This is a genomic window from Chromobacterium sp. (assembly GCF_041912965.1).
GTDB classification, from domain to species: domain Bacteria; phylum Pseudomonadota; class Gammaproteobacteria; order Burkholderiales; family Chromobacteriaceae; genus Chromobacterium; species Chromobacterium aquaticum.
Genome location: NZ_JAYSGF010000029.1, coordinates 1 through 55,543 on the forward strand (window position 1 = coordinate 1; position 55,543 = coordinate 55,543).

Genomic DNA, 55,543 nt, shown 5'->3' on the forward strand with positions numbered 1-55,543 from the left:
TGGTTGCACTGGCCGGAGCGCTCGGTGGCTTCCATGTCGCGCAGCAGCGCGTTCATTTCCGGCAGCGTCAGCTGGCGGTTGGCGCGCACCGCGCCGTGGCAGGCCATGGTGGCGAGCAGCTCGTTGCGGCGCTCGGTCAGCACCTGGCTGAGGCCGAACTCGCGCACATCCTTCAGCACCGCGCGCGCCAGGTCCACCGGGTTGCCGTCCTTCAGCCACACCGGCACGCCGCGCACCGCGATCTGGGTGGGGGACAGCGGCGCCAGTTCCATGCCCAGCCGCTTCATGTCCTCGCCGTGCTCGTGGGCGGTGGCCACTTCCATGCGGTCGGCGGCGAAGGACACCGGCAGCAGCAAGGGCTGCATCGGGATGGTGTCGGCCTCCAGCGCGGTCTTCAGCTGCTCGTAGACGATGCGTTCATGGGCGGCGTGCATGTCCACCAGGATCAGCCCGTCTTCGCACTGGCTGAGGATGTAGACGCCGTGCAGCTGCGCCAGCGCGAAGCCCAGCGGCGGAATGCCGTCCGCGCTTTGCGGCAGCGCGGCGACGCGCTGCGGCGGCAGGCTGTATTCCACCGGCGCCGGCGCCGGCGCGGCGCTGTGGGCGCGTTCTTCCTCGCGCAGGCCGCCGAACAGCTTGTCGTAAATGCCGGTGGCCTCCCTGGCCACGTGCAGCGGCATCGCCTGCTGCTGGTAGCGGAAGGCGGGCTGGGACGTAGCCTGGCCGGAGGAGGGCGCGGCGGAGCGGTTGAACGGCTTGTCGAACAAGGGCGCCGATTCGCCCTGGGCCAGCGCCGGGTTGTCCGGCGTTGCGCTGTCCGCGTCGGCGATCTGAACGGTGGGCGCGGCGCCGGCGGTGGTGCTGGCCAAGGCCTTGTGCACGCTGTGGAACAGGAATTGGTGGATGGCCTGCGATTCGCGGAAGCGCACCTCGATCTTGGTCGGGTGCACATTGACGTCGACGCCGGACGGCTCCATGGTCAGGAACAGCGCGTAAGCCGGGTGGCGATCGTGGTGCAGCACGTCGCGATAGGCTTGGCGCAGCGCGTGCAGCGCGGTCTTGTCGCGCACGAAGCGGCCGTTGACGTAGAAGTACTGGGCGTCGCGGCTGGCCTTGGAGTAAGTGGGGGAGGCGACGAAGCCGCTGAGCGTCAGCGGGCCGGCGGCGGTGTCGATCTCGATGGCGGCGGCGACGAAGTCCTTGCCCAGCATCGCGGCCACGCGCTCGGCCAGGCTTTGCGCCGGCAGGCGCCAGATCACCTTGCCGTTGTGGCGCAACATGAATTCCACATGCGGATGCGCCAGCGCGATGCGCTCGAAAACGGCTTCGCAGTGCGCGTATTCGGTGTTCTCGCTTTTCAGGAATTTGCGCCGCGCCGGGGTGTTGAAATAGATGTCCACCACTTCGACGCTGGTGCCGGGCGCGTGGGCGGCCGGCTCCACCGGGTGCAGCGAGCCGTCGATGGCGATGACTTGATGGGCGTGCTCGGCGTCCGGCGGTCGGCTGACCAGGGTCAGCCGCGACACCGAGGCGATGCTGGCGAGACCCTCGCCGCGGAAGCCCAGCGTGGCGACGTTTTCCAGGTCGTCCAGCGAGGCGATCTTGCTGGTGGCGTGGCGGTCCAGCGCCAGCGCCAGGTCTTCCGCCGCGATGCCGCCGCCGTTGTCGGTGACGCGCAGCAGCTTGATGCCGCCCTGGGCCAGGTCCACCGTGATCTTGGACGCGCCGGCGTCCAGGCTGTTTTCCAGTATTTCCTTGAGCGCGGAGGCGGGGCGCTCCACCACTTCGCCGGCGGCGATCTGGTTGACGAGGTGGTCGGGCAGGCGTTGGATGCGTGTCATGGGCGGCATTGGGGCGTGATGTCAAAGCAAAAGGCCGCGCGAAGAGTCTGTCAATGTCTGCTGCGCGTCGGCGATACGGCGTTGAAAACGTCTTCAGAATGCTCATGTACTGTCTGTACACTCCGCTTCTTCAGCCGTTTTCGCCTTGTCTCACCTTAGCTCGCGAGACTTTGAACAGGTCTTGGGCGGCCTTGTCGATTCTACTACGGATCAGCCGCGGGCGGCCGCGCGCTTGTGGCGCCAGATCTCGATCAGTCCCGGCAGGAAGGAGACCAGGATGATGCCGAAGATCAGCAGTTCCAGGTTCTTGCGCACGAAGGGCAGGTTGCCGAAGAAATAACCAGCGTAGGTGAAGCCGACCACCCAGGCGATGGCGCCGACCACGTTGTAGCGCAGGAATTGCGGGTAGTGCATCTTGCCGATGCCGGCGACGAAGGGCGCGAAGGTGCGCACGATGGGCACGAAGCGGGCGAAGATGATGGTCTTGCCGCCGTGGCGCTCATAGAAGGCGTGGGTGCGGTCCAGGTATTGCGGCTTCAGGATGCGTGGGAATTTCTCGAACAGCTTCATGCCGACATTGCGGCCGATGGCGTAATTGGTCGCGTCGCCAAGGATGGCGGCGACGATGAGGAGCAGCACCAGCATATGCGGATTCATCTGGCCCATGGCCGCCAGCGCGCCGGCGACGAAGAGCAGCGAATCGCCGGGCAGGAAGGGCGTGACCACCAGTCCGGTTTCGCAGAACACGATCAGGAACAGGATGGCGTAGATCCAGGGGCCGTAGGCGGCCACCAGCTGGGACAGATGGGTGTCGATGTGCAGGATGAAGTCGATCAGGAAAGTGATGGCTTCCATGGTGTCGTTGCGCTCGGTCTGGGGGTGCTTGGGTTGAAAGTAGTACTGGCCGGACAAGCCGGCCAGCGTTTGGAGAAGTGATCAGACGACCGCTTCTTCTTTTGGTTTCACCGGCTTGATCATATGTTCGCGCTTCACGCCCAGCCACAGGGCGATCGGGCTGGCGACCAGCACCGAGGAGTAAATGCCGAACACGATGCCTATGGTCAGCGCCATCGCGAAGCCGTGCAGCGCCGGGCCGCCGAACAGCAGCATCGACACCACCATCATCTCGGTGGAGAAGTGGGTGATGATGGTGCGGCTCATCGTGGCGGTGATGGCGTTGTCGATGACTTCGGCGACGCTGTGGCCCTTCATGCCCGGCTTGCGGAAGTTCTCGCGAATCCGGTCGAATACCACCACCGATTCGTTCACCGAGTAGCCCAGCACCGCCAGGATGCCGGCCAGCACGGTCAGCGAAAACTCCCAGCGGAAGAAGGCGAAGCAGCCCAGGATGATCACCACGTCGTGCATATTGGCGACGATGGCGGCGATGGCGAAGCGCCACTCGAAGCGAACCGCCAGATAGATCATGATGCCCAGGCACACCAGGATGGTGGCGGTCAGGCCGTGGGTCACCAATTCCTCGCCCACGCTGGGGCCGACGAAGTCGACCTTGCGCAGCTGTACTTGCGGATCGCCGGCCTTGAGCATGCCCATGACCTTGTCCGACAGCTGGGCGGAGGTCACGCCCGGCTTGTTGGGCAGGCGTATCATCACGTCGCGGCTGCTGCCCAGGCTCTGCACCGTGGATTCGCCCAGCTTCAGCGCGTCCACTTTCTCGCGGATGGCGCTCAAGTCGGCGGACTGCTGGTACTGCACTTCCAGCACGGTGCCACCGGTGAACTCGACGCTATAGTTCAGGCCGCGGGTGGCCAGGAAGAACACGGCCAGGATGAAGGTCACCAGCGAAATGGCGGTGGTGAGCCGGCCGTAGCTCATGAACGGGATGTCCCGTTTGATGCGGAAAAGCTCCATGTCCGGTCCTTATCCTTTGTTTTCCGGTTTCCACACCTGGCCGATGGCCAGCGTGGTCAGTTTGCGGCGGCGGCCGTACCACAGGTTGACCAGGCCGCGGGAAACCACCACCGCGGAGAACATCGAGGTCAGGATGCCCAGGCAGTGCACCACGGCGAAGCCGCGCACCGGGCCGGAACCGAAGATCAGCAGCGCGAGGCCGGCGATCAGCGTGGTGACGTTGGAGTCCAGAATGGTGTGCCAGGCATGGCTGTAACCGGCCTGGATCGCCGAATGCGGCGGCACGCCATTGCGCAGTTCCTCGCGGATGCGTTCGTTGATCAGCACGTTGGCGTCGATGGCCATGCCCAGCGCCAGCGCGATGGCGGCGATGCCGGGCAGGGTCAGCGTGGCCTGAATCATCGACAGCAGCGCCAGCAGCAGGAAGACGTTGATCGCCAGCGACAGCGCGGAGAACACGCCGAACACGCCGTAGTACAGGATCATGAACGCGGCGATGGCGGCAAAGCCCCACAGCGTGGAGTGGAAGCCTTTCTCGATGTTTTCCTGACCCAGGCTCGGGCCGACGGTGCGTTCTTCGACGATGTTCATCGGCGCGGCCAGCGAGCCGGCGCGCAACAGCAGCGCGGTGTCGTTGGCTTCGGCCGGGTTCATGCTGCCGGAGATCTGCACGCGGCCGCCGCCGATTTCGGAGCGGATCACCGGCGCGGTGACCACTTCGGCGCGGCCTTTTTCCACCAGCACCATCGCCATGCGCTTGCCGATGTTCTCGGCGGTCACTTGGCGGAAGATGGAGGCGCCGGCGGAGTCCAGATTGATGTGGACGGCGGGCGCGCCGTTTTCATCAAAGCCGGCCTGGGCGTCGTTGATATTGTCGCCGGTCAGCTCCACGTCCTTGCGCACCAGGATCTTCTGCACGCCGCGGGAGGAGGCTTCGTCCAGCAACTCGTAGCCGGCCGGCACATTGCCGGCCATCGCGTCGGCCATCTTGCTCGGGTCGTCTTCCACCATGCGCACTTCCAGCGTGGCGGTGCGGCCGATGATGTCCTTGGCGCGGGCGGTGTCCTGGATGCCGGGCAGCTGCACCACGATGCGGTTCGGGCCGTTCTGCTGGATGATGGGCTCGGAGGTGCCCAGCTCGTTGACGCGGTTGTGCAGCGTGGTGATGTTCTGCTTGACCGCGTCGCTCTGGATCTTGGTGATTTCTTCCGGTTTCAGGGTCAGCGTCAGCCGGTAGCTGCTGTCGTCGCTTTTCACGGTGAGCGAGGGCAGGGTGCGATACACCACGTCCTGAGCGGATTTCAGCGTGTCGGCGTCGCGCAGCTGCACTTCCAGCGCATTGCCGTTGCGCTTGATCGCGCCGTAGCGGACTTTCTTGTTCTTCAGCTCGCGGCGCAGGTCGCCGGCGTAGCGTTCCATCGTCTTGTCGGTGGCGGCCTTCATGTCCACTTCCAGCAGGAAGTGCACGCCGCCGCGCAGGTCGAGGCCGAGGAACATCGGATGCGCCTTCAGGCTGCTCAGCCAGGCGGGGGAGGCGGACAGCAGGTTCAGCGCGATGATGTAGTTATCGCCCAGCGCGTGCTGGATGGCGTCGCGCGCCTTCAACTGGGTGTCGGCGTCCTTGAAGCGGACTCGCAGGCTGGTGCCGTCCAGGAACAGGCCGTCGGGAGAGATGTTCTGCGCCTTCAGCGCCTCTTCCACGCGCGTCATCACGGCGGTGTCCACCGGAATGGATTGGCGCGAGCTGGAGACCTGGACCGCGGGAGTCTCGCCGTAGAAATTGGGTAGCGTGTAGATCGCGGAAAGGATCAAGGCCACCGCAATGACGAGGTATTTCCAAAGAGGGTAGCGGTTCATGTTTTAGTTCGGGAAAAGAAAATGAACCGGCCACCGGCAGCGGGCTGCGGTGGCCGTCGGCTGAATCCTTACAGCGACTTCAGCGTGCCTTTTTCCAGCTTGGCGGAAACCGAGCCGCGCTGAACGGTGATTTCGACGCCGTTGGCGATTTCCAGGGTCAGGAACTGTTCGCCGATCTTGGCCACGCGGCCGACAATGCCGCCCTGAGTGGCGACTTCATCGCCCTTCTGGATTTCCGACAGCATCTTTTGATGCTCTTTCATGCGCTTCTGCTGCGGGCGAACCATCAGGAACCAGAACAGCACGAAGATGGCGATCATCGGCAGGAAACCCATCAGATCGAAACCTCCTACTGCGGCGCCGGTGTTGGCGAAGGCGGGGCTGATAAAGGACATCAAACTACTCCCTTAGATATATTTGTTATGGCTGGTCTAAATAAACGGACCATTGTAGCCATGCTGGTCCGCTTTTTCCAATGCTTGCAACGGTCAGGCCTGTGACAGGCCGACCGTGCGGGTGGTTCCTCAGTTGACGCCGCGGGCGCGCTTGGCGGCGAACTCCAGGCGGAAGTCCTCGAAGCGGTCTTCCTCGATGGCGCGGCGCATCTGGCGCATCAACTCCTGGTAATAGTGCAGGTTGTGGATGGTGTTGAGGCGGGCGCCAAGGATTTCGCCGACGCGGTGCAGATGATGCAGATAGGCGCGGCTGAAATTGCGGCAGGCATAGCATTCGCACTCTTCGTCCAGCGGCTTCTTGTCGTCCTTGTAGCGCGCGTTCTTGATCTTGACGTCGCCCCACTGGGTGAAGATCCAGCCGTTGCGCGCATTGCGCGTCGGCATCACGCAGTCGAACATGTCCACGCCGTTCGCCACGCCATGCACCAGGTCCTCCGGCGTGCCCACGCCCATCAGATAATGCGGCTTTTCCGCCGGCAGCATGTCCTTCAGCTCGGTCAGCATCCGGTACATTTCCGGCTTGGGCTCGCCCACCGACAGGCCGCCGATGGCGATGCCGTCGAAGCCGACCTGCATCAGCCCTTCCAGCGATTCCTGGCGCAAATCGGTATAAAGGTTGCCTTGCACGATGCCGAACAGCGCGTTCGGGTTTTTCAGATCGTCGAAGGCGCGGCGCGAGCGTTCGGCCCAACGCAAGCTCATCTGCAGCGACTTCTGCGCGGTGGCGTGGTCCACCTGGCCCGGCGTGCATTCATCCAGCTGCATCACGATGTCGGAGTTGAGCACGGTCTGGATCTGCATCGAGATTTCCGGGCTCAGGAACAGCTTGTCGCCGTTGATCGGGCTTTGGAAGGTGCAGCCTTCCTCGGTCAGCTTGCGCATGTCGGACAGGCTGAACACTTGGAAGCCGCCGGAATCGGTGAGGATGGGCTTGTCCCAGCCGATGAACTCGTGCAAGCCGCCGAACTGCTCGACGATTTCCAGGCCCGGGCGCAGCCACAGGTGGAAAGTGTTGCCCAGAATGATCTGGGCGCCGATGTCGTTCAGCTCGACCGGGCTCATCGCCTTGACCGAGCCGTAAGTGCCCACCGGCTGGAACACCGGCGTCTCCACGGTGCCGTGGTTCAACTCCAGCGTGCCGCGCCGCGCGCCGCCGGAGGTTTTGTGTACGGTAAACTTCAGCATGATTCGGGGATTGCTCTGGTATGTTTGTTTAGCAAAATCAGCCGGCTAGTATACCGTAAGCCGCGCCGGCTGGGGTTTTGTCGCGGTTTTGCTTGTAACGGGGATGAAAAAAATGCTTGCCAAGAGGGATGGGCTTGTTTAGTATTCGCAACTCGACGACAGGCACGTAGCTCAGCTGGTTAGAGCACCACCTTGACATGGTGGGGGTCGTTGGTTCGAGTCCAATCGTGCCTACCAAAATTCAAACGCATGGAGCGTTACAAGTGTACAACTTGCGAACTACCACAACCCGAAATTCTCACGCTAGCTGAGCCTTGCGGGTTGTTCCATGCGAAAAAAGTGCGGCTCAGGCCGCACTTTTTTTTTATCCTTCGCTTTCTAAAAATTTCTCTCTCGCCTTGTTGGAGTTGACATGCCAGACATTCGCTTGCCGGACGGCTCGATCCGTTCGTTCGATAAACCGGTGACGGTTCATGAAGTGGCTGCGTCCATCGGCGCCGGGCTGGCGCGCGCGGCGCTGGCCGGTCGCGTCGACGGCGCCTTGGTGGACACTTCCCACACCATCGCTCGCGATGCCGATCTGGCCATCATCACCGACAAGGACGCGGACGGCCTGTCCATCATCCGCCACTCCACCGCCCACTTGCTGGCGTACGCGGTGAAGGAGCTGTTCCCGGAAGCCCAGGTCACCATCGGGCCGGAAATCGAAAACGGCTTCTACTACGATTTTGCCTATAAGCGCCCGTTCACGCCGGAAGACCTGGCCGCCATCGAAAAGAAAATGGCCGAGCTGGCGAAGAAAGACATCCCGGTGGAGCGTTACGAGCTGCCGCGCGACGAGGCCATCGCCTACTTCAAGAGCATAGGCGAGGCCTATAAGGCCGAGATCATCGAGTCCATCCCGCAGGGCGAAGTGCTGAGCCTGTACCGCGAAGGCGAATTCACCGACCTGTGCCGCGGCCCGCACGTGCCGTCCACCGGCAAGCTCAAGGTGTTCAAGCTGATGAAGGTGGCCGGCGCTTACTGGCGCGGCGACAGCAAGAATGAAATGCTGCAGCGCGTCTACGGCACCGCCTGGGCCAAGAAGGAAGACCTGGACGCCTATCTCTATATGCTGGAAGAGGCGGAAAAGCGCGATCATCGCAAGCTGGGCGTGCAACTGGATCTGTTCCACCTGCAGGACGAGGCGCCGGGCATGGTGTTTTGGCATCCCAAGGGCTGGCAGCTGTGGCAGAGCGTCGAGCAATACATGCGCGACAAGCTGAACCGCGAAGGCTATAAGGAAATCCGCACCCCGATGATGATGGACGCCCATCTGTGGGAGCGTTCCGGTCACGCCGCCAACTATCGCGAAAACATGTTCATCACCGAATCGGAAAAGCGCGACTACGCGGTCAAGCCGATGAACTGCCCGGGCCATGTGCAAGTGTTCAACAGCGGCCTGCGTTCTTATCGCGACCTGCCGCTGCGCTATGCCGAATTCGGTTCCTGCCATCGCAACGAACCGTCCGGCGCGCTGCACGGCATCATGCGCGTGCGCGGCTTCGTGCAGGACGACGGCCACATCTTCTGTACCGAAGACCAGATCAACCAGGAGGCCAAGGACTTCCACCGCCTGGTGATGGAAGTGTACGAGCGCTTCGGTTTCGACAAGGTGGCGATCAAGCTGGCGCTGCGCCCGGAAAAACGCATCGGTGAAGAATCGACCTGGGACAAGGCCGAGGAAGGCATGCGCGAAGCGCTGCGCGCCTGCGGCGTGGAATGGGAAGAACTGCCGGGCGAGGGCGCGTTCTACGGTCCCAAGATCGAGTATCACATCAAGGACGCGCTGGGCCGCTCCTGGCAGTGCGGCACCCTGCAGCTGGACTTCATGCTGCCGGAGCGTCTGGACGCCGAATACGTGGCCGACGACAATAGCCGCAAACGGCCGGTGATGCTGCACCGCGCGGCGTTGGGTTCGCTGGAGCGCTTCCTTGGCATCCTGATCGAAAACCACGCCGGCGCCTTCCCCTTGTGGCTGGCTCCGGTGCAGATGGTGGTGATGAATATCACCGAAGCGCAGGCCGAATACGCGGCCAATGTGGCCGCCAAGCTGCGCGAACAAGGCTTCCGCGTTGATCTCGACTTGAGAAACGAGAAGATCGGCTATAAAATTCGCGAGCACAGCCTGCAAAAGTTGCCGTATCAGATCATCGTCGGCGACAAGGAGAAGGCTGGCGAGTTGGTTGCTGTACGCTCCCGCGGGGAAGACCTGGGGCAGCTTACGCTGGATGCGCTGATTGCGCGCCTCAAGGCTGAGATGCCTGGGGCCTGATTCCGGCGACGGCAGGCATTGAGTTTAGATTAATAGGAGATTTGGCTATAGCTCAGGAACGCGAAGCACGGATCAACGGCGAGATTACCGCCCGTGAAATCCGTCTGGTAGGTAAGGAAGGTGAGCAGATTGGTGTTGTCAGTCTGCGTGAGGCGATGGCTCTTGCCGAAGAGGGCGATGTGGATCTGGTGGAGATTTCCCCGACCGCGCAACCTCCGGTGTGCAAGCTGATGGACTACGGCAAGTACAAGTACGAGCAGTCCAAGAAGCGTCACGAAGCCAAGCAGAAGCAGAAACAGGTTCAGATCAAGGAAATCAAGTTCCGTCCGGGTACCGACGACGGCGACTACAACGTCAAGTTGCGCAACTTGACCCGATTCCTGGCTGACGGCGACAAGGCCAAGGTCACCCTGCGCTTCCGCGGTCGTGAGATGGCCCACCAGAACATCGGTTTGGAGTTGCTTAAGCGTGTCGAAGCCGATTTGTCCGAAATTGCGGTTGTTGAGCAGTTTCCCAAGCTTGAAGGCCGCCAGATGGTAATGATGATTGCGCCGAAGAAGAAATAATCGGTATAATCATCACCTTGACACGGCAGGGTTCGCTCTGCCGTGTTGATTTTGTAGGTCGGCAACGATCTGCCCAAAAGCGTGACGCGATGGTTTTTGAAGCGTTTCCAGCCTGGCTGGCAACCACCTCGCGTCTAATCTAATCAAAATTCAGCAGGAGCAGTCCATGCCGAAAATGAAGACCAAGTCGAGCGCGAAAAAGCGTCTCAAAGTACTGGGTGGTGGTGGTTTCAAGCGTGCACACGCCTTCAAGCGTCACATCCTGACCAAGAAGACCACCAAGAGCAAGCGCCAATTGCGCGGCACCTCCATGGTGGACGCAACCAATGTGGCCTCTGTTCGCGCCATGATGCCCTACGCTTAAGGAGACCTGAAATATGCCACGCGTAAAACGCGGTGTAACCGCACGTGCTCGTCACAAGAAAATCCTCGCACTGGCGAAAGGCTATCGCGGCCGCCGGAAGAACGTCTATCGCATCGCCAAACAGGCGGTGATGAAAGCCGGTCAATACGCCTACCGTGACCGTCGTCAGAAAAAGCGTCAGTTCCGTCAACTGTGGATCGCTCGTATCAACGCAGCCGCTCGCGAGAACGGCCTGCCGTACAGCAAATTCATGAATGGTCTGAAAAAAGCCTCCATCGAAATCGACCGCAAGGTCCTGGCCGACCTGGCCGTGTTCGACAAGCCGGCTTTTGCCCAGATCGTCGAAAAGGCGAAAGCAAGCCTCGCTGCTTAATCGCCCGGACGGATCAAAAGGGAGGCAATCTTGCCTCCCTTTTTTTTGATGCGGCCCGGCCGCAGGCATGATTCACCATCAAGATGGTTGGCCAGACTCGTCCGAGCCCTGGGCGCGTGTGGCCAGCTTTCTTTCGCATACGGTGTGGAACACGATGAACAACGTTGACGCGATTCTCCAATCCGGCCAGGCCGCGCTAGCGGCGGTGACCGATCTCATTGAACTGGAGCAGGTCAAGGCCCGCTATCTGGGCAAGAGCGGCGAGTTGACCGAACTCCTGAAACAGCTGGGCAAGCTGCCCGCCGAAGAGCGCAAGGCCGCCGGCGCCACCATCAATGTGGCCAAGCAGGCGTTCGAAGCCGCGCACAAGCAGCGCTTCGAGCAATTGAACGCCGCCAAGCTGGCAGCGCAACTGGCCGCCGAGGCGCTGGACGTGACCCTGCCGGGCCGCGGCAGCGTGGGCGGCGGATTGCATCCGGTGGCGCTGACGCTGGAACGCATCGCCGGCCTGTTCCGCACCATGGGCTTCGAAGTGGCGGACGGTCCGGAGATCGAAACCGATTTCTACAATTTCCAGGCGCTGAACATTCCGGAAAACCACCCCGCGCGCGCGATGGCCGACACCTTCTACGTGGAAGGCGGCGATGTGCTGCGCACCCATACCAGCCCGATCCAGGCGCGCTTCATGATGGACAATCAGCCGCCTATCAAGATCGTGGCTCCGGGCCGGGTATATCGCGTCGATTCCGACGCCACCCATTCGCCGATGTTCCATCAGATGGAAGGCCTGTGGGTGGAAGAGGGCGTGTCCTTCGCCGATCTCAAGGCGGTGGTCACCGACTTCCTGCGCCGCTTCTTCGAGCGCGACGACCTGCAAGTGCGCTTCCGTCCGTCCTTTTTCCCGTTCACCGAACCGTCGGCGGAAATCGACGTGCTGGGCGAGCGTGGCTGGCTGGAAGTGGGCGGCTGCGGCATGGTGCACCCCAATGTGTTGCGCAATGTCAACATCGACCCGGAGAAGTACACCGGCTTCGCCTTCGGCATCGGCCTCGATCGTTTCGCCATGCTGCGCTACGGCGTCAACGACCTGCGGCTGTTCTTCGAGAACGACCTCAACTTCCTGAGACAGTTCAACTGATCGCGTACGGAGCCGAATACTATGCAATTTTCCGAACAATGGCTGAGAAGCTGGGTTAATCCGTCGCTGAGCACCGACGAGCTGTCCTACCTGCTGACCATGGCGGGCCTGGAAGTGGAAGAAGTCAACGCCGCCGCGCCGGCCTTCAGCGGCGTGGTGGTGGCCGAAGTCAAGGAAGTGGCCAAGCACGAAAACGCCGACCGCCTGCGCGTGACCAAGGTGGACGTGGGCAGCGGCGAGCTGGTGCAGATCGTCTGCGGCGCGCCCAATGTCGCCGTCGGCCTGAAAGTGCCGTGCGCCTTGCCCTGCGCGGTGCTGCCCGGCGATTTCAAGATCAAGCCGACCAAGATGCGTGGCGTCGAATCCAACGGCATGCTGTGTTCCGGCAAGGAACTGGGCGTGCCGGACGACGCCGACGGCCTGCTGCTGCTGCCGGCCGATGCGCCGGTAGGGCAGAGCATCCGCGACTACCTGGGCCTGGACGATCAGCTGTTCACGCTGAAGATCACTCCCAACCGCGCCGATTGCCTGTCCATTCGCGGCATCGCGCGCGAAGTGGCGGCCTTGACCGGCGCCGAGCTCGCGCCGGTGGCCATTCCCGCCGTCGCGCCGCAGATCGACGACGCGCTGGCGGTGGCGATAGCGGCCACGCCGGCCTGCGGCCGCTACCTCGGCCGCGTGGTCAAAGGCGTCAATGCCGCCGCCGCCACGCCGGAATGGATGCGCCGCCGCCTGGAACGAGCCGGCCTGCGTTCGATTTCCGCCGTGGTCGACATCACCAATTACGTATTGTTGGAACAAGGTCAGCCCATGCACGCCTTCGACCTGGCCAAGCTGGACGGCGGTATCGCCGTGCGCATGGCCAAGGACGGCGAAGAGCTGCTGTGCCTGAACGAAAAAACCGTCAAGCTCAACGCCGGCCATATGGTGATCGCCGATCAGACCAAGGCGTTGGCGCTGGCCGGCATCATGGGCGGCGAACATAGCGGCGTGACCGTCGCCAGTAGCGATATCTTCCTGGAAAGCGCGTTCTTCGCGCCGGAAGCGATTGCCGGCAAGGCGCGCGAATTCGGCTTCGGCTCGGATTCCTCCTTCCGCTACGAGCGCGGCGTGGACTTCCAGCTACAGCGCGAAGCGATGGAGCGCGCAACCGGTCTGGTGCTGGAGATCTGCGGCGGTCAGCCCGGTCCTATCGTCGAGGAAACGGCGGAACTGCCGCGGCGCGGCGAAGTCAAGCTGCGCGTGTCGCGTTGCGCCAAGCTGCTGGGCGTGACGCTGAGCAGCGAACAGATCGGCGACATCCTGAGCCGTCTGGGTCTGACGCACAGCCTGGACGGCGATGTCTTCACCGTGGCGGCGCCGTCCTTCCGCTTCGATATCGCGATCGAGGAGGACTTGATCGAGGAAGTGGCACGAGTTTATGGTTACGACGCGATTCCGTCCGACGCGCCGCGTTCCGGCATGCGCATGTTGGCGCAGCGCGAAGAACTGCGTCCGCGCGATCAGATCCGCCACCTGCTGGCTGCCCGCGATTATCAGGAAATCGTCAGCTATGCTTTCGTGGACGAGGCCTGGGAACGCGATTTCGCCGCCAATGAGCAGCCGGTGCGCCTGATCAATCCGATCGCCTCGCAGATGAGCGTGATGCGCTCCACGCTGATCGGCGGCCTGGTCGACGTGCTGGTGGGCAATATCAACCGCAAGCAGCCGCGCGTGCGGGTGTTCGAAGTGGCGCGCGTGTTCAAGAAATCCGCCGACTGGTTCGATCAGCCGGAAAAAGTGGCCGGCCTGGCCTGGGGGCCGCGCCTGCCGGAGCAATGGGGCGTCAAGGCCGAGCGCGTCGATTTCTTCGATGCCAAGGCCGATGTCGAGGCGCTGCTGCATCCGCAGCAGGCCAGCTTCCTCAAGGCCGAACATCCGGCCTTCCATCCGGGGCGTTGCGCCGAAGTGCTGGTGAACGGCCTGGTGGTCGGCGTGATCGGCGAACTGCATCCCAAGTGGGCGCAGCAATACGATCTGCCCAGCGCGCCGGTGTTGTTCGAGCTGGACCTGGCCGTGGTGGAAGCGCGGCAGCCCATCAAGGCGCAGCCGGTCAGCAAGTTCCAGGCGGTGCGCCGCGATCTGGCGCTGGTGGTGGACGAGGCGGTGGAAACCGCCCAGTTACTGGCCTGCTTCGCCAAGCACAGCGTCGCCATCGTCAGCGAAGTGGCCTTGTTCGACGTTTATCGCGGCAAAGGCGTGGCGGAAGGCAAGAAGAGTCTGGCCTTCCGCGTGCTGTTGCAGGACAATAGCCGCACTCTGACCGACGAAGACGTGGAGCCGGCGCTAAGCGCCTTGCTTGACGGCGCCGCCGCCGAGTTGGGCGCTCAGCTGCGCTGAGTTTGAGCATGGAGCCCGGCGCTTGCGGCGGGCTCTGCAATGATTAGAATATTGATGTGTGAGAGGGTGACATGACTTTGACCAAGGCTGAGTTGGCCGACATGCTGTTTGACCAAGTGGGTCTGAACAAGCGGGAAGCCAAGGACATGGTTGAATCGTTTTTTGAGGAAATCCGTCTGGCGCTGGAATCCGGCGATTCCGTCAAGCTGTCCGGTTTCGGCAATTTCCAATTGCGCGACAAGCCGCAGCGCCCGGGCCGCAATCCCAAGACCGGGGAAGAGATTCCCATCACCGCGCGCCGTGTGGTAACGTTCCATGCTAGTCAGAAACTCAAGGGAATGGTCGAGCAATTCCATGCCAACAAGCAAGGCTGATCTGCCGTCGATACCGTCCAAGCGTTATTTCACCATCAGCGAAGTCAGCGAGCTCACCGGCGTCAAGCCGCATGTGCTGCGCTATTGGGAGCAGGAATTCTCCCAGCTGCGCCAGGTGAAGCGCCGTGGCAACCGCCGCTACTACCAGCACCATGAGGTTTTATTGGTCAGGCGTATTCGCGGGCTGTTATATGACGATGGTTTTACCATCCACGGCGCACGCCAGCGCCTGGGCGCGGACGGCGAGGAAGTGCGTCCGGTAACGGCCCAGGAGGTTAGGACCGAGCTGGAGGCAATTTTGGAATGGCTTGATTCAGGGCTTGGCAAAAATTAAAAAGCAGTTTAGAATACGTTTCTCTCGAGTCGGGGCGTAGCGCAGCCTGGTAGCGCACCTGCATGGGGTGCAGGGGGTCGGAAGTTCGAATCTTCTCGCCCCGACCACAGAATTCCAATAGAATCAAATATTTAAAGCTCTGCATTTGCAGGGCTTTTTTTATTTTCATCGGTCTTGCGGGACTTTTGCGGGGATTCCCCTTCAAATCGCCCCGCCTCCTTAAGTCCGTCCTCGCTTTCTTTTGGCCCGTTCATCCGCTTGTCTATCCGCAGCCGCGAACCATTTTCCTTGTCGCTTGCCGTAATCTAGCCGCGTGCGCGTCGCGCGCGGCGTAAGTTCGACAGAGAGGATGCCATGCTGCATGTTGTTGCCGTGATCACCGCCCAGCCGGGCCAGCGCGCCGCGGTATTGCGCGAGTTGAATGCCATCGTGCCTGAGGTGCGCCAGGAGGAGGGCTGCATCGAATACGGCCCGGCCCTGGATCATGAGGATTCGCCGCAGCCTTTCGGCGCGGACAGCCTGGTGGTGCTTGAAAAGTGGGAAAGCAAGGCGGCGCTGGACCAACATCTAGCCGCGCCGCCGCTGCGCGCCTTCATCGCCGCGACCGAGGGCATGGTGGCCAGCCTGGCCGTGCATGTGCTGAATCCGGCCTAGCCGGCGCTCGGCGCCTCAATCGGCAAGTTCTGCAATTCGCTGTTGAAAAAGCTGCGCTCGCCGCGGCGCAAGGAGGGCAGTTGCGCCTGCAGACGAGCGAGCGCGTCGGCGGCCTCCGGGCCGGCGCCTTGTTCGTGCAGCAGGAACCAGGCGGCCTCCAGCAATAGATTGGCCTGCTGCAAGGGTGTGAAGGCGGTATTGCCGGCCGCCTGCTCCTCCAGCGCCAAGGTCGCCGCCGAGGACCAGCGGCTGAAGCCCTTGGCTGGCGATAGCGAGGCGTGCAAGGGGCGCAAGGCCAGCACCACTTCGGGCAGCGCCAGCGGCTGTTGGGCGCGGAAGCTTGCCAGGCTGCGCGAGCGTTGCGGCGAGCAGTTGCCGCGCGCGATGCGCAGCATGAAGATAAGATTCCAGGCCGAGCCGCTGCCATAGCCGAAGCGGTCGCAAATCCACTCCGACAGGCCCAGCCAGCGCATTGCCTGCAGTTGCACCGCGTTTATCGCCTGCTCTCGTTCCGGGTCTATCAGCCGCTGTTGCCAGAACAGCCACATGCACCAGCCGATATTGGCGGCGACGTGTTGGGCGGCGTCGATGGAGTCCGCCTCGTAGGCCGCTTCCAGCGCGCCGTTCAACGCCCGCAGCGCGGCTGCGGCCTCGCCCTGACGGTAGGCCGGTTCGGCTTTGCCGGTAGCGGCATGCTTGTGCAGCAGCGCCAGCAGGTTCAGACATTCGAAACGCACGCGCGGGTTGTAACGGAACACCGGCTGCAATTCCGGCGCGGTCTGCAAATGCTCCAGCGCGGCGCGCGCGGCGCCGGTATCGCCCTGGGTATAGCGTTCCCAGGCCTTGACGATGCAGGCCATCGCGGCGAAGGTGGGCTGGGCGCTGTGAACGCTGCCGGCATCCAGGATGCGGTCCAGCCGTTTCAGCGCGCTGCGGCTGCCTTCCAGCTGCGCGCTGCGGCGCCAGGCGAGGCTTTCCTTCATCAGGGCCAACGCCTGCTGGAAATCGTCGCCGGCGCAGAGCCGTGCCGCATGGAAGGACTCCGCCACCTGGCGGCTGGGGCGGCGGCCGAAGCCATCATGCTCATCGCGGATCGCCTGCGCCATCTGCTGCCAGAAACCCATGTCCCGCATCAGATGAGACCAGCCGCCGGGCTGATCGGCACCGGTGGCCGACGGCCGGCGCAGGCCAAGGAAGTGTTCCAGCCAGTCGCGCTCCACCTCCGCGCCCTCGGCCAGCAGGCGCAGCCGTCGCGCGCCGTCGGCGCTCAGCCAGAACGGGCCGCGGCTGCGTCCGTTCCGCGCCAGCGTGGCGATGGGCTGCTCGCGCGCGGCGCCCCAGCCCACTTCCACGCCCCAGCGCGCGAAATCGGCGAAGGCGCGTGAAACCAGCATGCGGATATTGTCCTGGCCGGGGAAGCCGAGCCGCAGCGCCGCCGCCGGCAGCGTGCCGTCGCCATGGTGGTGGGCGTGCCAGAGCCGGGCCAGCAGCCACACGGACTGCGCGCGGGCCGGCTGGCCGTTCACGCGGCAGGGCGAGGACAGTTCGACGTCGATGTGGGCCGGGGCTTCGCTCATGGCGGCTGACCTTACCATAGTGTGTCGATGGTGCCCGGATAGAGCGCGATCTCGCAGCGCTCGAAGCGGGCCGCCAGCCGCTTGGCCTCGGCGCTGAAAAAGCAGGCCATGACTGCCTTGTCGAACCGGCTGCTGGCAAGCGGCGCCTCCGGCGTGCCTCCCAGTAGCACCGCGCCAGGCAGTTCCCGCCAGCCGCAGGCCTGGTAGAAACGGCGCAAGGGCCGGTCGCAAGTGAAGATGCCCAGGTCGGCGCCATTGGCCTGCATGGTTTCGCGCGCGCTGGCGGCCAGCAGACGGCCCAGGCCGCGGCTGCGGTCCTCGGGCTGGGTCACCATGCAGCTGATGCCGCTGGCGCGGAATTCCGCGTCGGCATGGCGCAGGGATTTGCTGAGGATGTCCAGCGCGGACAGCACCCGGCCGTTTTCCACCAGCAAAAGTGACAATGGCGATAGCGCCGGATCATGGATGGCTTGCAGGCCGGGCGTAGCGTCGCCGGGCCAGGCCAGCTGTTGCAGCGCCAGCACCTGGCCGCGCAGTTCGGCGGGCACTTCCGCTTCGGGGAAGATCAGAATCTCCATCGGCTGGCTCTCCTCGCAAGGGACGGGTATGGTCAACGCTATATGATAACAGCCGCCAACGCTGCGGGAGAGGGACAGACATGGCGGACATGATGACTGAGCCGCAAGCGGGCTGGGACGCAGAGAGCCGCGCGACGTGGGAGGTGGCGCGGCGTTATCACGAGTGTTGGCGCGCGCGCGACGCGGAGGCTGCGCTGGCCTTGTTTCATCCGGAAATCGAATACTGCGACTTCTATCGCAATCTGACGCTGGCTCACGCCGACTTGCCGGCCTACCTGGCCGAAAGCATGCCGCATGGCGGCAAGGAGAGCTTGCGCCACACCGATCGCATCCGCGTGGACGGCGACACCGCCTTCATTCAATACCGCTATGTGATCCGCCTGGCCTCCAGCGGCAAGCTGGTCGGCTTTCAAGGCGGCGAGGCGATCCAAGTGCGCGACGGGCTTATCGTCGCCGTGCACGAATACTGCACGCCGGTGCGTTTGAGCGGGGAACGGGCCGGTGATCGAATTGGCTTGAACCCGCAGCGGCTGGCGCGGCTATTGGCGGATTTGCAGGCTTATTTCGCCGAACAGCGGCCCTATCTGGATTGCGAGCTGAGCCTGGGCCAGGTGGCGCAGGCCACCGGCTACACTCGCAACCAGATCTCCCACGCGCTGAACCAGGCGCTGGGCCTGAGTTTCTATGCCTGGCTCAATCAGCAGCGCATCCGGCACCTGCTGGCGCTGCCGCGACAGCCGTCCGGCCCGCTGCAAATGGCCTTCGCCGTCGGCTTCAAGTCCGCCTCCACTTTCTACAAGGCCTTTCGTCTGGAAACCGGCACCACGCCGCAGCGCTACTTCTCCGCCGATTCCTAGCGGTCCCGCGCGCATGACGCGGCGCGCGCGCCGGCTTAGTCTGCTTGGGTTCGCCCCCTGAGCGGGGCGTTGCCAAGGAGAGCGCATGAGCGCCTTGTCTCAAGCCTGTTTGTGGCTGGACGCTGCACCGCCGGCGGCGCCGGCCAGGCCGCCGCTGCGGCAGTCGTCCAGCTGCGACGTGGCCATCATCGGCGGCGGCTACACCGGCCTGTGGACCGCCTATTACCTGAAGCGCGCGGCGCCGGAGCTGGACGTGGCGCTATTGGAGGCGCAGCGCTGCGGCGACGGCGCTTCCGGCCGCAACGGCGGCTGGCTGCTCGGCGGCCTGGCCCAGCAGGAGCGCCACTTGCTGAGCCTGCAAGGCGCGGCGCGCGAGCAGGCCAGGCGGAGCCTGTTCGGCATCGTCGACGAGGTGGCGGCGGTGCTGGCGCGAGAGCGCATCGACTGCGACTTCGCTCATGGCGGCGTGCTGTACGCGGCGGCGCGCTATCCGGAGCAGGCGGCGATGGGGCGCGACTGGTTGCGGCAATTGCGGCGGGCCGGCCATGGCGAAGCCGATTTCCGCTGGCTGGACGCGGCGAAGATGGCGGCGCAACTGGGTGTCAGCGGCGTCGGCGGCGGGATTTATTCGCCGCATTGCGCGGTGATAGACCCGGCGAAGCTGGCGTGGGGTCTGGCGCGGGCAGTGGCGGCGCTGGGCGTGCGCATCCACGAGGATAGCCCGGTCCGGCGCTGGTCGGCGGGCAAGCTCTACCTGGCCGATTGCGAGCTGAGCGCGCGGGTGGTGGTGCCGGCGCTGGAAGGCGCCGCCAGCCAGTTCTCGGCGCTGAGCCGCTGCCTGCTGCCGGTGCAAAGTTTGTTGCTGGCCACCGAGCCGCTGTCGGCGGCTCAATGGGATGAGATCGGTCTGGCGCGGCGGCAAGCGTTTGGCGATCTCAGCCGCATGGTGACTTACGGCCAGCGCAGCGCCGATGGCCGGCTGGTGTTCGGCGCGCGCGGCGGTTATCGCCTGGGCGGACGGGTGCAGTGGGATTTCGACCCCGACGCCGAAGCGTTCCGCTGGCGCGAGCGCCTGTTGCGCCGGCTGTTCCCGGCGCTGGGCGCGACGGCGGTGCAATACCGCTGGGGCGGCACCCTGGGCGTGGCGCGCGCGTTTACCCCCTATGTCCTGTACGACCGGCGCGCCGGCCTCGCCATGGCCGGCGGCTATGGCGGCGAAGGCGTGGGCGCGGCCAATCTGATGGGGCGCACGCTGGCGCAGTTGATCCTGGAGCGGCCGGACCCGTTGACCGCCATGCCCTGGGTATCGACCGAAGGCGGGCTGGAGCGGGTGCGGCGCTGGGCGCCGGAACCGATTCCCTGGCTGGGTTACCACCTGGTGCGCAGCGGCTACGCCCTGGAAGAGCGCTTGTGCGCCAGCGTCGGCGCGCCGGCCTGGAGCAAGCGCGGCGCGGCGCGGCTGGCGTCGGCGCTGGAAGCCCTGCTGGCCTAGCGGCTAACAAAAGTCAGTTTCACGGCTGAGCAAGGCGCGCCGACGCAACGCAGCATCAGGCGTTTTGTTAGCCGCTCTTAAAGGAGGGGAAGCGATGCGGAGAGCCATGATGATGAGCACGTGTCTGGCGATATGGGCGCTGGCCGCGCAGGCGGCGGAACAGAATGTGCTCAATGTCTACAACTGGAGCCATTACATAGGCCAGCGCACCTTGCAGCGCTTCGAGCGCGAAACTGGAATCAAGGTCCGCTACGATGTTTACGACAGCAATGAAATCCTGCAGGGCAAGTTGTTGACCGGCCGCAGCGGCTACGATGTGGTGGGACCGTCGATGAGCTTTCTGGGCAATCAGCTGGCGGCTGGCGCTTTTCAGCCGCTGGATAAATCCAAGCTGCCCAATTATCGCCAGCTGGATCCGGCGCTGCTGCGACGGCTGGCCGCCGCCGATCCCGGCAACCGCCACGCGGTGCCCTATCTATGGGGCACCTCCTCGGTGGCCATAGACGAAGACCGGGTGCGGCGGGCGCTGGGTGGTCAGCCGCTGCCGGCCGACGCGCTGGCGCTGCTGTTCGATCCCGCCTATGCGGCCAAGCTCAGCGGCTGCGGCATCGCCATGATGATCTCGCCCAGCCAGGTGGTGGTGCAGGCGCTGATCTATCTGGGCAAGGACCCGGCCTTGAACCGGCCGGAAGACTTGCCCGCCGTCGCCGGCCTGCTGCGCGCGGCGCGGCCGCATGTGCGGGTGTTCACTTCCGCGCCCATCAACGATTTGGTTAACGGCGAGGTCTGCGTGGCGATGATTTATTCCGGCGACGCCTACATCGCCGCGCGTCGCGCGAGCGAGGCCAAGAGCCGGCGCAAGATCCGCTACCTGCTGTCGTCCAAGGGGGCGGAGCTGTGGATGGACACCTTCGCCATCCCCAAGGACGCGCCGCATCCGGACAATGCGCATCGCTTCATCGATTTCATGATGAGGCCGGAAGTGATGGCGGAGATCAGCAACGAGCTGTTCTACCCCAATGCCTTGCCGGCGACGCGGCCGCTGCTGGAGCGCGCGCTGACGGCGGACCGCAACCTCTATCCGGACGCGGCGACGATGGCCAGGCTGCGCAGCCAGGGGCGGGTGCCGCCGGCGCTGCAACGTGAACGGGTGCGACTGTTCAATCAGTTCAAGAACAATAGTTATCGCTGAAGGCGTCCGGGCGCCGGGCCAGCAACTGGGAGGGTGTGCAGCCGAAGTCCTGGCGGAAGGCGGCGATGAAGGCGCTGGGGCTGTCGTAGCCGCAGCGCCAGGCCGCGACGCCGACCGGCTGTCCGGCGGACAGCAATTCCAGCGAGCTCAGCAGCCTTAGTCGCCGGCGCCAGGCCTGGAAACTGAGGCCGGTTTCCTGCGGGAACAGGCGGCTGAGATTGCGGCCGCTGAGGCCGGCCCATTGCGCCCAGGCGTCGCGCGAGCGCGCATCGTCTGGCGCTTGCGTCAGCGCGGCGGCGATGCGGCGCAGGCGCGGGTCGCTGGGCTGCGGCAGCGTCAGCCGCAGCGGCGGCGATTCCGCCACTTCCTCCAGCAAGATTTCCAGCAGCCTGTGCTCGCGGTCGCTTGGCGGCGCGGCGAAATCCAACGCGCGCCGCATGATGGCTGGCGCCAGCGCGTCGCAGGTCATGGCCAGCGCATCGGCCGGCAGCCGGGAGCAGGCCGCGGCGGAGAAGTGCAGGCTGAGGCCGTCGATAGGGCCGTGGCGCTGTGAGGCGTGGCGCAAGCCGGGCGGAATCCAGGCCAGGTGGCCCGGCGGCAGCCAGAGGCGGCCGTTGGCGGTGGCTATGCTCAACACGCCTTGGCGCAGCAGGCTGAGCTGGCCGCTGTCATGGCAGTGCCAGGCTTCGGGATCGGCATCGTCGTGGCGGATGCGGGCGGCGGAGAGCAACATGCTTTGGCCTATTTGAGATATTGATTGACATTATAGCGATAACGGGTCATGGCGGGACGCGGCGATACTGGCGGCACGCGGCGGCTGTTCCGGCGGCCGCGTTCTATCCATTGATACAGGAGTGACTATGTCGAACACCGCAATCGCCTTGGTGCGCGAATTATTCGAATGCGCATTGCTGCGCCCGGAGCTGGACGAAGCCAGGCTGGCGCAATTGGTGCATCCCGAATACCGTCAGCAGGCGGACGGGCGTAGCCTGGATTACGCTGATTTCGTCAAGCACCTGCGCCATCTGAAACAGGCGTGCGGCCGGGTGGGTCTTGAAATCCTGAGTTGGGCGGAGCAGGGCGAATGCGTGTTCACCCGCCATCTCGTCGCCGCCGACAAGCGGGATGGCAGCCAGGTGCGCATGCTGGTGATCGCCGAGTTCCGTGTGCGCGACGGCCGGGTGGTCGCCTGCGATGAACTGACGCATATGCTGGCCGGGACGGGGGAGGACAGGGATCTGGGCTCTCGGCACTGATGCGAGTTTGGCCGGCGTTCAAAGCCTGCTGCGCTTGGGCGGTTAGGGCGGGCAATAGTGGAGGTGCATGGGCGCGGGCAAAAAAAATGGACCCGGCGGGTCCATTTCCAGATGCGCGATTGAATCAGGCTTCGGGCACGTTCAGCGAATTGATGCTGAAGCCGGCGTCGACATAGGTGATTTCGCCGGTGATGCCGGAAGACAGATTGGACAGCAGGAAGGCGGCGGTATTGCCCACTTCCTCGGTGGTGACGTTGCGGCGCAGACAGGACTGGCCGGCGGCCATGGCCAGCAGCTTGGAGAAGCCGGAAATGCCGGCGGCGGCCAGGGTCTTGATCGGGCCGGCGGAAATGCCGTTGACGCGGATGCCGTCCTTGCCGAGGCTGGCGGCCATGAAGCGCACCGAGGCTTCCAGGCTGGCCTTGGCCAGGCCCATCACATTGTAGTTCGGGATCGCGCGCACCGCGCCCAGGTAGGACAGGGTCAGCAGCGCGGCGTTGCGGCCTTGCATCATCGGGCGCGCGGCCTTGGCCAGCGCCGGGAAGCTGTAGGCGGAAACTTCATGAGCGGTCTGGAATGCTTCGCGGCTCAGCGCGTCCAGGAAATCGCCTTCCAGCGATTCGCGCGGGGCGAAGGCGATGGCGTGCACCAGGCCGTCCAGGCCGTCCCATTCCTTGCCCAGATCGGCAAACAGTTTGTTGATTTCTTCGTCGCTTTGCACATCGCAGCGGAAAACCAGCTTGGAACCGAAGTCGGCGGCCATTTCACGCACGCGGTCTTCCAGCTTGTCCACCACATAGGTGAATGCCAGTTCCGCGCCCTCGCGATGACAGGCCTGGGCAATGCCGTAGGCGATGGAGCGGTTGGAGATCATGCCGGTGATCAGAATCTTTTTGCCTTGCAGAAAGCCCATTTGGCGTCCTTCTCGGGATAAACAGCTGCGCATTATACCGAAGCCTTGGGTTTTCAGCAGCGGCATTGTCGGGCGCGGGCATGCTATATAAGGAAATGGCGAAGCGCGCGGCGGGCGCTCGGCGCCGGATTTCCGGTTGCCCCGGTCCTCCGTGCTTGTTACCATCACACATCAATTGAGCAGTTGCGCCAAATATATATAGCGAGGAAACCATGAGCGATCTTATTCACCACGTAAGCGATGACAGTTTCGATAACGATGTGCTGAAAGCCGACCTGCCGGTGCTGGTCGACTACTGGGCCGAGTGGTGTGGTCCGTGCAAGATGATCGCTCCCATCCTGGACGAAGTGGCCAAGGAATACGAAGGCCGTCTGAAAGTGGTCAAGCTGAACATCGACCAGAACGAGCTGACGCCGCCGAAATTCGGCATCCGCGGCATCCCGACGCTGATGATTTTCAAGGATGGCCAAGTGGCCGCCACCAAGGTGGGGGCGCTGGCCAAGAGCCAGTTGACCGCCTTCGTTGACAGCCAACTGTAAAGCGTCTATTCTCCAGCAAAATCTCAAAACGGGTAGCGATTGACGCGTTGCCCGTTCCATTTTTTACGCCACCCTCCGAATTCAGCGTTCCGCTAAATCGTTACCGAGTCGACCTACGGCTGCTATGCACTTATCTGATCTAAAACATCTTCATGTTTCCGAACTCGTTGAAATGGCCATTTCCAACGAGATCGACGGGGCCAACCGACTGCGCAAGCAGGACTTGATCTTCGCGTTGTTGAAAAACCAGGCCAAAAAAGGCGAAAGCATTTTTGGCGAAGGTACCCTGGAAGTGCTGCCGGATGGTTTCGGTTTCCTGCGCAGCCCGGACACCTCCTACCTGGCCGGCCCGGATGACATCTACGTCAGCCCGTCGCAGATTCGTCGCTTCAACCTGCATACCGGCGATTCGATCGAAGGCGAGATCCGCACCCCGAAGGATGGCGAACGCTATTTCGCGCTGGTCAAAGTGGACAAGGTCAACGGCGAGGCGCCGGAGAACTCCAAGCACAAGATTCTGTTCGAGAACCTGACGCCGCTGTTCCCCACCGAGCAGTTCAAGCTGGAACGCGAGATTCGCGCCGAGGAAAACATCACCGGCCGCATCATCGACCTGATCTCGCCGATCGGCAAGGGTCAGCGCGGCCTGCTGGTGGCACCGCCCAAGTCCGGCAAGACCGTGATGCTGCAGCACATCGCTCACGCCATCACCGCCAATCACCCGGAAGCGGTGCTGATCGTGCTGCTGATCGACGAACGCCCGGAAGAAGTGACCGAGATGCAACGCTCGGTCAAGGGCGAAGTGGTGTCCTCCACCTTCGACGAGCCGGCCACCCGCCACGTGCAAGTAGCCGAGATGGTGATCGAGAAGGCCAAGCGCCTGGTGGAACACAAGAAGGACGTGGTGATCCTGCTGGATTCCATCACCCGTCTGGCGCGCGCCTACAACACCGTGGTGCCGGCCTCCGGCAAGGTGCTGACCGGTGGCGTGGACGCCAACGCGCTGCAGCGCCCGAAGCGCTTCTTCGGCGCTGCGCGCAATGTGGAAGAGGGCGGCAGCCTGACCATCATCGCCACCGCGCTGATCGATACCGGCAGCCGCATGGACGATGTGATCTACGAGGAATTCAAGGGCACCGGCAACAGCGAAATCCATCTGGAACGCCGCATGGCCGAGAAGCGCATCTTCCCGGCGCTGAACATCAACCGTTCCGGCACCCGCCGCGAAGAGTTGCTGATTCCGCAGGACCAGCTGCAACGCATCTGGGTGCTGCGCAAGCTGCTCTACCCGATGGATGATCTGGAGGCGATGGAATTCCTGCAGGACAAGATCAAGGCCACCAAGTCGAACCAGCAATTCTTCGACTCGATGCGCCGCTGAGCGGAAATGCTCACAAGGATGCCAGGCTACCAGCCTGGCATTTTTTTTGTCCATCTCGCAGCAAGTGGGAGTTTTTTGTTAAAAGCCGTGGCGGCGGTGCCTGCGCGGCCGCGCTTTGGCCTAAGATGGAGCAATGGCGCCGCTGCTCATAATCATTGGACGGCGCGGACGGGCAGGGGACAACAATATGTGGTCGATGGAGGCGGGAGAGGCTGCCGACTGGATTAGCGGTCGGCTGTCCGGCTATGACTTTACCGGCAGGGTGGGCGATTTGAGTTACCGTCCGGCCGATGACGGGTTGCGGCCAGCGGCGGTGCTGGTGCCGCTGGTGTGGCGGCTGGAGGGGCCAACTGTATTGCTGACCCGGCGCGCGGAAAACCTGCCGGCGCATGGCGGCCAGGTCAGTTTTCCCGGCGGCAAGCTGGAGCGGGAGGATGGCTCGGCCGAGCGCGCCGCGCTGCGCGAAACCTGGGAGGAAACCGGGCTGGAGGCCGGCCGCGTCCGCCTGCTGGGGAGGCTGCCCGATTATGTGACGATCACCGGCTTCGTGGTCACGCCGGTGGTGGGCATGGTGCTGCCGCCGTTCGAACTGCATCCGGAGCCGGGGGAAGTGGCCGAGGTGTTCGAGGCGCCGCTGCCGTTGCTGATGGATACCGGCGCCTACCAGCGCCACAGCCATCGCGGTGACGATGGCCAATTGCGTGCCTATATGTCGCTGGATTGGCAGCGCCACCGAATCTGGGGCGCCACCGCGGCGATGTTGTGGCTGCTGGCCGACGCGTTGGGCGTGGCCGGGCAGGACGCGCCGCCGTTCAGATCATGTCCAGATCGTTGAACAGGATGTTGCGGCCGGCGACCTTGGCCTCGTAAAGCAGGCGGTCGGCGCGCGCCAGCATCAATTCCGGCGTGTCGTGCGGGCGCCAGTCGGTCAGCCCGCCGCTGAAGGTCACGCTCTGGTCCACCAGCGGGAAGCGGGTCTGGCTCAGCACCACCTGCACCCGTTCCATCACCTTCTGCGCATCGCGCAAGCGGGTGCAGGGGAAAATCACCAGGAATTCCTCGCCGCCGACCCGCGCGCAGATGTCGGTGTTGCGCGTGGTGTCGGTCAGCGCATTGGCCACCGCCACCAGCACATTGTCGCCGGCCTGGTGACCATGGCGGTCGTTGAATTGTTTGAAGTGGTCGATATCGAACACCGCGATGGTCATGGACTGGCCATAGCGTTCGCAGCGGCTGATCTCGTCTTTCAGCATCATGTCGGCGTAGCGCCGGTTGTACAAATGGGTCAGCGGATCGGTGGCGGCCATTTCGCTCAACTGCTGATTGCTTTCCTGCAATTGCTGTTCCAACTGCTTGCGCGAGGAAATGTCGTAGAGCGCCACCAGGGTGGACGGCGGCGAGCGCTCACCCAGCGGGCGCAGCGAGACAATCACCCAGAGCCGGCTCTGATCTTCCAGCTCCAGCTCGATCTCCTGGCTTTCTATCTCCCTGCCGGCTTCCAGCCACTGCTCCAGAGGCTGCAGCCGGAACGGCAGATTGAGGATGTCGGAATCCTCCTTGGTGTCGGGCGCGCGTGGCGGCAGTTGCAGCATTGCGCGCGCCAGCGCGTTGCCGCGCTGTATGCGCCGGGTTCTGGGGTTGACCAGCAGCAGAGCCAGCGGCGCGGTGTCCAGGATCAGCTTGGCCTCTTCCTCGCTCTGGCGGATCAGGTCGGTACTGCGGCTCAGCAGTGCATGCTGACGCAGATTGGACAGGTAGTTGCGCAGCGCCAGCAGCGTCATGCCGGCGATGAACAGCCAACCCAGCAGCGCCAGCACGGCTTTTTCCTGCACGGTGCGGGTGAAGTCCTTGCGGGCGATGCCTACCGCGACCTGGAAGGGGTAGCGGCCGGTCTGGCTCTGACTGTAGAGCCGGGTGGCGCCGTCGACATTGGACGGGGCGCTGAATTGTGCCTGAGCGCCATCGCGGCTGAACAGCTTGCTGGGTTGCAGCGGGCGGAGCTGCTGCTCCAGCCCCTTGGGCGGCTTGGGCCAGCGCGCCACCATCAACTGGCGCTGGTCCAACACCAGAATTTCGCCGTGCTCGCCGACGGTGACGCGCGAAACCTCGTCCTGGAAGAAATTGCTGGCGATGACGCCGGTGGCCATGCCGATGACGTTGCCTTCGTCGTCGCGCAGCTTGCTGGCCAGCGCGATGCCGTGCTGCTCGGGATTGTGCTGGGCCGCGGTGTAGTTGTTTTCCGGGTTTTCATTGCGGTGCAGCCAGCGGCAGAACTCATTGTGCGGCTGGCGTACCTGATTGGCCTGGCGGCTGGTGAAGATGGCCTGGCAGGCGCTGTCTATGATTTCTATCTGGCTCAGATAGGGCGCCAGCTGCAGTTGCAGCTGCAGCTGCTGGAACAGCTTCTGCTGTTCGCTCTCGCTGCTTTTTCCGGTGTGCAGCAGCGTCTGCACTTGCGGCAGCTGGCCGCTGCTTTGCAGGATCAGGCCGGCTTCGCTGATGCCGGCGGCCAGGCGTTCCGCCAGCAGCTGGCTGAGGCCGCTGGCCTGCCGCAGCGCGTTCTCCTCCTCCTGGCGGTAGGTGTTGAGCAATTCCAGGCCCACCATGGCCAGCGTGCCGAACAAAAAGAGGATGGAACCCCAGATCGCGTAGCGGGCCGGGCGTTTGTTCCGTTTGCGGAGGTGGAAGTCCATGACGCTCGTGGTTGGGAGTTATGAACCCGTTATAGCGCTAGGCAAGCGGGGGCGACAGGGCGGCCCCGCCCGCGGTTCAGGTGAAGCGCATCGACAGATCGACGGCGCGGACGTCCTTGGTCAACTTGCCCACCGAAATGCGGTCGACGCCGGTTTCCGCGATCGCGCGCACGCTGTCGAAATCCACGCCGCCGGAGGCTTCCAATTGCGCGCGGCCGGCGCTGAGCGCCACCGCCGCCCGCATTTGCTCCAGCGACATATTGTCCAGCAGCACCAGCTTGGCGCCGTGGCTCAGCGCTTCGTCTAGCTGCTGCAACGTCTCCACCTCGATCTGCAGGCTGACCTCGGCCGGGGCCAGCCGCTGCGCGGCCTGCAGCGCGGCGGCGATGCCGCCGGCGGCCATGATGTGGTTTTCCTTGATCAGGATGCCGTCGAACAAGCCTATGCGCTGATTGTCGCCGCCGCCCACAGTCACCGCGTATTTTTGCGCCAGCCGCAGGCCGGGCATGGTTTTGCGGGTGTCCAGGATGCGGGAGCGGGTGCCAGCCACGGCATTGACGTAGCGGCGGGTTTCACTGGCGACGGCGGACAAGATCTGCAGGAAATTGAGCGCGGAGCGCTCCGCGGTCAGCAGCGCGCGCGCCGGGCCGGCGATACGGCACAACTCGTCGCCGGCGGCGAACTCGGCGCCTTCCGCCGCCAGCCATTCCACCCGGCAACGGGGGTCCACCTGGCGGAAGCATTCGTCGAACCAGGCCTGGCCGCACAGCGTGGCCGCCTCGCGCGCGATAACGCGCGCCGCGCCGTCCTCGCGTTCTGGAATCAGCTGGGCGGTCCAGTCGCAGCGGCCGATGTCTTCGGCCAGCGCGGCGGCGACCTGCTGGGCGATCAAGTGGTGGGCGGGCAGAACGGGCATACGGTGCTCTCCAAGAAAACGCCATTGTACCGAATGCGGCATCTTGGTGGCATGCGCTCTGGTATCATTCTGAATGGATAATTTGGCGACAGGTAGGCCATGGATTTGCCCGCACAGTTTTTCCCCGCAATCGCGCTTGGCGCAAGCAATGTCGCGGCGGCCGCCGTTTTGGCGCTGGCGGCGCGGCGAGTCGCCTGGCGCAGCCTGCCGCCGGCCGCCGGCAATGCCTGGATGGGCGCTTGCGTGCTGGCGCTGGCCTTGTGGTTGTTGCGCGGCGGCCTGGCGCCGGGGCTGTCCTTTCATCTGCTGGGCGCCGGGCTGTTCACCCTGATGATGGGGCCGTGGCTGGCGCTGTTGGCGCTGAGTCTGCCCTTGCTGGCCTTGGCGCTGGGCGGACAGGCCGACGCGGCGGCGCTGGGGATCAATTGGCTGACCATGGTGTTGCCGCCGGTGGCCCTGTCCGGCGCCGCGCTGCGCTTGAGCCAGCGCGCCTTGCCCAGCAATCTGTTCATCTATGTCTTCGTCAACGGCTTTCTCGCCGGCGGCGCCGGCATGTTCGCCGCCGGCCTGAGCGGCCTGCTGGCGCTGGGTCTGGCCGGCGCCTATCCATGGGACCAGTTGCTGGAGGAAACGCTGCCGTTCTATTTTTTATTATCGTGGTCGGAGGCGTTCACCACCGGCTTGCTGGCGGCGGTGCTGGTGGTGTACCGGCCCGCCTGGATGTCGACGTTTGACGATGGCCGTTACCTTGGGCGCCGCCGCCGCGCGCCTTGATAGATGGACATTTGGAGGAGAGTGTTATGTCGTTTGCGTTATGGAGCATCTTGTTGGCGGCGCTGCTGCCGCTGATCTGGGCCGGAGTGGCCAAGGCCGGTTCGCGCGTGGATAACCACAAGCCGCGCGAAGCGATGGCACAGGTCGGCGGCTACCGGCAGCGCGCCAACTGGGCGCAGCAGAATGCCTGGGAGGCGTTTCCGACCTATGCCTCCGCGGTGCTGGTGGGCTGGGGAATGCATGTGCCGCCGGCCTTCCTGAATCTCGCCGCCGCGGTGTTCATCGCGGCGCGGATCGCCCATGGCCTGCTGTATCTGGCCGATCAGGCGAGCTTGCGCTCGCTGTCCTGGTTGATCGGCTTGCTGACGGTGGTGGCGATCTTCTGCAAGGCCGGCGGTCTGTTCTAGCTTTAGAGCCTGTTCAAAGGCGCGCGAGCAAGAGCGAGAAAAGGCGAAAACAGCTGAGGAAGCGGAGTTTACAAGTAGTAAATGAGCATTCCGAAGCGGTACTCACTGTGCCACGTCTCACGAAGCGCAGCAGACTTTGAACAGGTTTGTTAGACGGTTTCCAGCCAGCCGTTGGCGCGCAGCGCGGCCTGCACCTGGTCCAGGCCCTTGGTGTGGAAGGCCTGCCAGCCGGCGCGGCGGGCGGCGTCCACGCATTCGATATTGTCATCGAAAAAGGCGATGCGTTCCGCCGCGACGTCCAGTTCGCGCTGCACGTGTTGGTAGACCGCGGCATCGGGCTTGCGCAGGCCGATCAGATGGGAGGCGAACAAGCGCTCGAAATGGTGCAACAGGCCGAACTCGCGTTCGATCTTGTCCCAGTGCAGCGCATTATTGTTGCTGAGCACCGCCAGCCGGTGCCGTTTGGCCAACTGGCCCAGCATTTCATCGGCGCCGGGGAAGGCGCCTTGCAGCCAGCTGTCCAGTTGCGCGGTCATCTCCGCAGCGTCCATGTCCAGCCCCAGGCTGTCCGCCATCGCGGCGCTGAACGCTTCCGGCGTGCAGGCGCCAGTGTCCAGTTTGGCGATCCACGGAGTATTCATCCAGAACAGCCTGGCCTGCTCGCTGTCCAGCTTGCCATTGGACAGCTTCACCAAGGGGTTGATGCCGTCCCAGTCCACCAGTACCCCGCCCAGATCAAACACCAGTATGTCGACAGAAGAGTTCATTGTGCCTCGCTTGCTTGAACGCCGGCGCGCTTGCGCGCGACGGTTTATAGAATGATGGGCTCCGGCTCCAGTTCCACGCCAAAGCGCAGTTTGACCTCGGCGCGAACCTTGGCGGCCAGCGCGCGCATCTGTTCGCCGCTGGCGGCGCCGTAGTTGACCAGCACCAGCGCCTGGCGCGCGTGCACGCCGGCGTCGCCGTTGCGATGGCCCTTGAGCCCGCATTGATCGATCAGCCAGCCGGCGGCCAGCTTGGTCTTGCCGTCGGCGGCCGGGTAGTGCGGCAGCGCCGGATGGCGTTCCAGCAGCGCTTGCGCCTGTTCCGTCGGCACCACGGGGTTTTTGAAGAAGCTGCCGGCATTGCCCAGTTGGGCCGGATTGGGCAGCTTGCTGGAGCGGATGCGGACCACGGCGGCGCTGACGTCGAGCGGCGTGGGCGTGGTGACGCCGGCTGCGGCCAGTTCCTGTTGGATGTCGCCGTAGCCGGTGCGCAGGCGCGGCGCGCGCGACAGGCGGAAACGCACCGCGACGACCAGCAGCCGGCCGGCGGCCTCGTGCTTGAACACGCTGTCGCGGTAGCCGAAGCGGCACTCGGCGGCGGAAAGCGTCAGCGGCGCGCCGCCGTTTTCAAGATCGGCGCAGATCACCTGGTGGATGTGGTCCTTGACCTCGACACCGTAGGCGCCGATGTTCTGGATCGGGCTGGCGCCGACGGTGCCGGGAATCAGGCTCAGATTCTCCAGGCCGTAGCAGCCCTGCTCCAGGGTGTGCAGCACGAAGGCATGCCAGTTTTCGCCGGCGGCGGCCTCGACGATCACTTCATCGCCGTTCTGTTCCAGCAAGCGGATGCCGCGGAGGGCCAATTTGACCACCAGTCCGGGGTAGTCGCGAGTGAACAGCAGATTGCTGCCGCCGCCCAGCCACAGCACCGGGCCGGCTTGATAGGCCGGGCTGGCCAGCAGCGCCGGCAGCTCGGCCAGCGTGTCCAGCTGGCAAAAATCACGCGCGCGCACGTCCATGCCGAAGGTGTTCAGCGGCTTGAGCGGATAGTCGTGGCAGAAGGTCAGGCTCATGGCGCCGGTTCCGTTTGAAGTTGTCGATGCAGGCGGCGGCGGCTTTCGCCCGCCAGATAGCGGGTCAGGAACAGAGCGGCCACGCTCAGGCTGATCACCAGCGCGGTCCAGAAACCGAACACGCCCATGGGTTTTGGGGTCAGCCAGTCGGTGAGGCCCAGGGTGATGCCCAGGCCCAGGCCGACGCACCAGAACGACAGGATGTGAATGATCATCGGCACCGTGGTCAGCTTGTAGCCGCGCAGCGCGCCGGAGGCGATGGTTTGGGCCGCGTCGGTCAATTGATAGACGGCGGCGAACAGCAGCAGGGTGGCGCCCATCGCGATCACGCGCGAGTCCGGCGTGTACATGCGCATGATGGGCTCGCGGAACAGCAGCACCACCAGCATCGCGCAGAAGGCCATGCTCAGACCCAGCAACAGGCCTACGCCGGAGCTGAAGCGGGCGGCGCGATAGTCGCCGGCGCCGACATGGTGGCCGACGCGCACCGACATCGCGGTGGCCACGCTCTGCGGCAGCATATAGATGATGCTGGAAAAATTGAGCACTGATTGATGGGTGGCCACCACCACCGTGCCCAGCTCTGCGATCAGCAGCGCGATGAAGGAGAACAGGCTGACTTCGACGAAGAAGGACAGGCCGATAGGCACGCCCAGCTTCAGAAAGCCGCGGTACATGCGCCAGTCCGGGCCGCGCAGCCGCTCCAGCAGCCGGAACTGGCGGAAGTTGCGGTGCCAGCTGACATAGGCGAGCAGCGCCAGGCAATTGAACCAGAACACGATGCCGGTGGCCCAGCCGCAGCCGGCGCCGCCCAGCTTGGGCAGGCCGAACAGGCCGTGGATCAGGATGTAGTTGAGCGGTATGTTCAGCGCCAGCGCCAGCAGGCTGACCACCATGATGGCCTTGGGCCGGCCCAGGCTGGACGCGTAGGCGTGCAGCGCGCGGTGGGTCATCGCCGCCGGCATGCCCACGGCGGCGCCGGTGATGAACAGCATCACCTTGTCGATGACTTCCGGCGGCAGGTGCAGCCACAGCCGCAGCGCCGGTTCCAGCGCCACCATCATCGCCGCGCCGAGGAGGCCGATCAGCAGGCCGAACCACAGGCCCTGACGCGCGGTGTCTTTGAACTTGTCGTGCTCGCCGGCGCCCAGCTGGTGAGCGAGGATGGGGTTGAGCGCGGTGACGATGCCCATCAGCGTGACGTAGAAGGTGATGAACACGCTGGCGCCCAGCGAGACGGCGGCCAGGTCGTCGGTGCTGACGCGGCCGGCCATCACGGTGTCGACGAAGGCGGTGGCGACCTGGGCGATCTGGGCGATCATCATCGGCAGCGCCAGCCGGCTGATTTGACGGGCTTCCTGCAGCACGGCCCCGCGCGGGGCGCGATTGATTTCAAACAGCATGGGAGTAGGGCTGAAATGGCACGGAGAACTGGCCATTATACCGGCTGAGGGGCGAGCTTGTCTTTGCCGCGCCATGACAATGGGGCGGCATGGTGTGTGCCGGGAACGCAGGGCGCTCCCGGCGGCGCGGGAGCGCTCGAGACGGAATCAGAAACGCGCGGGCGGATCGCGGCGCAGATCGCAGCTGATCAACAATTCACCGCCAAAGCGGGCATTGATGTTCAGCGCGTCCAGCAGCGAAATGTCCTGCACGGTCAGATGCTCGCCGTTGCGGTCCAGTTCATAGCCCAGCTCATGGGCGAAATCCGCCAGCTGCTGCAGGGCGGGGGCATCGGTCGGCGTGAGCGGCGAGGCGCTCAGGCTGCCGCAAAGGGGGCGAGGTCTTCCCACGGCGTCGAAATTGGCAAAAGAGAAATCGGTATAGCTATCTTGCAGGCAGTCGTACATGGCGGTTCTCCAGTCGGGTCGCGGTTGGCGCGCCGGTTCTGGGGTATCCGCCGGCGACGCTTTAGCAGGATTTTTGGGCGCCCTGCAAGTTGTCATTAACTCGGCGCCTGCCGCGCTTGCCCCGGTGTCGGGGAAACGCGGCGCATGCATCAATCCGCAGCGATTGTCCGCTTAACTGCCTATGCCGGAAAAACAAAACCCGCCGGCGACTAAGAGCGCAAGCGGGTTTACCGGTTTTACGCTTTAGCTGGCATTTGTTAAGCGCCCGCAAGCTGTGTCAAATCGGCGCATGAACGTCAATCTATGCCTTTGCTTTTGGGCTGTCAACGATTTTGTGCGGCGTCGTAGCCGCGCCAATCGGCCAGCCAGCCGCGCCAGTGCGCGTGCGGCAACGCGGCGGCGGCGGCGCGCAGGCTTTGCTGCCAGTTCAGGTGGGCGGCCTGATCGAGCGCGCCGTCTATCCATTGCTGGCGCAGCCATAGCAGATGGCAGCTGGCGGCCTGGCGCGCATTGTGGTCGGAAAGCGCCTGGCTGTCGCCGGCGCGATACAGCTCCCAGCGACGCGGACCGTTGAGGTCGGCCTCGCCGGGCAGGCCGCACAGCCTGGCCAGTTCGCCCAGCGGCGTGGCCAACTCGGCATGGCCGCCGCTCAGCGCGTCGCTCAACGCGCAGTGCGAGGCGGCATCGGCCCCGTTGCGCAGTTGCTCCGCCAGCGGCAGGCCCAGCGCCAGCGCGCGATGGCGCAGCACCGGCAGTTCCAGCCGCGCGCCGTCCCAGCTGACCAGGCGCGCCCGGCTGTCGCGCAATAGCGTCAGCCAGTCGGCCAGCATCGCCGCCTCGTCCTTGGGATCGGCGGCGAGGCGCTGAATCACGCTCAGGCGTTCATCCTGTTGCAGCACGCCGGCGATGGCGACGACGCGGTGCAGATGGAAGGGCATGAAGTCGCTGCCGCTTTGGGCGCGACAGCGCTGCAGCACGAAGTCGGCGACGTCGGCTTCGCCGATTTCGCCATCCAGCTGATAGAGCTGGCGGATGGCTTGCACGTCGGGAATGGTCTGAATCTGAAAGCTGAGAGTTGGGAGCACGGCGGGAGTCTTGTTGAAGTCAGCGAACCGGCAGCGATTGTATGCCGATCGCCGGAGGGGGGCAATTGGCGGCCATGGATGTTGCATTGCGGCGGGATATGGCGGCGAATTGTATTTTCTGCGGAGAATAGGGATATAATCGCCGGCTTGACTACCTTATAGTCTTGCGAATTCCAAGGTGCTGTCGCCACCCGTTTTGCGGCGGCGCCGGGATGTGTGTTTCAGTCGATCGAGGCGCCGCGCGCCGCAGAGCCTGCTCTGCCTGCCGGGGTTGCATGGAACGGCGGGACGGCCTCCCGGCCCCGATGCCGCGCCAAAACCGGTGACGACAGCGTCTGATTCCAAGTCGACTATCTTTTCATAATGATCCGCAAGTTTATCCGTAAAGTACTGGACCTGCCCGCCGGCATGGGCAAGCGCCGCACCAAGGCGCGCGTGATTCCTCTGCCGCAGCACGGCATCCGCCGCGATCAGCTCAGCTCCGCTGCGCTGAAAGTCACCACCCGGCTGCAGGAGGCCGGCTTCGCCGCCTACGTGGTGGGCGGCGCGGTGCGCGATTTGATGCTGGGGGTGTCGCCCAAGGACTTCGACGTCGCCACCAACGCCACGCCGGAAGAAGTGCACCGGGTGTTCCGCCGTTCCCGCATCATCGGCCGGCGCTTCCGCATCGTCCACGTGATGATGGGGCAGGAGACCATCGAGGTGACCACCTTCCGCGGCGGTTCGGTTGACGACACCAATGAAACCGGCCGCATCATGGCCGACAACAGCTTCGGCAGCCAGGAAGAGGACGCGCACCGCCGCGATTTCACCGTGAATGCGCTGTTCTACGATCCGTCCGACGAAACCGTCATCGACTACCATCACGGCGTCAAGGATTTGCGCGCCGGCAAGCTGGTGATGATAGGTCAGCCGGCGCGCCGCTATCAGGAAGACCCGGTGCGCATGCTGCGCGCGGTGCGCCTGGCGGCCAAGCTGGGCTTCGAGATCGACGATGCCACCCGCAAGCCCATCCGCACCCACGCCCATCTGCTGAAGAAGGAGCCGCCGGCGCGCCTGTTCGACGAAATGCTCAAGCTGCTGATGTCGGGCCAGGCCTATGGCTGTCTGAAGAAGCTGCGCGAGGAAGGCATGGCGCGCGGCGTGTTCCCGCTGCTGGACGCGGTGATGGACGACAAGGGCGAGGACCTGTTCCTGAAGCTGGGCCTGGAGAGCACCGATCAGCGCATTCGCGCCGATAAGCCGGTATCGGTCGGTTTCCTGCTGGCCACCCTGTTGTGGAAGCAGGTGCACCAGCGCTGGCAGAAGCGCCTGAACGCCGGCGAGCGCCCGGTGTACGCGTTGTCGCAGGCGATTGCCGACGTCGAATCCGAACAGGACAACGATTTCGCCATTCCGCGCCGTTTCAGCGTGACCATGCGCGAAATCTGGATGCTGCAGTCGCGCTTCGACAGCCGCAGCGGCCAGCGCGCCTACCGTTTCCTGGAACAGCCGCGTTTCCGCGCCGCTTACGACTTCTTCGCGCTGCGCGGCGAAGCCGGCGAGGTGGACATGAAGCTGGTGTCCTGGTGGAATGACTTCCAGCGCGCCGACGAGGAAGAGCGCGAGCAACTGCTGGAAATCGCCAAGGCCAGCGGCGAGCCGGACCCGGCCAAGAAACGCCGCCGCCGCCGCCCGGCCAATCGCCGCAAGAGTGCCGGCGACGCGGGCGGAGAAGCCTAAGTGGCGCAAGCCTTCGTCGCGCTGGGCAGCAATCTAGAGCAGCCGGCGGCGCAGATCCGCGCCGCGCTGGACGCGATCGCCGCCTTGCCCGGCACCACGCTGACGCGGCCGTCTTCGCTGTACCGCACCGCGCCGGTGGGCTATGCCGACCAGCCCGATTTCATCAATGCCGTCGCGGAAATAGACACCGAGCTGGCGCCGCGCGAACTGCTGCGTCATCTGCTGGCGATCGAGGCCGAATTCGGCCGGGTGCGCACCTTCCGCAACGCGCCGCGGGTGTTGGACCTGGACCTGCTGCATTACAGCGGCGTCGAGCTGAGCGACGCCGACCTGACCCTGCCGCATCCGCGCATGCATTTGCGCGGCTTCGTGATGATTCCGCTGGCGGAAATCGCCCCCGATCTGACGCTGTCGGGCCTGGGTCCGGCCAGCGAACTGGCTGGCCGCCTGGCCGACCAGGGCGTGGAGCGTCTCGAAAACAACTAGCTAAGAGGAAGCGAGAGATGAGTCAATTGCGTTATGTCGTGGTCGAAGGGCCGATCGGCGCGGGCAAGTCCTCTCTGGCGCGCCGGCTATCGGAATACTGGGGCGTGCGCCTGCTGGCGGAAGACCCGGCCGCCAATCCTTTCCTGCCGCGCTTCTATCGCAATCTGCCGGCCCACGGCCTCTCGACCCAGCTGTCCTTCATGCTGCAACGCGCCGACATGGCCAAGAGCATGCTGGACGGTGAACTATTGGCCAGCCCGCTGGTGTCGGACTTCCTGTTCGAGAAGGACGCGCTGTTCGCCAAGATCAATCTGGACGAGGCCGAGCAGGCGTTGTACAAACGCCTGGCCGCGCTGGCGATGCCGGAGCATCCGGTGCCGGACCTGGTGATCTATCTGCAAGCGTCGGAAGAGAATCTGCTGAGCCGGGTGGCCGCGCGCGCCGCGGAGTACGAGGTGAATTTCCCCGAGGGCTATCTGAAGCGCGTGCATCAGGCCTATAGCGAGTTTTTCCACCAGTACGAGGCCGCGCCGCTATTGATCGTCAATACCGATCACCTGAACCTGGTGGAAGGCGACGAGGACTTCGAACTGCTGATCCGCTGCATCAGCGAAGCGCGCGGCCAGCGCAACTATTTCAACAAGAGCGTCTGAGCCGCCGCGCGTGATGCGCCCTGTCGGCTGATAGACGACTGAACGAGGAAGAACGGGCATGAAAATTACCGTTAATACCCTGCAGAAAATGGCGCAGGAAGGTCAGAAGATCGCGATGCTGACCTGTTACGACGCCAGCTTCGCCGCGCTGCTGGAACAGGCCGGCGTGGAAATCCTGCTGGTGGGGGATTCGCTGGGCATGGTGGTGCAGGGCATAGACTCCACGCTGCCGGTGGCCGAGGAGGAGATGCTCTACCATGTGCGCTGCGTGGCGCGCGGCGCCAAGCAGGCGATGGTGCTGGGCGACATGACCTTTGGCGCTTACCAGCAAAGCCCGCAGCAGGCGTTCGCGCACGCGGCGCGCATCATCCAGGCCGGCGCGCACATGGTCAAGCTGGAGGGCGGCGCTTATATGGCGGAAACCACCCGCTTCCTGGTGGAGCGCGGCATCCCGGTATGCGCCCATATCGGCCTGACCCCGCAGTTCGTCAACAGCTTTGGCGGCTACCGGGTGCAGGGCAAGAGCGAAGAGGACGCGCGCCGCATCGTCAACGACGCCAAGGCCCATGCCGAGGCCGGCGCCAGCCTGGTGCTGATGGAGTGCGTGCCGGCGGAACTGGCGCGCGAGATCACCGCTGCCATCGCCGCGCCCACCATAGGCATAGGCGCCGGCGTCGATGTGTCCGGCCAGGTGTTGGTGCTGCATGACATGCTGGGTGTCTATCCGGGCAAGAAAGCCCGCTTCGTCAAGGACTTCATGGCCGAGAACGCCAGCATCCAGGGCGCGGTGCAGGCTTATGTGCAGGCGGTGAAGGACAAGTCCTTCCCGGCGGCGGAACATACTTTCTGATCGGCGAACCCAGGACATAGCGCAATGGAAATCATCCGTACCGTCGCAGCGATGCGCGCCTGGCGTCGCCAGGCGGGCAAGCTCGCCTTCGTGCCCACCATGGGCAATCTGCATGCCGGCCATCTGGCCCTGGTCAAGGCGGCGCGCGAGCACGCCGACAAAGTGGTGGTCAGCATCTTCGTCAACCGGCTGCAATTTGGCCAGGGCGAAGATTTCGGCGCCTATCCGCGCACTTTCGACGCCGATTGCGACAAGCTGCGCGCCGCCGGCGTGGACGCCTTGTTCTTCCCCGAGGAGCAAGAGTTGTATCCGCGCGTGCGCCAGGACTTCAATGTGGAACCGCCGAATATTCAGAACGAGCTGTGCGGCGCCTTCCGGCCCGGCCATTTCCGCGGCGTCGCCACCGTGGTGACCAAGTTGTTCAATATCGTGCAGCCGGACCTGGCTTGTTTCGGCAAGAAGGACTTCCAGCAGCTGCACGTGATCCGCGCGATGGTCGACGACCTGAATTCGCCGATCGAGATCGTGCCGGTGGATACCGGCCGCGCCTACGACGGCCTGGCGCTGTCCTCGCGCAACGGCTATCTGAGCGCGGAAGAGCGCGCCGAAGCGCCGCGCTTGTACTGCAATCTGACGCGGCTGCAGCAGCGGCTGCAGGATGGCGACAATGATTACGCGACGCTGGAGCAGGGCGCGCGCGACGATCTGGCCCAGGCGGGCTGGACCGTGGATTACGTGGAAATCCGCCAGGCCGATACCCTGGCGGTGGCGCACGCCGGCGAAAAACGCCTGGTCGTGCTGGCGGCCGCGCGCCTGGGGCGCACTCGGCTGATCGACAACATCGAAGTGTTCCGCTGAACAGCGGATCAAGGACGCAATCATGCAGCGCAATATGCTTAAATCCAAGCTCCACCGGGTCACCACCACGCACAGCGAGTTGCACTATATCGGCTCCTGCGCGATCGACGAGAACCTGCTGGAAGCGGCCGACATTCTGGAATACGAAGAAGTGCAGATCTGGAACGTCACCAACGGCGAGCGTTTCGCCACCTACGCGATCAAGGCGGAACGCGGCTCCGGCACTATCTCGGTCAATGGCTCGGCGGCGCGCCGCGCCGCGCCGGGCGATCTGCTGATCATCGCTTCTTTCGCCCAGTACGAGGCGGCGGAACTGAGGGATCATCAACCCAAGTTGGTCTTCGTCGACGCCAATAACCAGATGACCGAGGTCAAGGGCGCCACGCCGACACAGGCGGGCTGATCCGTTCCGGTTTTGCATGCAAGCAGCGGCCGCCCATGGGCGGCCGCTGTTTTTGTTGCGGCACAGCATCAGCTTGGCGGCGGCGGTCCGCTTATTTGCGGCTGGGGCTTGGCGTTGGCGGCGCTGCTGAATCATATTTAAAAAGCGGGGGTGTCTGGCTGGCGGCATGGAGTGCGCCGGCCGTGGTTTCCCGGCCGTCGTCAACCCAATAGCGAGGGAGGCATCATGAGCACGAGCCAGAATCTGACCGGAGGCTGCCTGTGCGGCGCGGTGCGCTACCGTTTGCGCGGCGAGCCCTACGATGTGGTGCACTGCCATTGCAAAAGCTGTCGCCGCGTCAGCGGCGCGGCCTTCGTTACCTGGTTCACCGTCCGGGTGGCCGACCTGGACTGGCGCGGCGAGAAGCCGGTGCTGTATCACTCCTCTGCCGCGGTCAGCCGCGGTTTCTGTCCGCATTGCGGCTCCACCCTCAGCTATCGGCACGAGTCCGACCCGGAGGAAATCGACATCACCGCCTCGTCGCTGGATCATCCGGAGACGCTGGCGCCGGCCGGGCATATCTGGTGGGAACAGCATCTGATCTGGGGCAGCCCGGCCGCACAGCAGGAATTGCCCGTCTATCAACGTAGCGAGGCCTGAGCCTGCGCGTCACGGCGCCGGGTGCAGCGCGCCGGGCGCGACAACCACGCCGTCCTCGTCGGCGTACAGCCAGTGGCCGGGGCTGAAGCGCACCTGGCCGAACTCTATGCTCAGATTGCGTTGGCCTTCGCCGCGCTTCACCGATTTGCGCGGATGGGTGCCGAGCGCGCGTATGCCCAGCGCCAGCTTGTTCAACGCGGCGCTGTCGCGCACGCAGCCATTGATCACCACGCCGGCCCAGCCGTTGGCCACCGCCAGCACGCCCAGTTGATCGCCCAGCAGCGCGCAGCGCAGCGAGGCGCCGCCATCCACCACCAGGACCTTGCCGGCGCCGTTCTGGCTCAGCGCCTCGCGCACCAGGCTGTTGTCCTCGAACAGCTTCAGCGTTTCGATGCGGCCATAAAAGCGGGGCAGGGCGCCGTAGCGCTGCAGTATCGGCGCCATCACTTGCAGCTGTTCATCGAACTGATCGCATATATCGGCGGTGTGAAAGTCCATGGCGGCTCCGGGTAATGGATGGCGAAAGCTTCATCCTAGCAGCGGATCGGGAACGCCGATACGCGCTGGCAATGAAAAAGCCGCCTGGCGGCGGCTTTGGGCAATGCTAAGAGCTTGAGTTACTCCAGGCGCAGCGGCACGAACAATACCGCCTCGTTGCGGCGCACCAGCAGCGCGATATGGCCTTTGGCGCTGGCCAGCGCCTTCTCGAAGCTGGCGATGGTGGAGACCTCGACCTGATTCAAGCCCAGAATCACGTCGCCGGCTTGCAGGCCGGAACGGGCGGCCGGGCCTTGCGCCTTTTGGATCAGCAGGCCGCCGCGCACGCCCAGATCGGAGCGCTGGCTCGGCGTCAGCTCGGACAGGGTCAGGCCCAGCTTGCCGAACTGGAAGCCCTGCGGCGAGCTTTCCTCCTGCTGCGGCTGTGAGCTGGGCGCCTCCTGCGCCAGTTCCGCCAGCGTGGCTTCCAGCTCCTTTTCCACGCCTTTGCGCCATACCGTCAGCTTGATCTTGGTGCCGGGCTGCAGCGAGCCGACCAGCAGCGGCAAGTCCTTGGAGCTTTCAATGGCCTTGCTGTCCAGCTTCAGAATGATGTCGCCGGTCTGCAGGCCGGCGCGAGCGGCCGGGCCCTTGGGGTCGACGCGTACCACCAGCGCGCCGTTGGGGCGCGGCAGACCGAAGGATTGCGCCAGCTCCTGCGTCACTTCCTGGATGTTGATGCCTAGCTGGCCACGGCTGACCTTGCCCTTGGACTTCAACTGCTCGACCACATTCATCGCCAGGTCGATCGGAATGGCGAAGGAAATGCCCATGAAGCCGCCGGAACGGCTGTAAATCTGGGAATTGATGCCCACCACTTCGCCACGCAGATTGAACAAGGGGCCGCCGGAATTGCCGGGGTTGATCGCCACGTCGGTCTGGATGAAGGGAACGAAGTTCTCGTCCGGCAGGCTGCGGCCCTTGGCCGAGACAATGCCGGCGGTGACGGTGTTTTCGAAGCCGAACGGCGCGCCGATGGCGGCCACCCATTCGCCCACTTTCAGGTCCGCCGGGCTGCCGATCTTGACGACAGGCAAGTCCGCCGCCGCCACTTTCAGCAGCGCCACGTCGGTGCGCTTGTCGACGCCGACCAGCTTGGCGCGCAGTTCGCGCTTGTCGGTCAGCATCACCTTGACCTGCTGGCTATCGGCCACCACATGGGCATTGGTCAGGATGTAGCCGTCGGCGCTGATGATGAAGCCGGAACCGAAGGACACGCTTTCTTCCGGCGGCTGTTCGCGCTGCTGCGGATGATTGGGAATGAAGCGGCGGAAGAAATCGTACAGCGGGTCGTCTTCCGGCACCGGAATCGGCAGATTGCTTTGCTGGGACGCGCCGCTGTCTTCGCGGCTGGCCTGGATATTCACCACCGCCGGGCCGTCGCGGCTGACCAATTGGGTGAAGTCCGGCAGCAGCATGGCGACGCGGCCGTCCTGCTGCGCGGGAATGGCGACCGGCGCCGGTTGGGAACTACCTTTGAAGAAGCGCTCGACCTTGTCGCAGCCGGACAGCAACGAGGCTGCGAGCAAGGCGCCAACCAGGGTGCGCAGATACGTTGTCACAGGCTATCCTTTTAGGTTGATGTCTATGCGGAAATAGGGACGGAACCGGAATTTTCCAGTGGCGGAATCAATTGTCTTTAATCATAACGGTTTTTGCCGGATATTCGCAGAGATCGGCTATCACGCAGCGCTCGCATTCCGGCTTTCTCGCCTTGCAGACATAGCGGCCCAGCAAGATAAGCCAGTGATGCGCATCGACTTTGAATTCGTCGGGGATGTATTTTACCAGCTTATCCTCGACTTCTCGCACGTCTTTGCCGGGTGCGATCCGGGTGCGGTTGGAAACCCGGAAAATATGGGTGTCCACCGCGATGGTGGGCTGGCCGAAGGCGGTGTTGAGCACCACGTTGGCGGTTTTGCGGCCCACCCCCGGCAGCGATTCCAGCGCTTCGCGGGTTTGTGGCACCTCGCCGCCGTATTTTTCCAGCAATAAATGACAGGTGGCAATCACGTTCCTGGCCTTGGTCTTGTACAGGCCTATGGTCTTGATGAAGTTGGCCAGCGCTTCCTCGCCCAGCGCCAGCATCGCCGCCGGGGTATTGGCCACCGGGTAGAGCCGGCGCGTGGCCTTGTTGACGCTGACATCGGTGGCCTGCGCCGACAGCAGCACCGAGATCAGCAGCTCAAACGGACTGCTGTACTCCAGCTCGGTGGTGGGGTGAGGGTTGGCGGCGCGCAGGCGGCTGAAGATTTCCTTGCGTTTGACGGCGTTCACGCTTTGTCCTTGTCTGCTTGTTCGCGGGCGGCGCGCATCGCGGCGGCGCGCTCCATCGCCTTGCGGATCAGTTCGTTCTTGTCGACCGCGGCGGCGGGAGCCGCCGGCACCGCAGCGGGTACCGCGGCCGGCGCCGTGGCGGGCGCGTTGGGCGCGGCGGAGGCGACCGCGGCGCGCTCGGCCAGGCGTTTGGCCTTGTCGGCTTGGTCGCGCTCCTTGCGCGCCAGGCGCCGCTGATAGCGGATGCGCGCCTGGGCGGCGCGGGCCATGACCTGCTCGCGCTCGCCGTCGGCCGGGTCCGCCACCGGAACCAGGTCGATGCAATCCACCGGACAGGGCGCCAGGCACAGTTCGCAGCCGGTGCATTCGGCGGCGATGACGGTATGCATCTGCTTGGCCGCGCCGACGATGGCGTCCACCGGACAGGCCTGGATGCACAGGGTACAGCCTATGCAGCTGTCTTCGCGTATCACGGCCAGCGCGCGCGGCTTGGGCTGCGGGCCGTCGGCGGCGAAGGGAATGACGTCGCGGCCCAGCAGTTCCGCCAGCGCCCGGATGCCGGCGTCGCCGCCCGGCGGGCAGCGATTGATCGGATCGCGTCCGTCCGCCAGCGCCTCCGCATACGGACGGCAACCGCTATGGCTGCACTGTCCGCACTGGGTCTGGGGCAGGAGGGCGTCTATCCTTTCGACGAGAGTGATCACGGGCATGCTGTCGGATTCCGCTTCAAAAACCGCTAATTATCGACGCTAGGGCGCCAGGCTTCAACTCCCGGCGCGGCCGCTCCTTGCCGTAACGACGGTTTACCCGTCCAGCTTGGGCTCGGTTTTCGCCGCTCCTGGGCGCGGCAAGCCGCTTTTGCAAAAAAATAAACAGGATGGCTTGGAGGTGTGCACAGGTGCGCTATGGTGAAAATACTCACTTTCCAGGAGCGCCCGCCATGAAAATCGCTCACAAAGCCGGCCTGATCTCCGCGCTGGTGCTGGCCTTGACCCTATCCACCCTGTCCTGGCTGCAATACCTGAGCGTTGCGAACAGCATACGCGCCGGCAAAGAGCAGGAAGTGACCCAGGCCAGCCAGGTGCTGGCCGAGCAGATCGCCAATTGGCTGAACGGCAAGCTGGCGCAGATCCAACTGATGGCGGAAACCATAGACGCCGGCTTCAGCGGCGAGCGCATCCAGGAAGTGTTTCAGCGGCCGATGCTGAAGAATGAGTTCAAGCTGGTGTTCGGCGGCCTGGATAGCGACGGCAAGAAAATCTCCAATGACCCATCGTGGAACCCGCCGCCTACCTGGGATGCCCGCAAGCGGCCATGGTATCCGGTGGCCAAGGCGGCCTCCGGCGTCGGCCTGACCGATCCCTATCCCGACGCGGCGTCCGGGGAGATTTTGATCTCGGTGGTGGCCAAGCTGACCGACAAGGGCGCGTTCAAGGGCGCTTTCGGCGGCGATCTCAGCCTGAAATCGGTTTCGGACGCGTTGAACACCGCCACCTTCAATGGCGCGGGTTACGCCTTCCTGCTGTCCGCCGACGGCAAGATCATCAGCCATCCGGATGCCAAGCTGAACGGCAAGAGCGTAGCCGAACTGTTTGGCGGCAACGCGCCAGCCCTGGACGGCAAAGTACAGGAAGTGGAAGTCAACGGCCAGCGCCTGATGGTGGCCTTCCATCCGCTGTCGCACCTGCAGCCGGCCAAGTGGCTGGTGGGCGTGGTGCTGGACGAGGACAAGGTGATGGCCGAGGCGCGGCAGATAGGCTGGCGCGGTTTCTGGGGCGCGGTGATCGGCGTGGTGTTGAGCATGGTCATTCTCAGCACGCTGATGCAGCAGATCCTGCGGCGTCCCTTGCAGCAGCTCAAGCATTCGCTGGCCGAACTCAACAGCGGCAACGGCGACCTGACGCGGCGCATAGACGAAAGCTCCCGCGACGAATTCGGCGAAGTGGCCAAGGAGTTGAACCGTTTCATCGCTTATCTGCAGCGCTTGATCGGCGATATCCGCCAGATTTCCACGCGCGTCCACGATGGCGCGGAGCAGAGCGCCGCGGAAGCGCAGCAGAGCAGCGGCGAGGCCAGCCGTCTGCAAAGGGAGCTGGAGCAACTGGTGGCCTCCATTGGCCAGATGGCGGAGGCGTCCGGCGAGATGACATCGAATGCCGGCGCGGTGGCCGAGGCCGCGCGGCAGGCGCATGAGGAGACCGGCAGCAGGATGGTGCTGGTGACTCAATCCAGCCAGGCGATACGGCGCTTGGCCGACACCCTGGAGCAGACTTCCCTGTCCATGAACGAGCTGGCCGAGTTCAGCAAGAACATTGAATCCATCGTCAGGGTGATCACTGGCGTGGCCGAGCAGACCAATCTGCTGGCGCTGAACGCCGCGATCGAGGCGGCGCGGGCGGGGGAAATGGGGCGCGGCTTCGCGGTGGTGGCGGACGAAGTCCGCAAGCTGGCTTCGCAAACCCAGGAGGCGACTCAGGAAATCCGCAGCATGATAGAGCAGCTGCAGCGCGGTGTGGGCGAGGCCAGGGGCAAGATGGACGAAAGCCGCGATTGCGCCAGCAGCACGGTGAAGGACGCGGAGCAGATCAGCGAGATGCTGACGCGCATCCAGGATGTGATTTCCGACATCAACGCCAAGAACAGCGATATCGCCGACGCGGTGAACCGCCAAAGCCGGATGACGCGGGAAATCAACGACAGCGCCGGCAGCATCCAGCACATCGGCCAGCGCGTCAACGACGCGGCGCAGACACAGCTGCAGCATTGCAACGATACCGCCGCCGACGTGGCCGAGCAGGACAAGATGATCGCGCGTTTCCGGCTGGAGTAGCGCGCGGTTGCCGGCAAGGCCAGAGCGGCGCGCGAGGCATGAAAAAGCCGGAGCCGCATGGCGGCTCCGGCGCGGCGAATCCGGCGTTTATAGCGGCTGTTGCAGCTGTTGCAGGATTTGCGGGTTTTCCAGCGTGGACACGTCCTGGGTGATTTCCTCGCCCTTGGCGATGGAGCGCAGCAGGCGGCGCATGATCTTGCCGGAACGGGTCTTGGGCAGGTTCTCGCCAAAGCGGATGTCGTCCGGCTGGGCGATTTTGCCGATTTCGTGCGCCACCCAGTTCTTCAGCTCGGCCGCCACTTTCTTGGCTTCCTCGCCCTGCGGGCGCGCGCCCTTGAGCACCACGAAGGCCACCACCGCCTCTCCCTTGACCTCATGCGGCTTGCCGACCACGGCGGCTTCCGCCACCAGCGGGTTGGCCACCAGCGCGGACTCTATCTCCATGGTGCCCAGACGATGGCCGGACACGTTGAGCACGTCGTCGATACGGCCCATGATCCAGAAATAACCGTTCTCGTCGCGGTTGGCGGAATCGCCTGCCAGGTAGTACTGACCGTTGAACTCTTCCGGGAAATAGGTTTTCTTGAAGCGTTCCGGATCGTTCCAGATGGTGCGCACCAGGCTGGGGAAGGGCTTCTTGATCACCAGGAAGCCGCCGCGGCCCGGGTCAACCTGGGCGCCGGACTCATCGACGATATCGGCCATGATGCCCGGCAGCGGCAGCGTGCACGAACCGGGCTTGGTGGCCACCGCGCCCGGTAGCGGCGAAATCTGGATGGAGCCGGTTTCGGTCTGCCACCAGGTGTCGACAATCGGGCAGCGGCCGCCGCCCACGGTTTCGTGGTACCAGATCCAGGCTTCGGGATTGATCGGCTCGCCGACGGTGCCGAGCAGGCGCAGGCTGGACAGATCGTGCTGCTTGGGCAGGTCCGCGCCCAGCTTGATCAGCGAGCGGATGGCGGTGGGCGCGGTATAGAAAATGCTGACCTTGTGTTGCTCAATCATGCGCCAGAAACGCGAGGCGTCCGGATAGGTGGGCACGCCTTCGAAGATGACTTGGGTGGCGCCGTTGGCCAGCGGGCCGTAGCAAATATAGCTGTGGCCGGTGATCCAGCCCACGTCGGCGGTGCACCAGAACACGTCGTTGGGCTTGTAGTCGAATACCCAGCGGAAGCTGTTGGCGGCGCCCAGCAGATAGCCGGCGCTGCTGTGCTGGATGCCCTTGGGCTTGCCGGTGGAACCGGAGGTGTAGAGGATGAACAGCGGGTCTTCCGCATTCATCCATTCCGGTTCGCACTGTTCCGGCTGGCCGTCGGTCAATTGATGCCACCAGATGTCGCGGCCCTCGCTCCAGGCCACCTGGTTCTGGGTGCGCTGATAGGCGATCACGTGTTTGACGCTGTCGCAGCCGTCCATCGCCAGCGCTTCATCCACCGTGGCCTTCAGCGGCACGCTCTTGCCGCCGCGCAGGCCTTCGTTGGCGGTGATCACCAGTTTGGCGCCGGCATCCTGAATGCGGTCGCGCACCGCGCCGGCGGAGAAGCCGCCGAACACCACGGAGTGGATGGCGCCGATGCGGGCGCAAGCCTGCATCGCGACGATGGCCTCGATCACCATCGGCATGTAAATCACCACGCGGTCGCCCTTGGCCACGCCCAGGCTCTTCAGGCCGTTGGCGAACTGGCAGACGCGGCGGTGCAGCTCGGCGTAGGTGACTCGGGTGACCGCGCCGTCGTCGGCTTCGAAAATCAGCGCGATGCGGTTGGCGTTGACCGCCAGGTGGCGGTCCAGGCAGTTGTAGGACACATTGAGCACGCCGTCGTCGAACCACTTGAAGAACGGCGCCTGGCTATCGTCCAGCACGCGGGTGAACGGTTTTTTCCAGGAGATCTGATCGCGCGCCAGGTCGCCCCAGAACGACAGGTAATCGGCGTCCGCCTGCTCGCACAGCGTGTGGTACGCCTCGATGCCGGAGATCGCCGCCTTTTGGCGGAAATCGTCGGAAGGCGGAAAGCTGCGGGTTTCCTTGAGGACGGATTCTAGCGTGGACATAAACTTCTCCTGGATTAGCTTTGTTGTGATGCGGCCGCTCTCGATGCTGCCGGAGCGGCGTGGTGGTTTATAGGCCGGGCCGACATCCTCGACCCGGCTTTATGTCATTGTCAATGCTTGGAGGCCCCGGACGCGCCGATGCCGGTCATCGAGCGCACGAACTGGGCTTCGAACTTGGCTTTCTCCTCGCCGGCCTGGCGCGAGTTGTCCAGCACCGAGAACAGCCAGGTGGAAACGAAGGCCAGGGTCATCGAGAAGATGGCCGGGTTCTTGTACGGGAACAGCGCGTGCTCGTGCTTGAGCACTTCCACCCATACCGTCGGCCCCAGCACGATCAGCACCACCGCCGACAACAGGCCGATGAAGCCGCCGATCACCGCGCCGCGCGTGGTCAGCCCCTTCCAGAACATGGACAGGAACAGCACCGGGAAGTTGGCCGAGGCGGCGATGGAGAAGGCCAGGCCCACCATGAAGGCGATGTTCTGCTTCTCGAACACCAGGCCCAGCACGATGGCGACCACGCCCAGCACCACGGTGGTGATCTTGGACACGCGGATCTCGTCGGCCTCGTTGGCCTTGCCTTTCTTGATCACGCTGGCGTAGAGGTCGTGCGACACCGCCGACGCGCCGGACAGCGCCAGGCCGGCCACCACCGCGAGGATGGTGGCGAAGGCCACCGCGGAGATGAAGCCCAGGAACATATCGCCGCCAACGGCTTCGGCCAGATGCACCGCCGCCATATTGTTGCCGCCGATCAGCTGGGTGACGGACTTGCCGTTCTTGACCACGGTTTCCATCATTCCCGGCTGGTTCAGCACCAGCATGATGGCGCCGAAGCCGATGATGAAGGTGAGGATGTAGAAGTAGCCGATGAAGCCGGTGGCGAAGAACACCGATTTACGCGCTTCCTTGGCGTCGGACACGGTGAAGAAGCGCATCAGGATGTGCGGCAGGCCGGCGGTGCCGAACATCAGCGCCAAGCCGAGCGAGATGGCCGAGACCGAATCCTTGACCAGGCCGCCCGGGCTCATGATGGCCGCGCCCTTGGGATGCACGGCAATGGCCTCGGCGAACAGGCGGTCGGCGTCGAAGCCGACGTGCTTCATCACCATGAACGCCATGAAGCTGGCGCCGGACAGCAGCAGCACCGCCTTGATGATCTGCACCCAGGTGGTGGCCAGCATGCCGCCGAACAGCACATAGCACACCATCAGCACGCCCACCATCAGCACCGCGGAAGAGTAGCTCATGCCGAACAAGAGCTGGATCAGCTTGCCGGCGCCCACCATTTGCGCAATCAGGTAGATGGCGACCACCACCAGGGTGGAGGTGGCGGCGAAGCTGCGCACCGGCGTCTGCTGCAGCCGGTAGGAGGCGACATCGGCGAAGGTGTACTTGCCCAGGTTGCGCAGGCGTTCCGCCACCAGGAACAGGATCACCGGCCAGCCGACCAGGAAGCCCATCGAGTAGATCAGGCCGTCATAGCCTTTTTCGAACACCATCGCGGAAATGCCGAGGAAGGACGCGGCCGACATATAGTCGCCGGCGATGGCCAGGCCGTTCTGGAATCCGGTAATGCCGCCGCCTGCGGCGTAGAAATCACTGGCGGACTTGGTGCGGCGCGCCGCCCAGTAAGTGACGCCCAGCGTGAACGCCACGAACAGCAGGAACATGATGATGGCGTGCCAGTTGGTGGGTTGCTGCTTGACATCGCCCTCGATGGCCCCGGCCGCCATGGCCAAGGAGGGCAAGCCGGCGCCGGCGGCGCAGGCCAGCTTGATGAGGCGTTGCTTCATTGCTTGGACTCCTCGACGATTTGCTGATTGAGCAGATCAAATTCGGTATTGGCGCGACGGACGTAGATGCCGGTGAGCACGAAGGCCGAAAGGATGATCAGCACGCCGATGGGAATGCCCACGGTCATGGTGGCGCCGGCGCTGATCGGGTGGCCCAGCGTGGCCGGCGAAAACGCCAGCACCAGGATGAAGCCGTAGTAGATGACCAGCATGGCTATGGTGAGCTGCCAACCCAGGCTGGTTTTCTTGTGAACCAGTTCCTGAAACTTGGGGTTGGACTGTACCTTCTTGAGCACGTCCTCGTTCATTGCATCCTCCTTTGTGGTCGCGACTTGGGATGTCGCTGTTGAAAACATAAGGGAGGTGGGCGCGGCGAATCTAATCGCTTTTTCTGATGCGCAAAATTCGTGTCACCGATGATGCGATGCAAAAATCAATAAAAATCAATTGCTTATGGCAAAATTTTTGCCTCTGATTCCAGAGTTAATATTCTATTTTTGAACAGTTTCAGGGTGTTGAACCAGGCCTTGCCTTGCCGTCATCCATGGCGGCTTCCGATAATGTAGTGGCAGAAAGCGCTTGTTATTTGGCCGGCCCTGCGCAGAAAATGGCCAACACAAATAAATATCGGGGCTAGCCTTGCCCCGGCCGCCGCTCTCCATCTTGTTGGCCCCTTCGCACTCATTCATCCCCCATCCGCGCCCAGGCGCCGGGATCTGCTTGCGGGGGGCGGAGCGGCATGCCGGCGGGCTCGTCACCGCGCATCCACGTCAGGGGAGAACATGGAAATCTATCAGTTGCGCACCTTTGTCACCGTTGCCCAGCAAGGGCACCTGACTCAGGCCGCCGAGCTGCTGCATTTGTCGCAGCCGGCGGTGACCGCGCAGATCAAGGCCTTGGAAGAAGAAGTGGGCATGCAGCTGTTCGAACGCAGCGCCGGCGGGGTGTCCTTGACCCGCTCCGGCCAGGAACTGCTGCCGCAAGCCCATTCCATTCTGAGCGCGGCGCGCGACATCATCAATCATGCGCGGCAGTTGAAAGGGCAGTTGTCCGGCAAGGCGCGGATAGGCGTCACCCTGACGCCGGACACCTTGAAAATCGGGCCCTGGGTGGCCGGCCTGGTGGAACGCTATCCCTTGCTGGACATACAGCTGCGCCACGGCGTCACCGTGGATGTGCTGAACCTGGTGCGCAAGAAGGAGCTGGATGCCGGCTTCTATCTGGGCAAGAACCCCTATGTCAACGTCGCCACCATCAAATTGACGGAACTGCCATTTCGCATTGTGATGCCGGTGGGCTGGGAGCTGCGCCTGCAGGGCGGCGCGCCGAAGGAACTGGGCAAATTGCCTTGGGTGGGCATCTCGCAGTTTTCCAGCCTGTCCAAAATTACCGCCGAGTTGTGGCGAGAACTCAACATTTCGCCTAAGAAGGTAGCGGAGTGCGATCATCTTGACGCAATCCTTGAGCTGGTGGCCTCCGGGGTGGGGGTGGCGCTGGCGCGGGAAGAGGACGCGCTGGCCTGGCAGGACGCCGGCAGGTTGACAGTGTTGCCGGATGTGCGCAAATTGGCTGAGTTGCAATTCGTCTACCCGGCGGACCGGGTGGGCGATCTGGTGCTGGAAACCCTGCTGCGGGAGTTGCTGCAGGTGTGGTGCCTGCCGTCAGCCTAAGAACTTGTTGGGGGCGGCACTTGGACGTCGTCGCGGGGGCAAGGCCGCGCAGCCGGTTTTTACAACATCTGTTTGTGGGTGGCGAGGTGTGGCAATGACCCAGAGTTGGTTGATTGGCGCGATGGAGAATTATCGCGATGCGGTGGAGCGCGGGCAGCGGCGTTTGCTGGAAGCCCAGCACGACGCCTGTGTCACTTGGTGGTCGGCGTTCTCCCCGGCCTACCCGCTGTCGCAGCGCGATATGGAACGCCGGCTTGACGACAGCCTGCTGGTGGGGGCCAACCTGGTCCAGGCGCAGGCCGACACCCAGCGCGACTGGATGCTGCTGACCGAGCGCTGGCTGGTGGAAGTGAACCGCGATCTGCAGGCCAGGCTGGAAGCGGCCAGCGATGACGCGCCTTCGCTGCGGCCCTTGCAGCATGCCTGGCAGATCGGCAGTATGTCCGGCTCCGCCTTGTCCAAGGTGTCCCGCCAGGTGGGGCATTTCGCCGCCACCAGCCTGTCGTCCACGCCTTTGCGCGCCGCCTGTGACGCGCGGCGGGAGTGGAAGCGACAAAATCCATGTAGCTCACCGGCCTAAGCGCCAGCTGTTCGCGGCTCCACGGCCGGCCCGCTTCAAATCCGCAGCAGCGCGTCGCTGTCCTCGGCGTCCATGCTGTGCGGCTCGCCCACCAGCAGCGGGTCCGCCGCGTGCGCGACGCGCGCGTCCTTGCCTGGATAATCCAGCCGCGACAGGAAGTAGCGGATGCAGTTGAGGCGCGCGCGCTTCTTGTCGTCCGACTTCACCACCGTCCACGGCGCGTCTCCGGTATGAGTGTGGAAGAACATCGCCTCCTTGGCCGCGGTGTAGTCGTTCCACTTGTCCAATGACTGAATGTCTATGGGCGACAGCTTCCAGTGCTTGAGCGGATCGTCGCGGCGCGAGATGAAGCGGCGCAGCTGTTCTTCGCGGCTGACCGAGAACCAGAACTTGAACAGGCGGATGCCGCTGTTGACCAGCATGCGTTCCAGCTGCGGCGTCTGGCGCATGAATTCCAGGTATTCGTGCGGATGGCAGAAGCCCATCACCCGTTCCACGCCGGCGCGGTTGTACCAGGAGCGGTCGAAGAACACGATCTCGCCGGCGGTGGGCAGGTGCTCGATATAGCGTTGGAAATACCACTGGCCGCGTTCGCGGTCCGACGGTTTTTCCAGCGCCACCACGCGCGCGCCGCGCGGGTTCAGATGTTCCATATAGCGCTTGATGGTGCCACCCTTGCCGGCGGCGTCGCGGCCTTCGAACAGGATCACGATCTTCTGGCCGCTCTCCTTGACCCAGTTCTGCACCTTCAGCAACTCGATCTGCAACGCCTGCTTTTGCTGCTCGTATTCCGGGCGGCGCAGCCGGCTGCGGTAAGGATAGCTGGCCGGCAGCTCCGCGCTGGTGCTGTCCTCGGCGCTGCCCTGCGGCGCGGCGGCCACTTGCAGCGCCACCGGCTGCTGGCTGACGGTTTCTATCGCCTGCACCGATTCCTGGCGCGCGCGCTCCACATTATTGCGGCGATGAGTCGTGGCGCGGCGCGGCGGCGGTTTGACGGCCGGAGGCTGGACATCGGCGCCGGCTTCCGCGGGCAGGGGGGCTTGGGGCGGGGTTTTGTCTTGTGTCATGCAAGCTCCTTTGCGAGGGGTAAAACCATGCTACTCCCATGGAAAACCGGTGTCGATGCGCAAGGCTTGGCGCCGCCGTGGCGCAACTGGCGCCCGAAATCGGCGTTTTGTCGCAAGGCAGAGCTTTTCATTCCGATTTCATGCATATTCATGCCATTGTGTTTTCGCGATGGAGGCCAGCATGTGGGCGGTGGAAATGAGCGGGGTGTCGAAAAGCTATCGTATGGAGCAGGTGCAGGTGCCGGCGTTGGCCGAGGTCAGCCTCAAGATCGCCACGGCGCGCTTTACCGTGTTGTCCGGCCAGTCCGGCAGCGGCAAGACCACGCTGCTGAATCTGATCGGCGGCATAGACCGCGCCGATGCCGGCGAGATCGCGGTGGCGGGCCAGGACCTGGGGCGCTTGAGCGATGACGCGCTCAGCGATTTCCGCGCGCGCCATATCGGCTTCATCTTTCAGAACTTCAACCTGATGCCGGTGCTGTCGGCGTTCGAAAACGTGGAATACCCGCTGCAGCTGCAAGGCCTGCCGGCGCGGCAGCGGCGCGGTCGCGCGCTGGAAATGCTGGCGGCGGTGGGATTGGCCGACAAGGCGGCGCACCGGCCCGGCCAGCTGTCTGGCGGCCAGCGCCAGCGGGTGGCGATTGCGCGCGCGCTGGTGCACGAACCGGCCTTGGTGCTGGCCGACGAACCCACCGCCAATCTGGACAGCCACACCGGCGCGTCCATCCTGGCCTTGCTGCGGCAGCTGCAGCGCGAGCGCCAGGTGGCGGTGGTGTTCTCCTCGCATGATCCACAGGTGATCGCGGCGGCGGACGACCGCTACCTGGTCCGCGATGGCCGGGTCGGCGCGCTGAACCTAGAGGAGGCGCTGGCATGAACACCTTGAAGCTGGCCTGGCGCAATCTGTTGCGCAACCGTCGCCGCACGCTGGCCACCCTGTTCACCATGATCATCGGCCTGGTGGCGGTGCTGCTGTTCGGCGGCTACAACCGCACCGTGCAATACGGGCTGCAAACCGGCATGGTGCGCGCCGGCGGCCATCTGCAAGTCCAGCATCGCGATTACTTCCTGTACGGCAGCGGCAACCCGGCCGCTTACGGCATCCGCGATTACCGCGCGGTGATGCGGCTGATCGAGAGCGACCCGGTGCTGCGGCCGATGCTGACCGTGGTCACGCCCACGCTGAGCCTGGGCGGCATCGCCGGCCATTACTCGGCCGGCGCCTCGCGCACGGTGGTGGCGCGCGGCAGCGAGGTGGACGCGCAAAACCGGCTGCGGCGTTGGGACGACTACGGCTTCAACGACAAGCGCAAGCTGGTGGCGCTGACCGGCACCGCGCCTAACGCGGCGGTGATAGGCACCGGGGTGGCGCGCGTGCTGCAATTGTGCGCGGCGTTCCGGCTCAAGGACTGCGCGCCGCCGCCGGCGTCATCCGGTGGCAAGGATCTGCCGGCCGATCTGGCCGCCTTGTCCGCGGCAGCGCCGCCTGCCGGCGGCCGCGACGACAGGATCGAACTGCTGGCCGCCACCGCCGCCGGCGCGCCCAATGTGGCGCGGCTGCAAGTGGCCAAGGTGGAGAGCCAGGGCATCAAGGAATTGGACGATATGTATGTCGGCCTGCACCTGCGCCAGGCGCAGCAACTGGTCTACGGCCAGGGCGAGCCGATGGTGACCGCCATCGTGCTGCAGCTGCGGCACACCGCGCAGATCCCGGCCGCCAGCGAACGGCTGCGGCAATTGTTCGCCACCACGCTGCGCGGCCAGCCGCTGGCGGTGCATGACTTCGCCACGCTGCAGCCGCAATACGGCCAGATCACCGGCATGTTCGGCACCATTTTCGGCTTCCTGGCGGTGCTGATCGCCTGCGTCGCGCTGTTCACCATAGGCAACACCATGAATATGGTGGTGCTGGAACGCACGGTGGAAATCGGCACCCTGCGGGCGATGGGGCTGCGCCGCCGCGGCATCCAGCGCCTATTCCTGTGCGAGGGCTGGCTGCTGGGCCTGGGCGGCGGCGCGCTGGGCATCGCGCTGGCATTGCTGCTGGCCTGGCTGATCAATCACGCCGGC

General features: G+C 64.2%; 55 protein-coding genes and 2 tRNA genes (1 of these 57 cut by a window edge). 32 read left to right on the top strand and 25 right to left on the bottom strand.

The window, feature by feature from the left end; translation table 11 throughout:
- The 6 genes from mutL to tgt form a co-directional block, all read right to left on the bottom strand.
- A partial coding sequence (mutL, locus tag ACE3QM_RS15400) for a DNA mismatch repair endonuclease MutL (protein ID WP_374423084.1) occupies positions 1-1,841 on the bottom strand: 1,841 nt, incomplete at its 3' end.
- 210 nt (positions 1,842-2,051) lie between these two features.
- Positions 2,052-2,696, bottom strand: a complete 645-nt coding sequence (locus ACE3QM_RS15405; RefSeq protein ID WP_231462550.1) for a DedA family protein — start codon at positions 2,694-2,696, stop codon at positions 2,052-2,054.
- 81 nt (positions 2,697-2,777) lie between these two features.
- The gene (gene secF, locus ACE3QM_RS15410; protein WP_231462528.1) at positions 2,778-3,713 is read right to left on the bottom strand and encodes a protein translocase subunit SecF; all 936 of its coding nucleotides are present in this window, start codon (positions 3,711-3,713) and stop codon (positions 2,778-2,780) included.
- Between the two features lie 9 nt (positions 3,714-3,722).
- Positions 3,723-5,570, bottom strand: coding sequence for a protein translocase subunit SecD (gene secD / locus ACE3QM_RS15415; RefSeq protein ID WP_048407846.1), 1,848 nt, complete (start codon positions 5,568-5,570; stop codon positions 3,723-3,725).
- Between the two features lie 68 nt (positions 5,571-5,638).
- Positions 5,639-5,965, bottom strand: a complete 327-nt coding sequence (gene yajC, locus ACE3QM_RS15420) for a preprotein translocase subunit YajC (RefSeq protein WP_043633815.1) — start codon at positions 5,963-5,965, stop codon at positions 5,639-5,641.
- Between the two features lie 129 nt (positions 5,966-6,094).
- A complete protein-coding gene (gene tgt / locus ACE3QM_RS15425; RefSeq protein WP_048407847.1) occupies positions 6,095-7,210 on the bottom strand; it encodes a tRNA guanosine(34) transglycosylase Tgt in 1,116 nt (371 codons plus the stop codon).
- Between the two features lie 160 nt (positions 7,211-7,370).
- Here tgt and ACE3QM_RS15430 point away from each other — a divergent pair.
- The 11 genes from ACE3QM_RS15430 to ACE3QM_RS15480 all read left to right on the top strand — a co-directional run bounded on the left by ACE3QM_RS15430 (position 7,371) and on the right by ACE3QM_RS15480 (position 15,706).
- A tRNA-Val gene (locus tag ACE3QM_RS15430) sits at positions 7,371-7,447 on the top strand.
- Between the two features lie 175 nt (positions 7,448-7,622).
- Positions 7,623-9,524 carry a threonine--tRNA ligase gene (gene thrS / locus ACE3QM_RS15435; protein ID WP_048407848.1) on the top strand — a complete coding sequence of 634 codons (1,902 nt, stop codon included), beginning with the start codon at positions 7,623-7,625 and terminating at the stop codon, positions 9,522-9,524.
- A gap of 41 nt (positions 9,525-9,565) precedes the next feature.
- Positions 9,566-10,090 (top strand): translation initiation factor IF-3, encoded by a 525-nt coding sequence (gene infC / locus ACE3QM_RS15440; RefSeq protein ID WP_081556240.1) that lies wholly within the window; start codon positions 9,566-9,568, stop codon positions 10,088-10,090.
- A 166-nt stretch (positions 10,091-10,256) separates the two neighbouring features.
- Positions 10,257-10,454 (top strand): 50S ribosomal protein L35, encoded by a 198-nt coding sequence (gene rpmI / locus ACE3QM_RS15445; RefSeq protein ID WP_048407849.1) that lies wholly within the window; start codon positions 10,257-10,259, stop codon positions 10,452-10,454.
- A 13-nt stretch (positions 10,455-10,467) separates the two neighbouring features.
- Entirely contained in the window at positions 10,468-10,827 is a 360-nt protein-coding gene (gene rplT, locus ACE3QM_RS15450) for a 50S ribosomal protein L20 (RefSeq protein WP_019103240.1), read from the top strand.
- Positions 10,828-10,981: 154 nt separating this feature from the next.
- Entirely contained in the window at positions 10,982-11,965 is a 984-nt protein-coding gene (gene pheS, locus ACE3QM_RS15455) for a phenylalanine--tRNA ligase subunit alpha (protein ID WP_374423091.1), read from the top strand.
- A 21-nt stretch (positions 11,966-11,986) separates the two neighbouring features.
- The gene (pheT, locus tag ACE3QM_RS15460; RefSeq protein ID WP_374423093.1) at positions 11,987-14,344 is read left to right on the top strand and encodes a phenylalanine--tRNA ligase subunit beta; all 2,358 of its coding nucleotides are present in this window, start codon (positions 11,987-11,989) and stop codon (positions 14,342-14,344) included.
- A 71-nt stretch (positions 14,345-14,415) separates the two neighbouring features.
- Positions 14,416-14,718 (top strand): integration host factor subunit alpha, encoded by a 303-nt coding sequence (locus tag ACE3QM_RS15465; RefSeq protein WP_048407852.1) that lies wholly within the window; start codon positions 14,416-14,418, stop codon positions 14,716-14,718.
- Positions 14,699-15,052 carry a MerR family transcriptional regulator gene (locus ACE3QM_RS15470; protein WP_374423095.1) on the top strand — a complete coding sequence of 118 codons (354 nt, stop codon included), beginning with the start codon at positions 14,699-14,701 and terminating at the stop codon, positions 15,050-15,052. The genes ACE3QM_RS15465 and ACE3QM_RS15470 overlap by 20 nt, the downstream gene beginning before the upstream one ends.
- Before the next feature lie 30 nt (positions 15,053-15,082).
- A tRNA-Pro gene (locus ACE3QM_RS15475) sits at positions 15,083-15,159 on the top strand.
- A 247-nt stretch (positions 15,160-15,406) separates the two neighbouring features.
- Positions 15,407-15,706, top strand: coding sequence for a putative quinol monooxygenase (locus ACE3QM_RS15480; RefSeq protein WP_374423097.1), 300 nt, complete (start codon positions 15,407-15,409; stop codon positions 15,704-15,706).
- Here the strand turns inward: ACE3QM_RS15480 and ACE3QM_RS15485 are convergent.
- Both ACE3QM_RS15485 and ACE3QM_RS15490 read right to left on the bottom strand, forming a co-directional pair.
- On the bottom strand, positions 15,703-17,283 hold the full coding sequence (locus ACE3QM_RS15485; RefSeq protein WP_374423099.1) for a hypothetical protein: 1,581 nt from the start codon (positions 17,281-17,283) through the stop codon (positions 15,703-15,705). The two genes, ACE3QM_RS15480 and ACE3QM_RS15485, sit on opposite strands and share 4 nt — an antisense overlap.
- A gap of 11 nt (positions 17,284-17,294) precedes the next feature.
- Positions 17,295-17,861 (bottom strand): GNAT family N-acetyltransferase, encoded by a 567-nt coding sequence (locus tag ACE3QM_RS15490; protein WP_374423101.1) that lies wholly within the window; start codon positions 17,859-17,861, stop codon positions 17,295-17,297.
- A 92-nt stretch (positions 17,862-17,953) separates the two neighbouring features.
- Here ACE3QM_RS15490 and ACE3QM_RS15495 point away from each other — a divergent pair, with 92 nt between their 5' ends.
- From ACE3QM_RS15495 to ACE3QM_RS15505, 3 genes are all read left to right on the top strand, one after another.
- Positions 17,954-18,718, top strand: a complete 765-nt coding sequence (locus ACE3QM_RS15495) for a helix-turn-helix domain-containing protein (RefSeq protein ID WP_374423103.1) — start codon at positions 17,954-17,956, stop codon at positions 18,716-18,718.
- A gap of 85 nt (positions 18,719-18,803) precedes the next feature.
- Complete coding sequence (locus tag ACE3QM_RS15500) at positions 18,804-20,210, top strand: NAD(P)/FAD-dependent oxidoreductase (RefSeq protein WP_374423106.1); 1,407 nt, start codon at positions 18,804-18,806, stop codon at positions 20,208-20,210.
- Positions 20,211-20,316: 106 nt separating this feature from the next.
- Complete coding sequence (locus ACE3QM_RS15505; RefSeq protein WP_374423108.1) at positions 20,317-21,402, top strand: polyamine ABC transporter substrate-binding protein; 1,086 nt, start codon at positions 20,317-20,319, stop codon at positions 21,400-21,402.
- Here the strand turns inward: ACE3QM_RS15505 and ACE3QM_RS15510 are convergent.
- A complete protein-coding gene (locus ACE3QM_RS15510) occupies positions 21,380-22,135 on the bottom strand; it encodes an AraC family transcriptional regulator (protein ID WP_048407858.1) in 756 nt (251 codons plus the stop codon). The two genes, ACE3QM_RS15505 and ACE3QM_RS15510, sit on opposite strands and share 23 nt — an antisense overlap.
- A gap of 127 nt (positions 22,136-22,262) precedes the next feature.
- On the opposite strand from ACE3QM_RS15510, the gene ACE3QM_RS15515 reads away from it, so the two are divergent.
- On the top strand, positions 22,263-22,658 hold the full coding sequence (locus ACE3QM_RS15515; protein WP_374423110.1) for a nuclear transport factor 2 family protein: 396 nt from the start codon (positions 22,263-22,265) through the stop codon (positions 22,656-22,658).
- Positions 22,659-22,782: 124 nt separating this feature from the next.
- On the opposite strand, the gene fabI is transcribed toward ACE3QM_RS15515, so the two are convergent.
- Positions 22,783-23,571, bottom strand: a complete 789-nt coding sequence (gene fabI, locus ACE3QM_RS15520; RefSeq protein ID WP_374423112.1) for an enoyl-ACP reductase FabI — start codon at positions 23,569-23,571, stop codon at positions 22,783-22,785.
- Positions 23,572-23,783: 212 nt separating this feature from the next.
- On the opposite strand from fabI, the gene trxA reads away from it, so the two are divergent.
- The 3 genes from trxA (at position 23,784) to ACE3QM_RS15535 (ending at position 26,326) form a co-directional block, all read left to right on the top strand.
- Entirely contained in the window at positions 23,784-24,110 is a 327-nt protein-coding gene (gene trxA / locus ACE3QM_RS15525; protein ID WP_231464158.1) for a thioredoxin TrxA, read from the top strand.
- A gap of 124 nt (positions 24,111-24,234) precedes the next feature.
- On the top strand, positions 24,235-25,491 hold the full coding sequence (gene rho / locus ACE3QM_RS15530; protein WP_048407862.1) for a transcription termination factor Rho: 1,257 nt from the start codon (positions 24,235-24,237) through the stop codon (positions 25,489-25,491).
- 187 nt (positions 25,492-25,678) lie between these two features.
- A complete protein-coding gene (locus ACE3QM_RS15535) occupies positions 25,679-26,326 on the top strand; it encodes a CoA pyrophosphatase (protein WP_048407863.1) in 648 nt (215 codons plus the stop codon).
- On the opposite strand, the gene ACE3QM_RS15540 is transcribed toward ACE3QM_RS15535, so the two are convergent.
- Both ACE3QM_RS15540 and nadC read right to left on the bottom strand, forming a co-directional pair.
- Positions 26,304-28,184 (bottom strand): diguanylate cyclase, encoded by a 1,881-nt coding sequence (locus ACE3QM_RS15540; protein WP_374423115.1) that lies wholly within the window; start codon positions 28,182-28,184, stop codon positions 26,304-26,306. The two genes, ACE3QM_RS15535 and ACE3QM_RS15540, sit on opposite strands and share 23 nt — an antisense overlap.
- A gap of 76 nt (positions 28,185-28,260) precedes the next feature.
- The gene (gene nadC / locus ACE3QM_RS15545) at positions 28,261-29,100 is read right to left on the bottom strand and encodes a carboxylating nicotinate-nucleotide diphosphorylase (RefSeq protein ID WP_374423117.1); all 840 of its coding nucleotides are present in this window, start codon (positions 29,098-29,100) and stop codon (positions 28,261-28,263) included.
- Between the two features lie 99 nt (positions 29,101-29,199).
- Here nadC and ACE3QM_RS15550 point away from each other — a divergent pair, with 99 nt between their 5' ends.
- Together ACE3QM_RS15550 and ACE3QM_RS15555 are read left to right on the top strand one after the other, a co-directional pair.
- Positions 29,200-29,874, top strand: a complete 675-nt coding sequence (locus ACE3QM_RS15550; protein ID WP_374423120.1) for an energy-coupling factor ABC transporter permease — start codon at positions 29,200-29,202, stop codon at positions 29,872-29,874.
- 26 nt (positions 29,875-29,900) lie between these two features.
- A complete protein-coding gene (locus ACE3QM_RS15555; protein ID WP_374423122.1) occupies positions 29,901-30,281 on the top strand; it encodes an MAPEG family protein in 381 nt (126 codons plus the stop codon).
- A 149-nt stretch (positions 30,282-30,430) separates the two neighbouring features.
- On the opposite strand, the gene ACE3QM_RS15560 is transcribed toward ACE3QM_RS15555, so the two are convergent.
- From ACE3QM_RS15560 to ACE3QM_RS15580, 5 genes are all read right to left on the bottom strand, one after another.
- Positions 30,431-31,048 (bottom strand): HAD family hydrolase, encoded by a 618-nt coding sequence (locus tag ACE3QM_RS15560; protein WP_374423124.1) that lies wholly within the window; start codon positions 31,046-31,048, stop codon positions 30,431-30,433.
- 44 nt (positions 31,049-31,092) lie between these two features.
- On the bottom strand, positions 31,093-32,118 hold the full coding sequence (murB, locus tag ACE3QM_RS15565; protein WP_374423126.1) for a UDP-N-acetylmuramate dehydrogenase: 1,026 nt from the start codon (positions 32,116-32,118) through the stop codon (positions 31,093-31,095).
- A complete protein-coding gene (locus ACE3QM_RS15570) occupies positions 32,115-33,521 on the bottom strand; it encodes an MATE family efflux transporter (RefSeq protein ID WP_374423130.1) in 1,407 nt (468 codons plus the stop codon). The genes murB and ACE3QM_RS15570 overlap by 4 nt, the downstream gene beginning before the upstream one ends.
- Before the next feature lie 147 nt (positions 33,522-33,668).
- Positions 33,669-33,968, bottom strand: coding sequence for a hypothetical protein (locus ACE3QM_RS15575; protein ID WP_048407870.1), 300 nt, complete (start codon positions 33,966-33,968; stop codon positions 33,669-33,671).
- Between the two features lie 323 nt (positions 33,969-34,291).
- Complete coding sequence (locus tag ACE3QM_RS15580) at positions 34,292-35,053, bottom strand: hypothetical protein (protein ID WP_374423132.1); 762 nt, start codon at positions 35,051-35,053, stop codon at positions 34,292-34,294.
- A 363-nt stretch (positions 35,054-35,416) separates the two neighbouring features.
- On the opposite strand from ACE3QM_RS15580, the gene pcnB reads away from it, so the two are divergent.
- From pcnB to ACE3QM_RS15615, 7 genes are all read left to right on the top strand, one after another.
- Complete coding sequence (pcnB, locus tag ACE3QM_RS15585) at positions 35,417-36,775, top strand: polynucleotide adenylyltransferase PcnB (protein WP_048407872.1); 1,359 nt, start codon at positions 35,417-35,419, stop codon at positions 36,773-36,775.
- Positions 36,776-37,261, top strand: a complete 486-nt coding sequence (gene folK, locus ACE3QM_RS15590) for a 2-amino-4-hydroxy-6-hydroxymethyldihydropteridine diphosphokinase (protein ID WP_374423134.1) — start codon at positions 36,776-36,778, stop codon at positions 37,259-37,261.
- Between the two features lie 17 nt (positions 37,262-37,278).
- A complete protein-coding gene (locus ACE3QM_RS15595) occupies positions 37,279-37,914 on the top strand; it encodes a deoxynucleoside kinase (protein WP_048407874.1) in 636 nt (211 codons plus the stop codon).
- A gap of 58 nt (positions 37,915-37,972) precedes the next feature.
- Positions 37,973-38,764, top strand: a complete 792-nt coding sequence (gene panB / locus ACE3QM_RS15600) for a 3-methyl-2-oxobutanoate hydroxymethyltransferase (protein WP_048407875.1) — start codon at positions 37,973-37,975, stop codon at positions 38,762-38,764.
- 24 nt (positions 38,765-38,788) lie between these two features.
- Positions 38,789-39,622, top strand: coding sequence for a pantoate--beta-alanine ligase (gene panC / locus ACE3QM_RS15605; RefSeq protein ID WP_374423137.1), 834 nt, complete (start codon positions 38,789-38,791; stop codon positions 39,620-39,622).
- Between the two features lie 22 nt (positions 39,623-39,644).
- Positions 39,645-40,025, top strand: a complete 381-nt coding sequence (panD, locus tag ACE3QM_RS15610; protein ID WP_374423139.1) for an aspartate 1-decarboxylase — start codon at positions 39,645-39,647, stop codon at positions 40,023-40,025.
- Positions 40,026-40,250: 225 nt separating this feature from the next.
- Positions 40,251-40,664, top strand: a complete 414-nt coding sequence (locus tag ACE3QM_RS15615) for a GFA family protein (RefSeq protein ID WP_048407878.1) — start codon at positions 40,251-40,253, stop codon at positions 40,662-40,664.
- A gap of 9 nt (positions 40,665-40,673) precedes the next feature.
- On the opposite strand, the gene rraA is transcribed toward ACE3QM_RS15615, so the two are convergent.
- From rraA to rsxB, 4 genes are all read right to left on the bottom strand, one after another.
- Complete coding sequence (gene rraA / locus ACE3QM_RS15620; RefSeq protein WP_048407879.1) at positions 40,674-41,162, bottom strand: ribonuclease E activity regulator RraA; 489 nt, start codon at positions 41,160-41,162, stop codon at positions 40,674-40,676.
- A 119-nt stretch (positions 41,163-41,281) separates the two neighbouring features.
- On the bottom strand, positions 41,282-42,763 hold the full coding sequence (locus ACE3QM_RS15625; RefSeq protein ID WP_048407880.1) for a DegQ family serine endoprotease: 1,482 nt from the start codon (positions 42,761-42,763) through the stop codon (positions 41,282-41,284).
- A 67-nt stretch (positions 42,764-42,830) separates the two neighbouring features.
- A complete protein-coding gene (nth, locus tag ACE3QM_RS15630; protein WP_048407881.1) occupies positions 42,831-43,478 on the bottom strand; it encodes an endonuclease III in 648 nt (215 codons plus the stop codon).
- On the bottom strand, positions 43,475-44,188 hold the full coding sequence (gene rsxB / locus ACE3QM_RS15635; RefSeq protein ID WP_048407882.1) for an electron transport complex subunit RsxB: 714 nt from the start codon (positions 44,186-44,188) through the stop codon (positions 43,475-43,477). The genes nth and rsxB overlap by 4 nt, the downstream gene beginning before the upstream one ends.
- Before the next feature lie 230 nt (positions 44,189-44,418).
- Here rsxB and ACE3QM_RS15640 point away from each other — a divergent pair, with 230 nt between their 5' ends.
- A complete protein-coding gene (locus tag ACE3QM_RS15640) occupies positions 44,419-46,308 on the top strand; it encodes a methyl-accepting chemotaxis protein (RefSeq protein WP_374423143.1) in 1,890 nt (629 codons plus the stop codon).
- 87 nt (positions 46,309-46,395) lie between these two features.
- Here the strand turns inward: ACE3QM_RS15640 and acs are convergent, their stop codons facing one another.
- The 3 genes from acs to ACE3QM_RS15655 form a co-directional block, all read right to left on the bottom strand.
- Positions 46,396-48,360, bottom strand: coding sequence for an acetate--CoA ligase (gene acs / locus ACE3QM_RS15645; protein WP_374423145.1), 1,965 nt, complete (start codon positions 48,358-48,360; stop codon positions 46,396-46,398).
- A 110-nt stretch (positions 48,361-48,470) separates the two neighbouring features.
- Entirely contained in the window at positions 48,471-50,156 is a 1,686-nt protein-coding gene (locus ACE3QM_RS15650) for a cation acetate symporter (protein ID WP_374423148.1), read from the bottom strand.
- Positions 50,153-50,464, bottom strand: coding sequence for a DUF485 domain-containing protein (locus ACE3QM_RS15655; protein ID WP_048407886.1), 312 nt, complete (start codon positions 50,462-50,464; stop codon positions 50,153-50,155). The genes ACE3QM_RS15650 and ACE3QM_RS15655 overlap by 4 nt, the downstream gene beginning before the upstream one ends.
- Before the next feature lie 474 nt (positions 50,465-50,938).
- On the opposite strand from ACE3QM_RS15655, the gene ACE3QM_RS15660 reads away from it, so the two are divergent.
- Both ACE3QM_RS15660 and ACE3QM_RS15665 read left to right on the top strand, forming a co-directional pair.
- The gene (locus ACE3QM_RS15660; protein ID WP_374423150.1) at positions 50,939-51,826 is read left to right on the top strand and encodes a LysR family transcriptional regulator; all 888 of its coding nucleotides are present in this window, start codon (positions 50,939-50,941) and stop codon (positions 51,824-51,826) included.
- A 94-nt stretch (positions 51,827-51,920) separates the two neighbouring features.
- On the top strand, positions 51,921-52,406 hold the full coding sequence (locus tag ACE3QM_RS15665; RefSeq protein ID WP_374423152.1) for a hypothetical protein: 486 nt from the start codon (positions 51,921-51,923) through the stop codon (positions 52,404-52,406).
- Positions 52,407-52,441: 35 nt separating this feature from the next.
- On the opposite strand, the gene ppk2 is transcribed toward ACE3QM_RS15665, so the two are convergent.
- Complete coding sequence (ppk2, locus tag ACE3QM_RS15670) at positions 52,442-53,293, bottom strand: polyphosphate kinase 2 (protein ID WP_197081338.1); 852 nt, start codon at positions 53,291-53,293, stop codon at positions 52,442-52,444.
- 361 nt (positions 53,294-53,654) lie between these two features.
- On the opposite strand from ppk2, the gene ACE3QM_RS15675 reads away from it, so the two are divergent.
- On the top strand, positions 53,655-54,350 hold the full coding sequence (locus ACE3QM_RS15675; protein WP_048407926.1) for an ABC transporter ATP-binding protein: 696 nt from the start codon (positions 53,655-53,657) through the stop codon (positions 54,348-54,350).
- A protein-coding gene (locus tag ACE3QM_RS15680) for an ABC transporter permease (RefSeq protein WP_374423154.1) crosses the window boundary here: on the top strand, positions 54,347-55,543 show its 5' portion. The gene runs 180 nt beyond the window's last position; 1,197 of the gene's 1,377 nt are visible here — the first part of the coding sequence; the start codon lies at positions 54,347-54,349; its stop codon lies off the right edge, out of view. Before ACE3QM_RS15675 ends, ACE3QM_RS15680 begins: the two co-directional genes overlap by 4 nt.

Coding starts and splice junctions, on each gene's coding strand:
- ACE3QM_RS15405 (WP_231462550.1), bottom strand. CDS start 2,696: ATGGAAGCCATCACTTTCCTGATCGACTTCATCCTGCACATCGACACC.
- secF (WP_231462528.1), bottom strand. CDS start 3,713: ATGGAGCTTTTCCGCATCAAACGGGACATCCCGTTCATGAGCTACGGC.
- secD (WP_048407846.1), bottom strand. CDS start 5,570: ATGAACCGCTACCCTCTTTGGAAATACCTCGTCATTGCGGTGGCCTTG.
- yajC (WP_043633815.1), bottom strand. CDS start 5,965: ATGTCCTTTATCAGCCCCGCCTTCGCCAACACCGGCGCCGCAGTAGGA.
- tgt (WP_048407847.1), bottom strand. CDS start 7,210: ATGCTGAAGTTTACCGTACACAAAACCTCCGGCGGCGCGCGGCGCGGC.
- thrS (WP_048407848.1), top strand. CDS start 7,623: ATGCCAGACATTCGCTTGCCGGACGGCTCGATCCGTTCGTTCGATAAA.
- rpmI (WP_048407849.1), top strand. CDS start 10,257: ATGCCGAAAATGAAGACCAAGTCGAGCGCGAAAAAGCGTCTCAAAGTA.
- rplT (WP_019103240.1), top strand. CDS start 10,468: ATGCCACGCGTAAAACGCGGTGTAACCGCACGTGCTCGTCACAAGAAA.
- pheS (WP_374423091.1), top strand. CDS start 10,982: ATGAACAACGTTGACGCGATTCTCCAATCCGGCCAGGCCGCGCTAGCG.
- pheT (WP_374423093.1), top strand. CDS start 11,987: ATGCAATTTTCCGAACAATGGCTGAGAAGCTGGGTTAATCCGTCGCTG.
- ACE3QM_RS15465 (WP_048407852.1), top strand. CDS start 14,416: ATGACTTTGACCAAGGCTGAGTTGGCCGACATGCTGTTTGACCAAGTG.
- ACE3QM_RS15470 (WP_374423095.1), top strand. CDS start 14,699: ATGCCAACAAGCAAGGCTGATCTGCCGTCGATACCGTCCAAGCGTTAT.
- ACE3QM_RS15480 (WP_374423097.1), top strand. CDS start 15,407: ATGCTGCATGTTGTTGCCGTGATCACCGCCCAGCCGGGCCAGCGCGCC.
- ACE3QM_RS15485 (WP_374423099.1), bottom strand. CDS start 17,283: ATGAGCGAAGCCCCGGCCCACATCGACGTCGAACTGTCCTCGCCCTGC.
- ACE3QM_RS15490 (WP_374423101.1), bottom strand. CDS start 17,861: ATGGAGATTCTGATCTTCCCCGAAGCGGAAGTGCCCGCCGAACTGCGC.
- ACE3QM_RS15495 (WP_374423103.1), top strand. CDS start 17,954: ATGACTGAGCCGCAAGCGGGCTGGGACGCAGAGAGCCGCGCGACGTGG.
- ACE3QM_RS15500 (WP_374423106.1), top strand. CDS start 18,804: ATGAGCGCCTTGTCTCAAGCCTGTTTGTGGCTGGACGCTGCACCGCCG.
- ACE3QM_RS15505 (WP_374423108.1), top strand. CDS start 20,317: ATGATGATGAGCACGTGTCTGGCGATATGGGCGCTGGCCGCGCAGGCG.
- ACE3QM_RS15510 (WP_048407858.1), bottom strand. CDS start 22,135: ATGTTGCTCTCCGCCGCCCGCATCCGCCACGACGATGCCGATCCCGAA.
- ACE3QM_RS15515 (WP_374423110.1), top strand. CDS start 22,263: ATGTCGAACACCGCAATCGCCTTGGTGCGCGAATTATTCGAATGCGCA.
- fabI (WP_374423112.1), bottom strand. CDS start 23,571: ATGGGCTTTCTGCAAGGCAAAAAGATTCTGATCACCGGCATGATCTCC.
- trxA (WP_231464158.1), top strand. CDS start 23,784: ATGAGCGATCTTATTCACCACGTAAGCGATGACAGTTTCGATAACGAT.
- rho (WP_048407862.1), top strand. CDS start 24,235: ATGCACTTATCTGATCTAAAACATCTTCATGTTTCCGAACTCGTTGAA.
- ACE3QM_RS15535 (WP_048407863.1), top strand. CDS start 25,679: ATGTGGTCGATGGAGGCGGGAGAGGCTGCCGACTGGATTAGCGGTCGG.
- ACE3QM_RS15540 (WP_374423115.1), bottom strand. CDS start 28,184: ATGGACTTCCACCTCCGCAAACGGAACAAACGCCCGGCCCGCTACGCG.
- nadC (WP_374423117.1), bottom strand. CDS start 29,100: ATGCCCGTTCTGCCCGCCCACCACTTGATCGCCCAGCAGGTCGCCGCC.
- ACE3QM_RS15550 (WP_374423120.1), top strand. CDS start 29,200: ATGGATTTGCCCGCACAGTTTTTCCCCGCAATCGCGCTTGGCGCAAGC.
- ACE3QM_RS15555 (WP_374423122.1), top strand. CDS start 29,901: ATGTCGTTTGCGTTATGGAGCATCTTGTTGGCGGCGCTGCTGCCGCTG.
- ACE3QM_RS15560 (WP_374423124.1), bottom strand. CDS start 31,048: ATGAACTCTTCTGTCGACATACTGGTGTTTGATCTGGGCGGGGTACTG.
- murB (WP_374423126.1), bottom strand. CDS start 32,118: ATGAGCCTGACCTTCTGCCACGACTATCCGCTCAAGCCGCTGAACACC.
- ACE3QM_RS15570 (WP_374423130.1), bottom strand. CDS start 33,521: ATGCTGTTTGAAATCAATCGCGCCCCGCGCGGGGCCGTGCTGCAGGAA.
- ACE3QM_RS15575 (WP_048407870.1), bottom strand. CDS start 33,968: ATGTACGACTGCCTGCAAGATAGCTATACCGATTTCTCTTTTGCCAAT.
- pcnB (WP_048407872.1), top strand. CDS start 35,417: ATGATCCGCAAGTTTATCCGTAAAGTACTGGACCTGCCCGCCGGCATG.
- ACE3QM_RS15595 (WP_048407874.1), top strand. CDS start 37,279: ATGAGTCAATTGCGTTATGTCGTGGTCGAAGGGCCGATCGGCGCGGGC.
- panB (WP_048407875.1), top strand. CDS start 37,973: ATGAAAATTACCGTTAATACCCTGCAGAAAATGGCGCAGGAAGGTCAG.
- panC (WP_374423137.1), top strand. CDS start 38,789: ATGGAAATCATCCGTACCGTCGCAGCGATGCGCGCCTGGCGTCGCCAG.
- panD (WP_374423139.1), top strand. CDS start 39,645: ATGCAGCGCAATATGCTTAAATCCAAGCTCCACCGGGTCACCACCACG.
- ACE3QM_RS15615 (WP_048407878.1), top strand. CDS start 40,251: ATGAGCACGAGCCAGAATCTGACCGGAGGCTGCCTGTGCGGCGCGGTG.
- rraA (WP_048407879.1), bottom strand. CDS start 41,162: ATGGACTTTCACACCGCCGATATATGCGATCAGTTCGATGAACAGCTG.
- rsxB (WP_048407882.1), bottom strand. CDS start 44,188: ATGCCCGTGATCACTCTCGTCGAAAGGATAGACGCCCTCCTGCCCCAG.
- ACE3QM_RS15640 (WP_374423143.1), top strand. CDS start 44,419: ATGAAAATCGCTCACAAAGCCGGCCTGATCTCCGCGCTGGTGCTGGCC.
- acs (WP_374423145.1), bottom strand. CDS start 48,360: ATGTCCACGCTAGAATCCGTCCTCAAGGAAACCCGCAGCTTTCCGCCT.
- ACE3QM_RS15650 (WP_374423148.1), bottom strand. CDS start 50,156: ATGAAGCAACGCCTCATCAAGCTGGCCTGCGCCGCCGGCGCCGGCTTG.
- ACE3QM_RS15655 (WP_048407886.1), bottom strand. CDS start 50,464: ATGAACGAGGACGTGCTCAAGAAGGTACAGTCCAACCCCAAGTTTCAG.
- ACE3QM_RS15660 (WP_374423150.1), top strand. CDS start 50,939: ATGGAAATCTATCAGTTGCGCACCTTTGTCACCGTTGCCCAGCAAGGG.
- ACE3QM_RS15665 (WP_374423152.1), top strand. CDS start 51,921: ATGACCCAGAGTTGGTTGATTGGCGCGATGGAGAATTATCGCGATGCG.
- ACE3QM_RS15675 (WP_048407926.1), top strand. CDS start 53,655: ATGTGGGCGGTGGAAATGAGCGGGGTGTCGAAAAGCTATCGTATGGAG.